General features: G+C 60.9%; 61 protein-coding genes, 1 other RNA gene and 2 pseudogenes (1 of these 64 running past the window's edge). 33 read left to right on the top strand and 31 right to left on the bottom strand.

Annotated features, from left to right (window positions below):
- Positions 1-641, top strand: the end of a protein-coding gene (locus BLP65_RS10390) for an EAL domain-containing protein (RefSeq protein ID WP_092996513.1). 2887 nt of this gene lie to the left of the window's left edge; 641 of the gene's 3528 nt are visible here — the last part of the coding sequence; the start codon falls outside the window, past its left edge; its stop codon occupies positions 639-641.
- An 18-nt stretch (positions 642-659) separates the two neighbouring features.
- On the opposite strand, the gene BLP65_RS10385 is transcribed toward BLP65_RS10390, so the two are convergent.
- From BLP65_RS10385 to BLP65_RS10370, 5 genes are all read right to left on the bottom strand, one after another.
- Positions 660-1457, bottom strand: coding sequence for a DNA-formamidopyrimidine glycosylase family protein (locus BLP65_RS10385; RefSeq protein ID WP_175452533.1), 798 nt, complete (start codon positions 1455-1457; stop codon positions 660-662).
- Positions 1458-1619: 162 nt separating this feature from the next.
- Positions 1620-1787, bottom strand: coding sequence for a hypothetical protein (locus tag BLP65_RS16950; RefSeq protein WP_175452532.1), 168 nt, complete (start codon positions 1785-1787; stop codon positions 1620-1622).
- A 104-nt stretch (positions 1788-1891) separates the two neighbouring features.
- Positions 1892-3070, bottom strand: a complete 1179-nt coding sequence (locus tag BLP65_RS10380) for a retropepsin-like aspartic protease (protein ID WP_092996507.1) — start codon at positions 3068-3070, stop codon at positions 1892-1894.
- Between the two features lie 178 nt (positions 3071-3248).
- Positions 3249-4178: a PDC sensor domain-containing protein gene (locus BLP65_RS10375; protein WP_092996504.1), complete on the bottom strand. Its 930-nt coding sequence runs from the start codon at positions 4176-4178 to the stop codon at positions 3249-3251.
- Between the two features lie 105 nt (positions 4179-4283).
- Positions 4284-4625, bottom strand: a complete 342-nt coding sequence (locus BLP65_RS10370; protein WP_092996501.1) for a sigma-70 family RNA polymerase sigma factor — start codon at positions 4623-4625, stop codon at positions 4284-4286.
- 317 nt (positions 4626-4942) lie between these two features.
- Between BLP65_RS10370 and BLP65_RS10365 the strand changes: the two genes are divergently transcribed.
- Positions 4943-7450: a glycogen/starch/alpha-glucan phosphorylase gene (locus BLP65_RS10365; RefSeq protein WP_092996498.1), complete on the top strand. Its 2508-nt coding sequence runs from the start codon at positions 4943-4945 to the stop codon at positions 7448-7450.
- 72 nt (positions 7451-7522) lie between these two features.
- On the opposite strand, the gene BLP65_RS10360 is transcribed toward BLP65_RS10365, so the two are convergent.
- Positions 7523-8617 (bottom strand): ParM/StbA family protein, encoded by a 1095-nt coding sequence (locus BLP65_RS10360; protein WP_217631965.1) that lies wholly within the window; start codon positions 8615-8617, stop codon positions 7523-7525.
- A 105-nt stretch (positions 8618-8722) separates the two neighbouring features.
- Between BLP65_RS10360 and BLP65_RS10355 the strand changes: the two genes are divergently transcribed.
- Positions 8723-8995, top strand: coding sequence for a DUF3579 domain-containing protein (locus tag BLP65_RS10355; protein ID WP_092996495.1), 273 nt, complete (start codon positions 8723-8725; stop codon positions 8993-8995).
- A 206-nt stretch (positions 8996-9201) separates the two neighbouring features.
- On the opposite strand, the gene BLP65_RS16945 is transcribed toward BLP65_RS10355, so the two are convergent.
- Positions 9202-9660: a CBS domain-containing protein gene (locus BLP65_RS16945; RefSeq protein ID WP_175452531.1), complete on the bottom strand. Its 459-nt coding sequence runs from the start codon at positions 9658-9660 to the stop codon at positions 9202-9204.
- A 126-nt stretch (positions 9661-9786) separates the two neighbouring features.
- Here BLP65_RS16945 and BLP65_RS16940 point away from each other — a divergent pair, with 126 nt between their 5' ends.
- From BLP65_RS16940 to BLP65_RS10340, 3 genes are all read left to right on the top strand, one after another.
- Positions 9787-10425 (top strand): hypothetical protein, encoded by a 639-nt coding sequence (locus tag BLP65_RS16940; protein ID WP_175452530.1) that lies wholly within the window; start codon positions 9787-9789, stop codon positions 10423-10425.
- Positions 10426-10546: 121 nt separating this feature from the next.
- Entirely contained in the window at positions 10547-11002 is a 456-nt protein-coding gene (locus BLP65_RS16935) for a tellurite resistance TerB family protein (RefSeq protein ID WP_175452529.1), read from the top strand.
- Positions 11003-11050: 48 nt separating this feature from the next.
- Positions 11051-13894 (top strand): putative bifunctional diguanylate cyclase/phosphodiesterase, encoded by a 2844-nt coding sequence (locus tag BLP65_RS10340; RefSeq protein WP_092996486.1) that lies wholly within the window; start codon positions 11051-11053, stop codon positions 13892-13894.
- A 145-nt stretch (positions 13895-14039) separates the two neighbouring features.
- Here the strand turns inward: BLP65_RS10340 and BLP65_RS16730 are convergent, their stop codons facing one another.
- The gene (locus BLP65_RS16730) at positions 14040-14372 is read right to left on the bottom strand and encodes a hypothetical protein (protein ID WP_139181479.1); all 333 of its coding nucleotides are present in this window, start codon (positions 14370-14372) and stop codon (positions 14040-14042) included.
- Here BLP65_RS16730 and BLP65_RS16725 point away from each other — a divergent pair.
- Positions 14371-14505: a DUF2934 domain-containing protein gene (locus BLP65_RS16725; protein ID WP_139181478.1), complete on the top strand. Its 135-nt coding sequence runs from the start codon at positions 14371-14373 to the stop codon at positions 14503-14505. The genes BLP65_RS16730 and BLP65_RS16725 overlap by 2 nt on opposite strands.
- A gap of 310 nt (positions 14506-14815) precedes the next feature.
- Positions 14816-15211, top strand: a complete 396-nt coding sequence (locus tag BLP65_RS10330) for a Rossmann-fold NAD(P)-binding domain-containing protein (RefSeq protein ID WP_092996480.1) — start codon at positions 14816-14818, stop codon at positions 15209-15211.
- Between the two features lie 170 nt (positions 15212-15381).
- Here BLP65_RS10330 and BLP65_RS10325 read toward each other — a convergent pair whose 3' ends face one another.
- Positions 15382-15870, bottom strand: coding sequence for an RNA recognition motif domain-containing protein (locus BLP65_RS10325; protein ID WP_245688299.1), 489 nt, complete (start codon positions 15868-15870; stop codon positions 15382-15384).
- 397 nt (positions 15871-16267) lie between these two features.
- Between BLP65_RS10325 and BLP65_RS10320 the strand changes: the two genes are divergently transcribed.
- Positions 16268-16603: a hypothetical protein gene (locus BLP65_RS10320; RefSeq protein ID WP_092996477.1), complete on the top strand. Its 336-nt coding sequence runs from the start codon at positions 16268-16270 to the stop codon at positions 16601-16603.
- A 14-nt stretch (positions 16604-16617) separates the two neighbouring features.
- The gene (locus tag BLP65_RS10315) at positions 16618-16983 is read left to right on the top strand and encodes a hypothetical protein (protein ID WP_092996474.1); all 366 of its coding nucleotides are present in this window, start codon (positions 16618-16620) and stop codon (positions 16981-16983) included.
- A 556-nt stretch (positions 16984-17539) separates the two neighbouring features.
- On the opposite strand, the gene BLP65_RS10305 is transcribed toward BLP65_RS10315, so the two are convergent.
- The 3 genes from BLP65_RS10305 to BLP65_RS16930 are packed head-to-tail and all read right to left on the bottom strand — an operon-like array spanning position 17540 to position 19356.
- Complete coding sequence (locus BLP65_RS10305) at positions 17540-17941, bottom strand: SseB family protein (RefSeq protein ID WP_092996468.1); 402 nt, start codon at positions 17939-17941, stop codon at positions 17540-17542.
- Positions 17942-17944: 3 nt separating this feature from the next.
- Positions 17945-19090, bottom strand: coding sequence for an alkaline phosphatase family protein (locus BLP65_RS10300; protein ID WP_092996465.1), 1146 nt, complete (start codon positions 19088-19090; stop codon positions 17945-17947).
- An 11-nt stretch (positions 19091-19101) separates the two neighbouring features.
- Positions 19102-19356, bottom strand: coding sequence for a hypothetical protein (locus BLP65_RS16930; protein ID WP_175452528.1), 255 nt, complete (start codon positions 19354-19356; stop codon positions 19102-19104).
- Positions 19357-19501: 145 nt separating this feature from the next.
- On the opposite strand from BLP65_RS16930, the gene typA reads away from it, so the two are divergent.
- The 10 genes from typA to BLP65_RS10245 all read left to right on the top strand — a co-directional run bounded on the left by typA (position 19502) and on the right by BLP65_RS10245 (position 31367).
- Entirely contained in the window at positions 19502-21313 is a 1812-nt protein-coding gene (typA, locus tag BLP65_RS10290; protein ID WP_092996459.1) for a translational GTPase TypA, read from the top strand.
- A 223-nt stretch (positions 21314-21536) separates the two neighbouring features.
- Positions 21537-22487, top strand: coding sequence for a prolyl aminopeptidase (gene pip, locus BLP65_RS10285; protein ID WP_092996456.1), 951 nt, complete (start codon positions 21537-21539; stop codon positions 22485-22487).
- Positions 22484-22927, top strand: a complete 444-nt coding sequence (gene dtd / locus BLP65_RS10280) for a D-aminoacyl-tRNA deacylase (protein ID WP_092996454.1) — start codon at positions 22484-22486, stop codon at positions 22925-22927. Before pip ends, dtd begins: the two co-directional genes overlap by 4 nt.
- Before the next feature lie 58 nt (positions 22928-22985).
- A complete protein-coding gene (gene hypF, locus BLP65_RS10275) occupies positions 22986-25313 on the top strand; it encodes a carbamoyltransferase HypF (protein ID WP_245688298.1) in 2328 nt (775 codons plus the stop codon).
- A 289-nt stretch (positions 25314-25602) separates the two neighbouring features.
- A complete protein-coding gene (locus tag BLP65_RS10270) occupies positions 25603-25833 on the top strand; it encodes a HypC/HybG/HupF family hydrogenase formation chaperone (protein WP_092996451.1) in 231 nt (76 codons plus the stop codon).
- Positions 25830-26957 carry a hydrogenase formation protein HypD gene (gene hypD, locus BLP65_RS10265; protein ID WP_092996448.1) on the top strand — a complete coding sequence of 376 codons (1128 nt, stop codon included), beginning with the start codon at positions 25830-25832 and terminating at the stop codon, positions 26955-26957. The genes BLP65_RS10270 and hypD overlap by 4 nt, the downstream gene beginning before the upstream one ends.
- 264 nt (positions 26958-27221) lie before the next feature.
- Positions 27222-28265 (top strand): hydrogenase expression/formation protein HypE, encoded by a 1044-nt coding sequence (gene hypE, locus BLP65_RS10260; protein ID WP_092996445.1) that lies wholly within the window; start codon positions 27222-27224, stop codon positions 28263-28265.
- 146 nt (positions 28266-28411) lie between these two features.
- Positions 28412-30094: a hydrogenase maturation protein gene (locus BLP65_RS10255; protein ID WP_092996442.1), complete on the top strand. Its 1683-nt coding sequence runs from the start codon at positions 28412-28414 to the stop codon at positions 30092-30094.
- A 98-nt stretch (positions 30095-30192) separates the two neighbouring features.
- Positions 30193-30693 carry a hypothetical protein gene (locus BLP65_RS10250; protein WP_092996439.1) on the top strand — a complete coding sequence of 167 codons (501 nt, stop codon included), beginning with the start codon at positions 30193-30195 and terminating at the stop codon, positions 30691-30693.
- A gap of 20 nt (positions 30694-30713) precedes the next feature.
- Positions 30714-31367, top strand: coding sequence for a hypothetical protein (locus BLP65_RS10245; protein WP_139181476.1), 654 nt, complete (start codon positions 30714-30716; stop codon positions 31365-31367).
- 59 nt (positions 31368-31426) lie between these two features.
- Here BLP65_RS10245 and cfa read toward each other — a convergent pair whose 3' ends face one another.
- The gene (gene cfa, locus BLP65_RS10240; RefSeq protein WP_317623055.1) at positions 31427-32602 is read right to left on the bottom strand and encodes a cyclopropane fatty acyl phospholipid synthase; all 1176 of its coding nucleotides are present in this window, start codon (positions 32600-32602) and stop codon (positions 31427-31429) included.
- A gap of 268 nt (positions 32603-32870) precedes the next feature.
- Here cfa and BLP65_RS10235 point away from each other — a divergent pair, with 268 nt between their 5' ends.
- From BLP65_RS10235 to BLP65_RS17340, 4 genes and pseudogenes are all read left to right on the top strand, one after another.
- Entirely contained in the window at positions 32871-33287 is a 417-nt protein-coding gene (locus tag BLP65_RS10235) for a VOC family protein (protein WP_092996430.1), read from the top strand.
- Positions 33288-33429: 142 nt separating this feature from the next.
- On the top strand, positions 33430-33930 hold the full coding sequence (locus tag BLP65_RS10230) for a TspO/MBR family protein (protein ID WP_092996427.1): 501 nt from the start codon (positions 33430-33432) through the stop codon (positions 33928-33930).
- Between the two features lie 77 nt (positions 33931-34007).
- A complete protein-coding gene (locus BLP65_RS10225; RefSeq protein ID WP_092996424.1) occupies positions 34008-34553 on the top strand; it encodes a NanQ anomerase/TabA/YiaL family protein in 546 nt (181 codons plus the stop codon).
- Positions 34480-34767: pseudogene (locus BLP65_RS17340) on the top strand (YhcH/YjgK/YiaL family protein); the annotation flags it as partial. The gene BLP65_RS10225 and the pseudogene BLP65_RS17340, both read left to right, overlap by 74 nt.
- Before the next feature lie 75 nt (positions 34768-34842).
- Here the strand turns inward: BLP65_RS17340 and ccoS are convergent.
- From ccoS to hisB, 11 genes and pseudogenes are all read right to left on the bottom strand, one after another.
- On the bottom strand, positions 34843-35067 hold the full coding sequence (gene ccoS / locus BLP65_RS10215) for a cbb3-type cytochrome oxidase assembly protein CcoS (RefSeq protein WP_092996421.1): 225 nt from the start codon (positions 35065-35067) through the stop codon (positions 34843-34845).
- 230 nt (positions 35068-35297) lie between these two features.
- Positions 35298-36068, bottom strand: a pseudogene (gene tatC, locus BLP65_RS10210) (twin-arginine translocase subunit TatC); the annotation flags it as partial.
- Entirely contained in the window at positions 36065-36442 is a 378-nt protein-coding gene (tatB, locus tag BLP65_RS10205) for a Sec-independent protein translocase protein TatB (RefSeq protein ID WP_092996414.1), read from the bottom strand. The pseudogene tatC and the gene tatB, both read right to left, overlap by 4 nt.
- Positions 36443-36467: 25 nt before the next feature.
- On the bottom strand, positions 36468-36716 hold the full coding sequence (gene tatA / locus BLP65_RS10200) for a Sec-independent protein translocase subunit TatA (protein WP_092996411.1): 249 nt from the start codon (positions 36714-36716) through the stop codon (positions 36468-36470).
- A 52-nt stretch (positions 36717-36768) separates the two neighbouring features.
- A complete protein-coding gene (locus BLP65_RS10195) occupies positions 36769-37104 on the bottom strand; it encodes a histidine triad nucleotide-binding protein (RefSeq protein ID WP_092996408.1) in 336 nt (111 codons plus the stop codon).
- Positions 37104-37421: a phosphoribosyl-ATP diphosphatase gene (locus BLP65_RS10190; protein WP_092996405.1), complete on the bottom strand. Its 318-nt coding sequence runs from the start codon at positions 37419-37421 to the stop codon at positions 37104-37106. Before BLP65_RS10190 ends, BLP65_RS10195 begins: the two co-directional genes overlap by 1 nt.
- A 2-nt stretch (positions 37422-37423) precedes the next feature.
- A complete protein-coding gene (gene hisI / locus BLP65_RS10185) occupies positions 37424-37807 on the bottom strand; it encodes a phosphoribosyl-AMP cyclohydrolase (RefSeq protein WP_092996402.1) in 384 nt (127 codons plus the stop codon).
- Positions 37808-37949: 142 nt separating this feature from the next.
- Positions 37950-38723 (bottom strand): imidazole glycerol phosphate synthase subunit HisF, encoded by a 774-nt coding sequence (hisF, locus tag BLP65_RS10180; protein WP_092996399.1) that lies wholly within the window; start codon positions 38721-38723, stop codon positions 37950-37952.
- Between the two features lie 112 nt (positions 38724-38835).
- The gene (hisA, locus tag BLP65_RS10175; RefSeq protein ID WP_092996396.1) at positions 38836-39573 is read right to left on the bottom strand and encodes a 1-(5-phosphoribosyl)-5-[(5-phosphoribosylamino)methylideneamino]imidazole-4-carboxamide isomerase; all 738 of its coding nucleotides are present in this window, start codon (positions 39571-39573) and stop codon (positions 38836-38838) included.
- 159 nt (positions 39574-39732) lie between these two features.
- Positions 39733-40380 carry an imidazole glycerol phosphate synthase subunit HisH gene (hisH, locus tag BLP65_RS10170; protein WP_092996393.1) on the bottom strand — a complete coding sequence of 216 codons (648 nt, stop codon included), beginning with the start codon at positions 40378-40380 and terminating at the stop codon, positions 39733-39735.
- Positions 40381-40641: 261 nt separating this feature from the next.
- Positions 40642-41235 (bottom strand): imidazoleglycerol-phosphate dehydratase HisB, encoded by a 594-nt coding sequence (gene hisB / locus BLP65_RS10165; RefSeq protein WP_092996390.1) that lies wholly within the window; start codon positions 41233-41235, stop codon positions 40642-40644.
- A 797-nt stretch (positions 41236-42032) separates the two neighbouring features.
- Between hisB and ccoN the strand changes: the two genes are divergently transcribed.
- The 7 genes from ccoN to BLP65_RS10130 all read left to right on the top strand — a co-directional run bounded on the left by ccoN (position 42033) and on the right by BLP65_RS10130 (position 50283).
- On the top strand, positions 42033-43460 hold the full coding sequence (ccoN, locus tag BLP65_RS10160; protein WP_092996386.1) for a cytochrome-c oxidase, cbb3-type subunit I: 1428 nt from the start codon (positions 42033-42035) through the stop codon (positions 43458-43460).
- A 20-nt stretch (positions 43461-43480) separates the two neighbouring features.
- Positions 43481-44194, top strand: a complete 714-nt coding sequence (gene ccoO / locus BLP65_RS10155; protein WP_092996383.1) for a cytochrome-c oxidase, cbb3-type subunit II — start codon at positions 43481-43483, stop codon at positions 44192-44194.
- On the top strand, positions 44187-44390 hold the full coding sequence (locus BLP65_RS10150; RefSeq protein WP_092996380.1) for a cbb3-type cytochrome oxidase subunit 3: 204 nt from the start codon (positions 44187-44189) through the stop codon (positions 44388-44390). Before ccoO ends, BLP65_RS10150 begins: the two co-directional genes overlap by 8 nt.
- A complete protein-coding gene (gene ccoP / locus BLP65_RS10145; RefSeq protein ID WP_092996376.1) occupies positions 44387-45232 on the top strand; it encodes a cytochrome-c oxidase, cbb3-type subunit III in 846 nt (281 codons plus the stop codon). The genes BLP65_RS10150 and ccoP overlap by 4 nt, the downstream gene beginning before the upstream one ends.
- 247 nt (positions 45233-45479) lie before the next feature.
- Positions 45480-46898, top strand: coding sequence for a cytochrome c oxidase accessory protein CcoG (gene ccoG, locus BLP65_RS10140; RefSeq protein WP_245688297.1), 1419 nt, complete (start codon positions 45480-45482; stop codon positions 46896-46898).
- Between the two features lie 13 nt (positions 46899-46911).
- Positions 46912-47439, top strand: a complete 528-nt coding sequence (locus BLP65_RS10135) for a FixH family protein (protein ID WP_092996373.1) — start codon at positions 46912-46914, stop codon at positions 47437-47439.
- A 321-nt stretch (positions 47440-47760) separates the two neighbouring features.
- The gene (locus tag BLP65_RS10130; RefSeq protein ID WP_092996369.1) at positions 47761-50283 is read left to right on the top strand and encodes a heavy metal translocating P-type ATPase; all 2523 of its coding nucleotides are present in this window, start codon (positions 47761-47763) and stop codon (positions 50281-50283) included.
- Positions 50284-50291: 8 nt separating this feature from the next.
- On the opposite strand, the gene BLP65_RS10125 is transcribed toward BLP65_RS10130, so the two are convergent.
- On the bottom strand, positions 50292-50492 hold the full coding sequence (locus tag BLP65_RS10125; protein WP_092996366.1) for a DUF2905 domain-containing protein: 201 nt from the start codon (positions 50490-50492) through the stop codon (positions 50292-50294).
- Between the two features lie 112 nt (positions 50493-50604).
- Entirely contained in the window at positions 50605-51261 is a 657-nt protein-coding gene (gene rpiA, locus BLP65_RS10120) for a ribose-5-phosphate isomerase RpiA (RefSeq protein WP_092996363.1), read from the bottom strand.
- A 600-nt stretch (positions 51262-51861) separates the two neighbouring features.
- Between rpiA and ilvA the strand changes: the two genes are divergently transcribed.
- Positions 51862-53373, top strand: a complete 1512-nt coding sequence (gene ilvA, locus BLP65_RS10115; protein WP_092996360.1) for a threonine ammonia-lyase, biosynthetic — start codon at positions 51862-51864, stop codon at positions 53371-53373.
- An 87-nt stretch (positions 53374-53460) separates the two neighbouring features.
- On the opposite strand, the gene BLP65_RS10110 is transcribed toward ilvA, so the two are convergent.
- Positions 53461-53928 carry an EVE domain-containing protein gene (locus tag BLP65_RS10110; protein ID WP_092996357.1) on the bottom strand — a complete coding sequence of 156 codons (468 nt, stop codon included), beginning with the start codon at positions 53926-53928 and terminating at the stop codon, positions 53461-53463.
- 164 nt (positions 53929-54092) lie between these two features.
- Here BLP65_RS10110 and BLP65_RS17300 point away from each other — a divergent pair, with 164 nt between their 5' ends.
- Positions 54093-54218, top strand: coding sequence for a hypothetical protein (locus BLP65_RS17300; protein ID WP_281180201.1), 126 nt, complete (start codon positions 54093-54095; stop codon positions 54216-54218).
- 39 nt (positions 54219-54257) lie between these two features.
- Here the strand turns inward: BLP65_RS17300 and BLP65_RS10105 are convergent, their stop codons facing one another.
- The 4 genes from BLP65_RS10105 to BLP65_RS10090 all read right to left on the bottom strand — a co-directional run bounded on the left by BLP65_RS10105 (position 54258) and on the right by BLP65_RS10090 (position 55717).
- On the bottom strand, positions 54258-54863 hold the full coding sequence (locus BLP65_RS10105; protein WP_245688295.1) for a 5-formyltetrahydrofolate cyclo-ligase: 606 nt from the start codon (positions 54861-54863) through the stop codon (positions 54258-54260).
- 34 nt (positions 54864-54897) lie between these two features.
- Positions 54898-55076: non-coding RNA, 6S RNA (gene ssrS / locus BLP65_RS10100), on the bottom strand.
- A gap of 114 nt (positions 55077-55190) precedes the next feature.
- Positions 55191-55505, bottom strand: coding sequence for a cell division protein ZapA (locus BLP65_RS10095; protein ID WP_092996351.1), 315 nt, complete (start codon positions 55503-55505; stop codon positions 55191-55193).
- Entirely contained in the window at positions 55505-55717 is a 213-nt protein-coding gene (locus BLP65_RS10090) for a TIGR02449 family protein (RefSeq protein WP_092996348.1), read from the bottom strand. Before BLP65_RS10090 ends, BLP65_RS10095 begins: the two co-directional genes overlap by 1 nt.
- Between the last annotated feature and the right edge of the window lie 115 nt (positions 55718-55832).

Raw genomic sequence — 55832 nt, 5'->3', positions numbered from 1 at the left:
TCCGCTGGAATCATCCGGAACAGGGGGTGCTCCGCCCCAATCGTTTCATGCCGGTGGCCGAGGCCAGCGGATTGATCGACGCAGTCGGGGATTGGGTTTTGCACAAGGTGTGTCAGCAGATCTTTATCTGGACCACGACCGGTGCTATCCGGCACCGGGTTGCCATCAATCTCTCTCCGCGCCAGTTTCGTCAGCCGCGCATTGCCGAAATTATCATTGCCGCCATCCATGAACACGGTATACAGCCGAACGACCTGGAACTGGAACTGACCGAGACCGCCGTCATGCAGGATCCGGAAGCGACCTTCCGGATCCTCTATACCCTCAAGGAAGCGGGCGTGCACATTACGATCGATGATTTCGGGATCGGGTACTCATCGCTCTTCTATCTGAAACGGTTTCCCATCGATAAACTGAAGCTCGACATGTCATTCGTGCACGATGTGGTGAGCGACCCGGATGATGCAGCCATTTCCAATGCCATCATTGTGATGGCCCACAGCCTCAATATCGACGTCATCGCTGAGGGCGTGGAAACCCAGGAGCAGCTGGATTTTTTCGTCAGCCATGGATGCGACGGTATGCAGGGTTTTCTGTTCAGCCCTCCGCTGCGGGTTGAGCAGATCTCGAAGGGGGGATGAGGCGCATTTCCGGGCCGGTCATTCGGGTTCGGGTTGGCGGCAGGGACAGTACCAGGCGTGGCGCCCGCTGGCTGAGATCCGCTTCGGCGTGCCGCCACAAAAAGGACACTTGGCGTTCCGCAGGCCTCGCCTCGGGATGAGAAAGTCATCGGGCATGCGTTCCGGCTCGGCTTCGGCCGCGATCGCTGCCTTGATAACCTTCTGCATGGCCTGATAGAGCGCTTTTCGCCTTGACCCTTCGAGACGGTCCAGTCTCGTCTTGGGGTGAATGCCGGCCTGAAAGAGCACTTCGTCGGAATAGACGTTGCCCAGCCCCGCCAGCAATTCCTGGTTCATGAGAAGGCCCTTTGCCGTACCGCCACGCTCTTGCAGCAGCGTTGAAAAGTCACTTTCGGAGAGGGCCGTGACGTCGGGTCCGAGTCCTTTGTTGGCAATGAATTCCTCGGGCGTTTCCGCCAGGGCGATGGCCCCCAGCTTGCGTCGGCAATTGAAGGCCAGATAGCTTCCATCCTTGAAGTACAGCACCAGGACATTGTGTTGTGGATCGGCTTCGCCGTCGTCGCCATATTCGAAATAGCCGGTCATGCCGAAGTGCAGCACCAGCCAGCCGTTTCCACCGATGTGCGCAAACAGGTACTTCCCGTGTCGGAAGGTGCCGGTCAGTGAGTGCCCCTCCAGCCGTTTCCGGAGTGAACGGGTATCGGTGTCGCCGAGCATGCGATCGGCACCCCGCAGCTCAATGTGGTCGATGACCTTGCGCATTCCGTGCGCTTCCAGATGGTGTTTGTAGACCTCGACGTCGGGCAGCTCCGGCACGATAGGTTCCCTGTGCACTTTTCCTCAAGCATAGCCCGGCGGGCGTCGATTGAGGCGGAGTTGCGAAAGAGGGGCGGAATACGGGGATTTATTACATGAACGCGCAAAAGCGATCATGGGGATAGCCGGGTGACCATCCCCTTCGGCATACTGCAGAAAAGCTCAGTAACTTCCTCCCATGCCGGCAATCGCCAGGAGGCGAATGAGCTTTTTGTCGCGCACGGCAAGCCAGGAAGGCGTTGCCTTTTCCTGCTTCTCCAGCCGGGCCAGTCGTTCCGGTTCGAGCTGACGGCGCGACTGGGGACGTTTATCTTCTCGGGATTTTGTCATTTACTTGCGTCTCCCAGGCTTTCCGGCCCTATCGGACATCGGCAGGGCTAGCGGAAACCCATCGACAATCCACAGCTATACGAGTTTCGGACAATCGCTTCGGTTTAATGTTCCCCGACATTCAGGCGCATTCTCCGAAAATCCAGAGAAAGACAGCGGCCGCGCACTGCTTCATATCCAATCATGCCGCCGACCCGGAACCCGAAACGGTGTTCCAGTCCGAAACGGGGCATGCAGACGGCCGGTGGGCTGACGATCTCACTGTCCGCCACCTGCAGCGATTCGACCCGGGTGGGGAGCACCGTGACACTCCCGCCTCCCCCCTCTCCGGTGAACGGAAAGTCGGCGATTGGAAGCTTTGCGGCTCGGGCAGCGTCCACCGAGAGTGCGGCAGCGAAACCCTGCTGACCGGTGTCCAACAGCATGGGAAGAGTCATTCGCCCATTGATCCCGGCCCGGACCAGTGGCAGAAATGCATCGGCCAGCCAGAACCGGTGGCTGTTTTCTCGCGGGGCGTTCTCCGGGCGGGAGAGGCGCAGTTCGCCGGCAGCGAAATCGGCCTCGGTAAAAAAGTGAGACAGTAGCGAAGTTCCCAGGATTCCTTCGACCCGTACGTCGTCGAACATCCGTTTGAAGGTGGCGTGAAGCGGCTGCACCTGGACCGGCAGGTTATGGAAGGAGGCCTCGCCCAGTTTCAGCTGACCCACCCGGCTGTAACGCAGTGCTGCGCTGCGTCCGCCGGCGTAGAGCGCGTTCTGAGGAGCGGATTGCCAAAGCTCCAGCTGATTCACCACTTTCTCGTCGAGAACCACCTCCTGGGAGCCGGTGTCCAGCAAAAATAGCGTCTCGCGCCCATCGATCGTTACCGGAAGCAGCGGCAGCGGCTCGAGTTTGCTGAACGGGCAGCGAACGATTTCCGGTGCATCGATCGTCAGAGGAACCTCCGAAAGCCGACGCAACGCATGGGACATCAGTTCGCTGCCGAGGGCACGAACACAGCTGGCAGCGGTTGCCAACTGGCCGCTTCGGCGATAGAGCGCAGCTGACATTTTCAGGCTTTCGGGCTCGCGGGGGAGATGACGCAGTTGCCTTTCAGCCCTGTAGTGGTTGCCCGAAATGAGGGCGACGTAAGCCAATCGGCGGCGTGCGCTGTTACCGACCAGTCGGTTGTAACGCAGCGGGCGGAAGCGGTAGGCGGCCTCGGTGAATCGGCCGCTGGTGAAAAGGGTTTCGGCCTCCTGGAGGCGCTTGATGGGGTGCTCCTCATTGAACAGTGCGGACATATCTCCTCCCTGGAACTGCGGTCTCGCGCTGGGGGCACAAGGCGGAACGTGCCCGCCGCTCAGCGCATGGAAGTGGGTCCTGCGACGAGCGGTTCGCGCTGCGTCGCTGTGGTGCCCGTCGGCTTGCTGGAACAGTGCACCAAAGCGCCACTCCTTTTCGATAAGTGTAGCTGTAACCTCATATCCAGAAGGGGTGTTTACGACTCAGAAACTCGTCGACCGTCAAATAGTGGGAGCCGTCACAGGAGAAAGTGAGACCGATGACGCCGTTCATGACGTTGAGCGACCCGGAGCGGAGATAGATGTTTTCGTCACCTTCACGCAGCGTCCGGAACTGCTCCAGTACGGTACGGATGCGATCGGGTGCAACCCGCGCCTCCACCGGATAACGTTGCGGCGGGTAGGCCAGCCAGATCTCCGGATCCAGGATCTCTTCCACGCCGTGAAAGCGGTACCGGTACGGGTCGTCGTAGACCCAGAAAATGGCCCGCGAACTGGAGAAGTGCAGGATGAAATGGTAGACGCCGTGTTGGCGCATCAGCGTGTCGATGGTATCGATTACCGCTTCGATCCTGCTGTCCAGCAGGCTTGCCGTTCGCTCCTGCTCAAAGACGTGTCCCCGGATCACCGGATCGCCCTTGTATTGAGTCCATGCCATATCGCTGCCGACCTCCATGTCAGGCAGGGGAACATCCTCGATGTTGAAATCGGCCGCCACAAAGCCGATCAGTGCCTCATCCCGGGTGACGGCATGAATGGCGGTAATGCAGTGCTTGCGGCTGTAGCGACTGACGTAAACGGATGATAGCGTCAGCCCGCGGAACGGAAGGCTGCCGGTGTGAAATGGCCGTTCCGCGAGCGGTTGGCCCCGACAATCCGGCTCCACGCCTTCGGCACTCACATTCGAGCTGACCTGAATACCTTCCGTGTTGAGGGCGTAGAGTAGATGGCAGTGCGGGATCTGGCCGATCCGGGCCTGCAGACTCGCGTCCAGCCGGTCGGTATCGTCCCAGACCCGTGCACAGGACCCTGCCAGAGCGGCCATGGGCGCTTCCACCCGCTCGGTGAGTGCTGCTTTTTTATAGATGATTGCTTGCTTGAGCCACATGGCGGATACTTTAACACGCAGTCGCCGGGGTGCATTCCAGCCGGATCGTTTACCGGCTTTACCGCGTATCTTGGCCTGTGGCGGTTACCGTTTGATGACAGTGTCTTACCGGGAACTCCAGGCCCTTCGAACCAGACCACCGGAAGCCAGCTCGCGATCCTCCATCGCCTGCGGGGGCGGCATGTCGACACACTGTCCGGCCCGATCGGCCGGTGCCGCCAGGATGTTCTCGACCGTGTCGCGGCTCATTCCCAGGAGTTCGGCTATCTCCTCCAGCTGCCGATGCTCCTCCTCCTGGAGTACCAACACCTCCGACGAGGCGAGCAGCTCGGGTAGCCAGCCCAGCCGGCGCTCGGTGACCAGCCGGCGCAGGCCGCCGACCTCGCGAACCGCTCCGGCGAAAAGCTCCAGCACGCGTTTATCGGTGTTCGGGGCCTGTATGCCCATCGCTATCCTCCTGAACCGTCGATGGTTGGAAATCCGTTGAAGACAAGTCTAGCCGATCCCCGCTTCGGACCGCGGAAATAACCTGATGTCCCGGATTGCAGTCGGTGCTGATGGGATCTTCGGGCGCAAAGGGGCGCAGGGGAGGGCGATGCAACCCGGATCGCAATATCAAAGCCCGGCTACAGGTAGAATGATCGGATTATTTGTCGGATACCCCTTATCCCCCCGTTTTGTTTTGTAGACTGGTACCGGCGGGGAGAGAAACGTCAAACCGGGTGACAACTAATTCAGATCCAATAGCTTCGGGATACCTCCAAATGGGAAGTGAAGTACTCAACAAGAGCCAGGTTGTTCAGGAACGGACCGAGTTGCAGCCATTGCCGATGGATCAAGAAGCCATCGGGAACGGATTTTTGCACTACTTCAGCCACTTTCTGGGGCGCGACAAGTATAGCGAGTCGGACCACTATACCTTTGCCGCCTTGGCGCTCACGCTTCGTGACCGGCTCATGGAGCGCTGGCGGCGGACGCGTTACGCCTACGAAAGTTCCGACTGCAAGCGCACCTACTATCTTTCGCTGGAGTTTCTGATCGGCCGCAGTCTCGGTAATTCACTCCTGAACCTGGGTGTCGAGGAGCCGGTCCGCAAGGCCTTGCATGAACTGGGCTTGCAGTTGGAGGAGATCCTCGATGCCGAGCACGATGCCGGTCTCGGCAATGGCGGCCTGGGACGTCTGGCGGCCTGTTTCATGGATAGCTGTGCCAGTTTGCAACTGCCGGTACGCGGTTACGGACTTCGCTACGAGTACGGCATGTTCCGGCAGCAAATCGAGAATGGTTTCCAGTTGGAGGAGCCCGATCACTGGCTGCGCGATGGCAACCCCTGGGAGCTGGAGCGACCCGAGTACACCCAGCGAGTGCAGTTTGGCGGCCGTAGCGAAACCTACCAGGATGGAACCGGCCAGACGCGCTGGCGCTGGGTGGCCACCAAGGATGTGCTGGCCGTACCGTATGATGTTCCGGTGCCCGGTTATCAGAACGATACCGTCAACACGTTGCGTCTCTGGGGTGCAGCCGCCACCGATGAATTCGATCTCGGCGAGTTCAACGCCGGCAGCTACCCGGAATCGGTGGAGCAGAAGAATGCCGCCGAAAACATCACCATGGTGCTCTACCCCAATGACGCCAGTGAGTGCGGAAAGGAACTGCGGCTGAAGCAGCAGTTCTTCCTGGCATCGGCCAGCCTGAAGGATGTTCTGCGCTGGTGGGTGAAGCACAATGGCGGAGATTTCATCCGGTTTGCCGACCAGAACTGCTTTCAGCTCAACGATACCCACCCCAGTGTCTCGGTGGCGGAACTGATGCGTCTGCTGATGGATGAGCACGGGCTGGGCTGGGATCAGGCCTGGGATATTACCCGGCACACCATGGCCTACACCAATCACACCCTGCTGCCCGAAGCACTGGAACGCTGGCCGGTGAGTCTATTCGGGAGCCTTCTGCCGCGGCATCTGGAGATCGTCTACGAAATCAACGCACGTTTCCTCGAGGAGGTATCCCGACGCTGGCCGGGCGACAACGATCGCCTACGGCGAATGTCGATCATCGAGGAGGGTCATGAACCGCAAGTACGCATGGCCTATCTGGCCATCGTCGGCAGCTTTTCGGTCAATGGCGTCGCCGAGTTGCATTCGCGGCTGCTGCAGGAGGGGCTGTTTCTCGACTTTCACCAGCTGTGGCCGGAGAAGTTCAACAATAAGACCAATGGCGTCACCCAACGGCGCTGGCTGGCCTGGTGCAACCCCGGACTGTCGGGCCTGATTACCGAGCGCATTGGAGACGGCTGGATAGCGGACCTGGATCAGCTCCATCAACTGCAGTCACACGCCGATGACCCCGCCTTCCGGGAGCGCTGGCGGGATGTCAAACGGGCCAACAAGGTCCGGCTGGCCGAGTTGGTGGAGAAAGAGTGCGGTGTTCACTTCGACCCGGATGCGATGTTCGATGTGCAGGTCAAGCGCATTCACGAATACAAGCGCCAGCTTCTGAACATTTTGCACGTCATTCATCTCTATGATCGCATTAAAAGTGGTGATACCTCCGAGTGGACACCGCGCTGCGTGCTGATCGGCGGCAAGGCCGCACCCGGCTATTTCATTGCCAAGCTGACCATCAAGCTCATCAACAATGTGGCCAATGTCATCAATAGTGACCCTGAGGTGGGCAATCGGCTGAAGGTGGCGTTTGTCCCCAATTACCGGGTTTCGGCGATGGAGGTGATTTGCCCCGGCACCGACCTTTCCGAACAGATCTCCACGGCGGGCAAGGAGGCCTCGGGAACGGGGAATATGAAGTTCATGATGAATGGTGCGGTAACCATCGGTACTCTCGACGGAGCCAACATCGAGATCCGCGAGCAGGTCGGTGACGACAACTTCTTCCTGTTCGGGCTGAACGCGCAGGAGGTCCGAACGACCAGGGAGGAGTATGATCCGAACACTATTATCGCCGCTAACCGGGATTTGGCCCGGGTCATGCAGCTACTGGAGTCGGGTCACTTCAACCGCTTCGAACCGGGACTTTTCGACCCGATTGTCGACTCCATCCGCACCCCTCATGACCCCTGGCTGGTGGCCGCCGATTTCACCGGATTCGTGGCTGCACAGGAGCAGGCCGCGGCGGCCTACCGCGACCGGGAGCACTGGACCCGAATCAGCATCCTCAACACGGCGGGAAGCGGCCGCTTCTCGACCGACCGCACCATGCTGGACTACAACCGCGATATCTGGAAGTTGGAGCAGGTCAAACCCCTGAATGGGGAGTGAATGGATTCCGGAATCCCGGATTAATGGACAAAGGACGTCCCGCGGGCGCCACGATAGCGGGCATGGTCCGCCCTATGCCGTCTCCGCGTCTTCGGGGCGCGAGGGCGAGGTGGGCTGGCCGCGATCCCACAGGTGTCTGGCGTACTTCCAGTAGCCACGGACGTTGTTCAGCCGGGCATCGATGCTGTTATCGATCGGCTGCAGGCGACCGTGTACCAGGGGACCGAGATAGGGCGCGAGTACCGCGCCTCCACCGCCGGAGACGACGATCTGGTCGATGTCCCAGTCGTCGGCCCAGAGCCGATTCGCCTCATTGGCCACATCGGTGGCGAGCCGGCCGAACACCTGTTCGGTCAGCCGCTTCAGGTCATAGCTCTTGCCGCGGATACGGATCGAACCTTTACTGACTCCTTCATAGAGGCGGTAGAGCTCCACGTCGACCCCGCTGCGCTCCTGCAGCTTGGAGGCAATGGTGTCAAACGCCTGGGAGATACCGGAATCGGTGGTACGGCTGCCACGGGCCAGATAATTGGTACGGTTGGCGATGGTGTAATCGGCCGTGCGAAAGCCGATATCGATGACCCCGACCTTCTCGTTCATCAGTGTGCGCTCTGTGGCCTCGCCCTTGTCGTTGAGCATGGCATTGAACAGCGAGCCGAAGGGCTGCGGGACCACCCGTACCTTCTGCACGCTGATCACGGTCTCCCTGCGCTCACCCTCGCGATCGATGGTGGTTACCGGGTGACGTCCCTGCAATATGCGCGTCAATTCGTCGCGGTGCTCCCTGAACTGGCCGACCGGCAGCCCGGTCACCAGATTCACCGGCACGTTGCGAGGCGCCAGCTGGGAGAGGGCCGCCAGGGCCAGCGTCTTGACGAAGCGGGTGACGAACTGGTCATGGTCGAGGGTGAAATAGCGCACGCCGCTCTGACGTTCGGCCAGTTCGCCCACGAAAAGCGCGCCATCTTCGGTTTCGATATGAATGTAGTCGTCCTGGCCTCCTGAAAGGCTTTCCCGAAACGGGATGTCGGTGGCTTCCCCGAACACGGACTTGAAGATCAGGGTTCGACGGTTGTTGGTCGCCTTGGTGAAGCCAAAACCGATATCGATACCGATGACTTCCACATTGCTCTCCTGCCTGCTGGCGAAATAGGGGCTTTTTAGCATGCCGTCCAGTCCCGGTCAAAGCTCATCCGCCCGGCGTTCCCTGGATGTGACTGCATTCCCAGCAGCTATGCTTGCGGTAGACGAGTGGCCCGCCGACTGAGAGGCATGAGCGAGCAAACCGGCAAAATCATCATCAAGGGAGTGACTCGCGATGGCCGCAAGTTTCGGCCCAGCGATTGGGCGCAGCGCCTGACAACCGCTGTCGCCCGTCCGGGTCCGAAGGGTCGCGTGCGTTTTCATCCCAAGGTGGCAATGACGACAAAGGACGGGGTGAACTGTGTGGTCATCGATCGGAGCCTGGAGGAGGAGGACCCGATGCTGTTCGAGTTTCTGACCAACTTTGCCGACTTCAACAACCTCGATGTCGAGGAGACCTGAATCGGGGCGGACGGTTCTTTTGGTTGTTTTCCGATGGGGTTCGCAGGCTCACCCCATCCTGCATTCGGACTGCTCCTGGATAATGGCCGGTGTGGTGCTCGAGAACCGTAGGATGGGGTGAACTTGCGAACCCCATCATTGTTCGCGGGGTTCACTCCATCCTGCATTCTAGCCGGTTCCTGGAGAGTGGCCGGGCTGGTGCGGTTTCAGAGCCCTTCTTCGGGCCAGTTCTTGATGTAGTGTTTCAGCAGCCGGTTCTCGAAGCGGGTTTCCGTCAGCAGTGCCTGAATGATATCGCCGATGGAGATCACGCCGACCAGTTGCCCGTCCGATAGAACGGGCAGATGACGGATGCGGTTGCCGGTAGCGTTGTGTAGCAGCGTGTCCATCGCATCGTCTACGGTCATCTCTGCGGTGCACGTCACCGGATCCGACGTCATCACGTCCTTGACCTGGACATCGCGGAAGCGATCGAGATGATCATCGGCGGCGCGCATTACGTCGCGTTCACTGATGATGCCTACCAGTTTCTCGTCTTCCATCACCACCAGTGAACCGATGCGATGCTGCATCATCAGTCTCACTGCATCGGTCAGCCGCTGTTCGGGGCTGACGCCGAAATGGTTGGCAGACTCCTTTCTCCGTAACAAGTATTTGACGTCCATAGGGTTCCGCCTGCAAACATGGGTAGACCGTACGTTAAAATGTATCATACGCAGCTTCCCCGGCAAGATGAGACGACAAACATGGCACTGCGGTTTTCCCCCCGGCCCGGTCCCCGGGAGAGGCATTTGGCTCGCCAATGGGACAATCCCCTGTTTGATCGTGGAGATCGGCTGATCACCCAGGCAGAGATTGACGAAGCGGCTCGTCGCGATCGGGAAGAGCTTTCCGCCTTCATGGAGCGATTTCAGCGTCTGGTTCGGGAGGCGGCGGAGCTGAGTCCCAACGAAGAGAGCGAAACCGTGCTTGAGCTGAAGGCCCGTCTTGAACGAGCCTATACGGAAGGGGCCGGCCTTCCGGGTAATCAGCAACCGGTCATGGAGGCGTTGCTCAAGTTGACCGAGGTGGTCATGCGCGCCGTTCGCGCCGGGGCAGGGGATGATCCGGTGGCCCTCCGTGAGTTGGAGGAGGAGCAGCAGGCGAGGCAGATCCACCAACACCTGCTTGAACATGCCCTGGTGGCCGACTTGATGCGCCACGACTCGCCCATCGAACGAGAGGAGCTTGCAGCGACGCTGCTCAGCGAAGAGCCGGAGGCCGTGGAGGCTGCGCTGTGGCTGTTTGGTCCCGATGAACTGCGGCAGCTGCGGGAGGAGGGGCACCAGCGCCTGGAGCAGCTTCGCAGTGAAGGCCATGAGGCGACCGCCGCGTGGCGGAATCTGGCCCTGTTTGAACGCCCTGGCGAGGACGACGTCCGGACTCGATAATTACCGGGGGTCGAGGCCTTCACTGAGATTGCCCGGTCCGGGCGGCGGGAGGAAGTCAGAATTCGTCGCGCCGAGGGAGCGGTTTGGAAATGCCCTTGCCAACAGAGCCCAAGGAGAGAGTATGCTTAGCCAACTCCGTGAGTTTTTCGAACGTAACCTGAATCCACCCCGCGAAGCGGAAGGTTCCGATGAGCATGCGGTACACTTGGCGACCGCCGCCCTGCTGTTCGAGATGGCGCGCCAGGACGAGACGGTTCGTCCCGAAGAGCTGGACGTCGTTGCCGATGCGGTTCAGCGCAAGTTCGAGTTGCCGAAGGCCGAGACCGAAGAGCTCATGGCGCTTGCTGCCGAGGAGGTACGTGAGTCGACCGATTACTACCAGTTCACCTCGCTCATTAATGAGCGATTCAGTCCCGAGCAGAAAGTGCGAGTGGTCGAGCATCTGTGGGAGGTGGCGTGGGCGGACGGCAGGGTGGACCGCTACGAGGAACATATGGTGCGCAAGATCGCCGAACTCCTCTATGTCCCTCACAAGGATTTTATTGCCGCCAAGCTGCGTACCGCCGGGAACCAGTAGCTGACGTGAAATACCGTTGAACAGGCAAGGGATTGGGGAGGGGGGCTATTGCGTCTGTGGGGGAGCTTTCGTAGCCGTTTCCTGGTGATCGCCGTAGTGCTGGCGCTTGCGTTGTGGGCGCTCGCCATCTACACCGGGCGTGTCATCACGGAGACCGCAACCAACGGTGTCGCCCTGGCTGACGAAAGTCGTCGGATACAGAAGACACTGGACGGGCTCGTCTGGACTCTTCAGGAGATGGAAGTCAGCCTGTTCCTCTATATCCTCGAACCGACTGAACGCAGTGGCGCGCAGGTCCGCCAAAAACTCCGCAGGGTGGGCGATTCCCTCGGCCGACTCTCCAGGGAGAGTGAAAAACGGCGCTTCCCGCGCATCTACGGTGAGGTTCGGCAGATGCTCGAGGATTTCCGGCAGCTTCGCACCAGCACCGAACAGTTGATCGAGGTTGCTTCCGACGTGGAGACGCGCTTTCCGGCAATGCCTCTGGTGCGCTCCAGGCTCTATCCAGCCACTCAGCGCTTTCTTACCGCACTGGACTCGGCCATTCATTCCGAAACCGGCCTGAATTCCAGTACCCGGATGTTGCTCGAGCTCCGCCATTTGTGGGCACGTCAGCTGATGGAGAGCCGCCTTTTCATCGCCAACCGTTTCGGCGTCTACGGTGCCCCCGCCGCGAGCATGGACCGAAATCTGCAGGATCGAAGCATCTACTTCGAGCGCGTTCTGCTATTGCTGGAGGAATTGGCGCAACTGGACAAAATGGGCGAATTGCCGTTTGAGCACTCCGAAGCGGTGGAACAGATGCGCGAGGCGGCAGCGCTTTATGATGACCTGTTTGCCGAGGTGGCGCAGATCTATCGTTCGCCCGACTGGCGCCGCGATCTCCCACAGATGAGGCAACAGGTGGAGCCGGCGCTGCTGCAGATGTGGCAACGGGTGGAGGCTATGAGCACCCGGCTGGGAACGCTTCTCGAGCAGGGGATCATGACCGCCGTGGAGCGGGCACGTTTCCTCGGTTATTCCCTGTGGGGCGCTACGCTGGTGGCATATCTGTTCATGATGATCGGCTATGTGGCCTTTGAACGCTCCATCCGCAAGCCGCTGTTCAGGGTCGTCACGGCGCTCGAAAATGAGGGGCGCGGGGGCCGGACGGTACGGCTGCCAGCCGCCGGAACGGATGAGGTCCGACTGTTGAACGCCGCCTTCGAAGGCATGCGCAGTCAGCTGCGGATGCGCCAACTGCGGCTCTCCTCGGTCCTCGATCATGCCCATGATGGGGTCATCACTTTCGGTGCGGATGGCCGAGTGGAGTCCTTCAACAAATCGGCTGAGCGACTGTTCGGCTATTCTGCGGCCCAGGTCATCGGCAGGCGGGGTTCCTTCCTCGCGCCCGAGCTGGATATCGCGGCGCTTCCGGAGTCGGTGGTGATAACAGCGGGTGAGGAATCAGGACCGATCGTCACCGTGCGGCGCAGGGACGGCTCGAGCTTTCGTATGTCACTGAAAGTTCGCCGTATCGAGCTGGAGGATGGTCCGCTGTTCACGGCGTTCGTTGCCGATGTCACCGAACGTGAAGAGTTGCTCGAACGCCTTCGCCAGATGGCAACCTATGATCCGCTGACCGGGCTTTACAACCGCCGCTTTTTCATGGAGGAGCTCGGCCGGGTGATCGATCGCGCACCCCGCGGCCGGACCAATTATGCCCTTCTCTACATCGATCTGGACAATTTCAAGTACGTCAACGATACCCTGGGTCACCTGATCGGAGACCGGGTCCTGGTGGAGGTGACCGCGCTGCTTGGGGAGCGCTTGCGGCGTGGGGATGTCCTGGCCCGGTTGGGGGGCGACGAGTTCGCGGTGTTGCTGCACGAGTCCGACAGTGAACGCGCGCCCGCCGCTGCCGAAGGCTTCCGCAAGGCCCTGGTCGATTACCGTCTGCGGGAGGAGGGACACGTGATAGATGTGGGTTGCTCCATTGGCATTGCCACCCTGGACGAATCGGTGAATAGCAGGGAGCAGCTATTGGCAAATGCCGATCTGGCCTGTCACCTCGCGAAGCAACAGGGTCGCAACTGTTGCCACCTCTACGTGGTTGGTGACCGGAAAAGCCTGGATTCCATGTCGTTGCATATGGGCTGGTCGCAGCGGCTCAAAAAGGCGCTATGGGACGATACCTTCGTCATCGCCTGCCAGCCGCTGATCGAATTGCGCAGTGGACGCGAAATTGCCCGGGAGGCGCTGCTGCGGCTGCCGCGCGGGGACGGAGGAATGGTGATGCCTGCCGGTTTCCTGCCTGCTGCGGAGCGCTTCGGGTTGCTTGCCCGGATCGATAGCTGGGTCATTCAGAGAGTGATGCGAAATCTGGCCGACGGCTATTCCGGGTCGTACATGATCAATCTCTCCGCCTGGGCCGTAAACGACAGCCGGGTGCTGAAAACCCTTGTGCGCGAGCTTGATCGAACGGGCCTGGATCCGGTACACCTGCAATTCGAGATCGATGAACATGCTGCAGTGGCCAATCTGCCGGCTACCATTCAATTCCTGATGGCGCTGCGGGATATCGGCTGCACGACGGGGGTCGATAATTTCGGCGCGAGCTATGGCTCGTTCAGCCACCTCAGGGAGTTGCCGGTCGACTATGTCAAGATCGACGGTTCCTATACCGCCGACCTCTTCGGAGACCCGGTCCGGCTCGCGATGTTGCAGGCGCTCAATGAAGTGGCGCATGCCATGGGGAAGATCACAATTGCCGAACAAGTGGCGGACGCGCAAACCCACACGGTATTGCAGGATATCGGAATCGATGCCGCGCAAGGCTGGTTTTTCGGTAGACCTGAAATCTTCCGGGGGTCCGCAACCGCGGCGCAATCCGATCAGAACTGTGCCTCCTGAGTGACCTGCGAAAAAATGGCAACCGGGCGGTTGCCTGCCAAACCGAAGGGGCTACAATGCCTCGGATTGGATGGGCCGTCGCATAGGGCACTTCTATTAATCCAACAGAATCCGCGTTGGATTAATAGAAGTGCCCTATAGACGGCTACGGCGGTGGATATTCGCAATCATTGAAGGGGATGCGACGGATGGCTGAAGATGCGACCGAGAAGAGAGTGGCAACAAAGCAGGGCACGGAAAAGAAGGCTTCCGCCAAAGGCGCGGTGAAAAAGAGCGCCAGCCGCAAGCCCGCTGCAAAGAAGGCAGCTCCCAAGAAAGCCGGCACCAGGAAGAGCACCCCCAAAAAGCCCGCCCCCGGCAGGGTGGCGTCGAAGAAAAGTGTGACGGCGAAGAAAAGTGTAGCGAAGAAAGCCAAACCGGCAGGCGGCCCGAAAACGGCGGCTCCGCGCAGCGTCAGTGCGGCACAGCGTGCCGCCATGATCGCCGAGGCTGCCTTTTACCGTGCGGAAAAGCGCGGCTTCGCCGGGGGGGATCCGCACGCCGACTGGGTTTCCGCCGAAGCCGAGATCGATGCCGCACTGGAGCGGGACAATATCCCGGTTCGCGGGTAGCTAGTGTACTGTTGCATGCTTGGCGGTGCTTTCAGCGAGCCGCTGGCCGGCCAGCGGCTCGCCCGGAGGGAGCCCCCCAAAAACGCCATGACGGCGTTGCGGACTCCGTCCCTGGAGTCCGCCCTTCGGGCCAGCCTTCGGCTGTCCGAATCCGCTCCCGGCGGATTCGTGCAGCGCTTGACAAGGGAAATACCATTGCCTGCGCGCTGCGCCTTGTCCTGACGTTTTTGGGGGGCTCTGAAAGTATCGCCAAGCATGCAACAGTACACAAGTTCAAAATTGAGTTTGTGATTAGGAGAAAGGGTTGCCAATGGCAATGAACGTGATGGTGGTAGACGCGGGGTATCTCGCCGGTGAGGCGGATTTCCCGGCGCTTGAGGCGGATCGGTTTGGCTGGTCACAGTATGGCGAGACACCAGTGGCGGAGGTTCCGGAGCGCTGCTGGCGGAGTCATATTGTGGTGACAGCTGCAACGCCGCTCGATGCCGCGACGCTGGATGCCCTGCCCAAGTTGAAGATGGTGGCGGTAGCCGGTGGAGAGTGCGCCCATATCGATATCGAGGCGGCACAGAGTCGGGGAGTGGCCGTCTGCCACGTTCCCGAGACTCATCCGCATAAGCCCGCCGATGCCGAGCGGATCTGTCACGAGACGGTAGCGAATATCAATGCGTTTCTGCGTGGCGAGGAGCGTAATCGGGTCTGTTAGGATTTTGATACTGCAAATCTGGATGACGGCTGAAGGCCGACCTGCAGCACAGCCGCTGACCTGCAGGTCGGGCCTCAGCCCGTCACGATCCCCCGTCCCTTGTAGGTCGGGCTTTAGCCCGTCAGTTCTTGTAGGTCGGGCTTCAGCCCGGACATCGTCAGGTCCGCCGATCAGGCCTCCCTCTGACGCTCCTGGTCGTTCCTACGCTCCTTGCCCTCATTGACCCGCAGCTTGCGTCCCAGGAACTCCTGACCATCCAGGGCCGAAATGGCCTTGCGGGCACCTTTTTCGTCCATTTCCACGAAACCGAAGCCGCGCGGCCGGCGGGTAGCGCGATCGGTCATTATGCGTACCGAGTGGACATCGCCGTACTGGGCAAACAGCTCCCGCAGATCCTCGTTTCGGGCCTTGAAATTGAGATTGCCTACGAACACCGAATGGGACTCGTCCGGCCTTTTTGCGGTAGCCGGCGTTTCGCCGATGCCCGCCAACCAGGCGCCGAGGAAGGCACCGGCAAAGCTGCCAATGGCCATTGCGAGGGTCGCATCGAACCCATCCGGCAGGAGCGCCAATGGAATGAAGAAGCCCAGACTGCCCAGAAGAATGGCCAGAAGCGCGGCCTTGATCAGGAATCGTACAGGAGGCGAAGTGAATTGCATGGAGTCTCCCCAATTAAAAGAGTGTGAATGAAAGTCAATGGAGGGGCTGGAAGTGCCACACGTCACCTCCAGCCACGGCCCCGTCCGCGTGATTGTGGTTTTGTCCCCGGACGGAGTTGATAAAGACCGGAGCATTGTATCGTGGTCCCGGTGCGGGCGAAATGCTCGCCCGACTGGTGACGGGATTCCGTTGTTCGGGCAGGAGCCCATGCCGGTCAAATCACCGCGAGGGCCGGCCTTCTGCCGGTGAGGTGCTTTTTGTTTGCAGGAGGGTCGCCCCGGCGCGTTGCAAGGAATGGTTTTTCCCCAATCTTCGCCCGCGAAGGAGGCGGGGTTACTTGGGCAGCAGGCCCGGATTGGGTATGCTGACGGCAAATCCAGGTAAGGGAGTAAGGCATTGCAGCTGCAAGTTATTATCGAAGATCGAGCCAGGTCGGTGACCGTTCCGGAATATGTGGCCAACGAGGGCGAGGAGTTTTTTGCCAAGATGGACGCCGATATGGATGGCGGCTGGCAGATGAGCCGCACCTGGGTGGAAAAACCCAATCAGGTACAGCGATGCCAGATAGCCGCCGATCGGCTGGTGGCGGCCCTTGAGGTCGGAGACGAACCGATGAAGATGCTCATGGCCGGCTATATCGTGAGCCGGCTGCCGGGGGTTACCGCGGTGCGTGTGGATAACGAGGGCGACATGATGGGGACGGAGTTTGTCGGGGCCCAATCCGTTCAGTGAGTGAGGAAGGACGCATGAGCCGAAGCCTGGTATCGGTGGTCGAGTTGGGGGGCTATGCCGATTTCGGGCCCCTCTATCGGCGGCTCGGATTCGACCCGGAGACGGTGAATTCCGGCCGCCGGGCGTTAAGCACCGTCAAGCAACTCCAGCCAGCGGCTGTGGTGGCGGAATTCAACTATCAGTTTGATTTCCGGGACCGCACCAGCGCCCTGGAGTCGCTGCTGGCCCTTACGCAGGGGATGCCCGACACACGGGTGGTGGTTATCTATGAACCCCGTGAAGAACCGGAGCTGGAGCGCCTGCGCCAGCGATTTCCCTCCTTTACCGCGATCCCCCGACCGGTCCGGGAGGACGACCTGGAGCGGGTGCTTCGAAACTGAATGGCGGTAGAGCATCGCCGCGGGGGCGCGCCTCCTACCAGGTCTGTGCCTCCGCTCCCCGTAGGAGGGCCGCCCCCGGCGCGATGCCCTTCGTAACGAAAAATCGCCGCGGGGGCGCGCCTCCTACCAGGTCTGTGTCTCCGCTGTACCGGTAGGAGGGCCGCTCTTGGCGCGATGCCCTTCGTGACGAAAATCGCCGCGGGGGCGCGCCTCCTACCAGGTCTGTGTCTCCGCTGTACGGGTAGGAGGGCCGCCCTCGGCGCGATGCCCTTCGTGACGGAAATCGCCGCGGGGGCGCGCCTCCTACCAGGGCTGTGCCTCCGCTGTACGGGTAGGAGGGCCGCCCTCGGCGCGATGCCGTTCGTGACGAAAATCGCTGCGGGGGCGCGCCTCCTACCGGGTCTGTGCCTCCGCTGTACCTGGTAGGAGGGCCGCCCTCGGCGCGATGCCCTTCGTGATGGAAATCGCCGCGGGGGCGCGCCTCCTACCGGGTCTGTGCCTCCGCTGTTGGTAGGCGGGCCGCCCCCGGCGCGATATGTCCGTGAAACACTCCCGGTCAGCCGCCCTTGAGCTGCTGGAGCATCTCCGGGGCCATCTCCAGTCCGGTTTCGCTACCGGGGTTGAGGGTGATTCCCACACCGCTGCCTATGCGCTCGGTAATCCAGGTGAATTCCGTCAGCAGGCCGCCCTTGTATTTGGGAAAGTCCTCCAGAAACGGCTTGGCGCGCTCGGGGCTGGTGAACAGCGCCACCACCTGCATGCCCGACTCATCCTCCAGCACCAGCGGCTGGGCCTTGTCGGAACTCTGCAGCCCGGCGATCTCATACTTATCCTCCACCGGCATGAATACCTGTGCATTCATCAGTTCCCGGAGGAAATCCTCACCGGGAATGCGGCCCTCTTGGGCGGCCAGCAGCTTCTCTTCCAGGTCGTTCTTTGGTTCGAACTTTTCAGACATAAGTCAACTTTCCACAATGATGAGAGGTACGGTCATTTCCGCCTCCGATATCCCGCCGTGGACACCAATCTGCGAAAACGGCGTTTCGGTCAGGAGACGGTCGTGAATGACCCAATTGTCTCGCATTAACAGCGTGTAATCACCCACCCGATGATCCAGGCGGGGATCCGCCGGGCCCTGGCCGAACCAGCCCGCTTCGATCAGTTCACGGCTGTGCCGCATCTCGATGGCATGGCCCAGTTCACCCTGGATATAGGCCTCGAATTCGGCGGCACGGCCGGAGCGGACATAGCAGAATGCTGCCCTGGGTTCTCCGCATAGCGGCAGCGCCAGGGTCTTCTCCAGTTGCGGGTGCTCCTCCACACGGATGATTCGCTCGGGCACGGTGTCGATGAGCCCGTGATCCGCCGTAACCAGGACAATGGCGCCCGTACCGGCGATGGCTTCCAGGAAATTTCCGAAGAAGCGGTCAAAATGAAAGAAGTGCTCGTTGACCTGTTCACTATGGAAGCCGTGCTGGTGAGCGAGGGCGTCCACTTCCGTCCAGTAGGCGTAGATATAGCCGGGACCCGAGTGGACCAGTCCGGACAATTGCTCGAAAAAGTCCGAAAGGCCCTGGTGACCGTGGCGTTCCGAGGTGTTGCCGGTGAAGCGGGTGTAGGCGGAATCGACAATGGAGGAGGGGGTCAGTACCCGGCTCGGAACGACCAGCCGTTCCGCAAAGGGACGTGCCCCCACCAACTGCTGCGGCTCTATCCCCAGCCGGGCAAAGTCGGTGCCGCCGCCCCGGGGCGCAAACGGAAGTACCGCACTGACGCTGCCGAGTTCACGAAACCACGTAAACCAGCCCGTGATGGCATGCTGCTGCGGAGCCACTGCGGTGGCAAAGCTGGTAACCGCGGCGGCGGTGGTGCTGGGGAACACCGAGGTCAGTTGGCCCGCCAGGTGCCATGCCAGATGGCTGTCCGGGTGATGCTGGAGTAGTTCGTTGCCCAGTCCGTCGGCGACCAGCAGCACCACCGGGCGGCCCTCCAGCCGCGCTGTGGGCAACTGCGGGAGCGGCGCGTAACCGGTGTCTCCGGCACCGCCGGCCCGGGCCACCGATGCCGCCAGATTGACAATGCTGTTGTCGTAGTCAGGCAGGTGCATAGCCGGTTAGTCTAGTGTACTGCTGCATGCTTGTCGGTGCTTTCAGCGAGTCGCTGGCCGGCCAGACGCAAGGCGCGTTTCGCAGGGAATGGCGCGCCCTTTGCAAGAAACGCAACGCCGCAGATGGCCGGCCAGCGGCTCGCCCGAAGGGAGCCCCCCAAAAACGCCATGACGGCGTTACAGCGCTTGACAAGGGAATAACCATTGCCTGCGCGTTGCGCCTTGTCCTGACGTTTTTGGGGGGCTCTGAAAGTATCGCCAAGCATGCAACAGTACACTCGCCCAAGCCTCCTGGCGAGTGACGGTGACCGGCTCCGGGACCCGAAACGGACCACCTGCTGTCGGCGACTTTTCACTTGCTACGCCGCAAACGTGTATAATGGTTGGTTTCCCTGCGCCGGTAATAGTTTTGTGATCGAGAACCTCCGTAACATCGCCATCATCGCCCACGTTGACCACGGCAAGACAACCCTGGTCGACCAGCTCCTCAAGCAGTCCGACACCCTGGACGAGCGTACCCAGCTCGAAGAGCGTGCCATGGACTCCAACGACCTGGAGCGTGAGCGCGGCATCACCATCCTGGCGAAAAATACCGCCATCAAGTGGGGCGAGTACCGCATCAATATCGTCGACACTCCCGGACACGCCGACTTCGGTGGCGAGGTGGAGCGGGTGCTTTCGATGGTGGACTCGGTGCTGCTGCTGGTGGATGCGGTAGAGGGGCCCATGCCCCAGACCCGTTTTGTCACCGAAAAAGCACTGGCCCGGGGGCTCAAGCCCATCGTGGTGGTGAATAAGATCGACAAGCCCGGTAGTCGTCCGGATTGGGTCGTCGATCAGACTTTCGAATTGTTTGACCGTCTCGGCGCCACTGACGAGCAGCTCGATTTCCCGGTGGTCTACGCCTCGGCGATCAACGGCTTCGCCAATCTCGATACCGAGAGCAGTAGCGGTGACATGACCCCCCTGTTCCAGACCGTGGTCGACTTTGTGCATGCACCCGATGTGGAGCCGGAAGACCCCTTTCAGCTTCAGGTTTCGCAGCTCGACTTCAACAGCTATGTGGGTGTTATCGGCATCGGTCGCATAAGCCGCGGCCGCGTGAAGAGCAACTCACCGGTGACCATTGTCGACCGCGAAGGCAAGCGCCGCAACGGCCGCATCCTGCAGATCTTCGGCTTCCTGGGTTTGCAGCGCGTGGAGGCACCCGAGGCCCAGGCGGGAGACATCATCGCCTTTACCGGTATCGACGATCTGGGCATCTCCGACACACTTTGTGACCCGAATGCGGTAGAGGCCCTGGCGCCGCTTAGTGTGGATGAACCCACTGTGAGCATGACCTTCCAGGTCAATACCTCCCCCTTCGCGGGCAAGGACGGTAAGTTCGTCACCTCGCGGCAGATTCGTGAACGCCTGCAGCGCGAGCTGGTGCACAACGTTGCCTTGCGGGTCGAGGATACCGGCGATCCCGACCGGTTCCGTGTCTCCGGCCGTGGAGAATTGCACCTGTCGGTTTTGATCGAGAACATGCGTCGCGAGGGCTATGAGCTGGGTGTCTCCCGTCCCGAGGTCATCCTTCGTGAAGTGGACGGTAAGACGCACGAGCCGTTCGAGCAGCTCACCGTCGATGTGCCCGAGCAACACCAGGGCGGCGTCATGGAGAAACTCGGTACCCGCGGTGGCGAGCTCAAGGACATGATCCCGGATGGCAAGGGGCGGGTGCGGCTCGACTACATCATTCCGGCGCGCGGCCTCATCGGCTTTCGCACCGAATTTATGACCGCCACCCAGGGTGCGGGACTGCTGTACTCCGTCTTCGACCACTACGGACCACAGAAAAAGGGTGAATTCGGCGCGCGCATCAATGGCGTGATGATGGCCAACGGCACCGGCAAGGCGCTCGGCTACGCCCTGTTCAACCTCCAGGAGCGCGGCCGCATGTTGATCGGCCACGGCGAGGAGGTCTACGAAGGCATGATCATCGGTATCCATTCGCGGGACAACGATCTGGTCGTCAATCCGTTGAAGGCCAAGCAGTTGACCAATGTCCGCGCCGCCGGCACCGACGAGAATATCCAGCTCACCCCGCCCATCCGCATGACGCTGGAGCAGGCCCTTGAGTTCATCGATGACGATGAACTGGTGGAAGTGACTCCCAATCACATCCGCCTGCGCAAGAAGTTCCTCAAGGAAAACGAGCGCAAACGCGCCGGGCGCAAGTAGCTCTCCGCGCATAAGGCGTATCTATTATCACGGCTTCCGCCGCTCCTACAGATGCCGGGGGTTGCCCCAGCCAAGCCGGGGCATTCCCCCTGTAGGAGCGGCGGAAGCCGCGATAATTCGCGTTTCGATTGGAGCGGTGCGCCCCCCCCCAGGGGGTGAACGGGTGGCGAGCGTCGTCGCCGGCAACTATGATGGCTGTCCAACCCGAACCGGAAAAGCCGCCATGCACACCCTGTATCCGGCAATTCGGCCCTACGTATCCCACAGCCTCAAGGTGGAACCGCCCCACGTGCTGCATGTGGACGAGTGCGGCAACCCCGCGGGGATTCCGGTGGTCGTCCTCCACGGCGGGCCCGGTATGGGCTGCGATGACTACCAATGTCGCTTTTTCGACCCGGATCGCTATCACATCATCCTGTTCGACCAGCGGGGGGCGGGGCGCTCGAAACCTCACGCCGCTCTGGAGAACAACAATACCCAGGCGCTGGTGAACGACATCGAGGCGGTTCGCGAACATCTCGGTATCGAGCAGTGGCTGGTTTTCGGCGGCTCCTGGGGTTCCACCCTGGGACTGGTCTATGCTGAAACCCATCCACAGCGGGTGCTGGGCATGGTGCTGCGCGGCATCTTTCTCTGTCGGCCGCAGGAGATTCACTGGTTCTACCAGGAGGGTGCGAGCCGGATCTTCCCCGATGAGTGGGAGCACTATCTGGCACCCATTCCTGAAGCGGAGCGGGACGATTTGCTCGCGGCCTATCACCGCCGGGTCACTGGCGAAAACGAAGTTCAGCGCATGGCCGCGGCCAAGGCCTGGTCCCTCTGGGAAGGGTGCACCTCCACCCTGCGTCGTTCCGAGGTGGCGGAGCAGCATTTTGCCGACCCGTACAGGGCGCTGGCGCTGGCACGCATCTCCAGTCACTACTTCATCCACGACACCTTCCTTGAAGAGAACCAGATCCTGCGGGATGCGCATCGGCTGGAAGGTATCCCGGGGGTGATCGTCCATGGCCGCTACGACATCAATTGCGTCCTCGACAACGCCTGGGAACTTCACAAGGCGTGGCCCGAGGCGGAGCTTCACATCATTCCGGATGCCGGCCACTCGGCGCTTGAACCGGGCACCCTCGATGCGCTGGTGCGCGCAACCGATGGTTTTGCCGAGCGCCTGGGATGATCGGATTGCTGCAGCGGGTCTCCGAAGCGACGGTGCGGGTGGAGGGTGAAGTGGTCGGTACCATCGGGCAGGGCTTGATGGTGTTGATCGGGGTGGAGCGCGGCGATGACGCAGCGATTGCCGACAGGCTGCTGCGACGTCTGCTGGGCTACCGGGTCTTTCCTGATGAAGAGGACAGGATGAACCGATCAGTGACCGATATCGCGGGCGGGCTGCTACTGGTTCCCCAGTTCACGCTGGCCGCCGACACTCGCAAGGGTATGCGGCCGAGCTTCACGCCCGCTGCGGATCCCGCCGATGGGGAGCGCCTTTTCGATTATCTCCTGGAACAGGCCCGGTCCCGGTATTCCAGGGTACAGAGTGGCCGCTTCGGTGCCGACATGAAGGTATCCCTAACTAACGACGGTCCGGTCACTTTCTGGCTCCAGGTCCCGCGTTAACCGCTCGTCGCCGGTGACACCGGGCATGACGAACTCATGAAGGTATGGCTCGCAGGCGATGATGATGCGTGAACGGATTCGGGTACGCGGCCAGGTACAAGGGGTGGGGTTTCGTCCCTTTGTCTATCGCCTGGCCGGTGAGGCCGGGCTGAACGGGTGGGTGCGCAACGATAGCCATGGCGTGCTTCTGGAGGTGCAGGGCGATCCCGCTGTCATCGGCAAACTTGCCGAACGGCTCTTCAGCGAGGCCCCGCCGCTGGCGCGGATCGATCACCTGGAGCGCTGCCCGGTGCCTTTGCAGGGGGAGCAGGGCGGGTTCACGATCCACGAGAGCGAGAGGGGAGCGGCTGATACCGCCGTAACGCCGGACGCCGCCACCTGTCCGGCGTGTCTCGCCGAACTGTTTGATCCCGCCGATCGGCGCTACCAGTATCCCTTCACCAACTGCACCCATTGCGGGCCGCGCTACACCATCACGCGGGCGATCCCCTACGACCGGTCCAACACGACCATGGCCGCCTTTCCCCTTTGCGAGACGTGCGGCCGGGAGTACCGCGACCCGCTGGACCGTCGCTTCCATGCACAGCCCAACGCCTGCCCGGTCTGTGGCCCTTCGCTGGAGTTGTACGATGCCGCCGGATGTCGGCAGAACGGCGACCCCATCGCCGCGACACTGGCCCGGCTGAAGCGCGGTGATGTGGTGGCTATCAAGGGACTGGGCGGCTTTCACCTCGCCTGCAATGCCCGTGATCGCGAAGCGGTTGCCCGTCTGCGCTGCCGCAAGGGGCGGGAGGCCAAGCCGCTGGCGGTGATGGCGGCCAATGCCGAATCACTGGCGGGGTGTGTCGAATGGACCGAGGCGGAAAAGGCGCTGTTGACTGGTAGCGAACGGCCCATCGTGCTGCTGCGCAAGCGTTCGAACACGGACAGTGAACTGGCCGGCTGTGCACCGGGCGTCGGCTGGTTGGGGGCTATGCTGCCCTGTACGCCGATACATTATCTATTGTTCCATGAGGCGGCAGGTCGGCCGGTGGATGGTGCATGGTTGCAAGCTCCATGGGAATTGCTGCTGGTGATGACCAGCGCCAATCCAGGCGGTGAGCCGCTGGTCATCGACAACGATGAGGCGTTGCGGCGCCTGTCCGGGATCGCCGATGCCTGGTTGATGCACGACCGACCCATCGCGGTTCGTTGCGACGATAGCGTGATGCGTGTGGATGCCGGTGGACCGGCCTTTATCCGTCGTGCCCGCGGCTTCACTCCGCAGGCCATCTCGCTGCCGCACACCGGTCCTTCGACCCTGGCGGTGGGCGGCTACTTCAAGAATACCGTCTGTCTCACGCGCGGCAGTGAGGCGTTCGTCTCGCAGCACATTGGCCAGCTGGACAGCCCCGCGAACCGGGATTTTCTGGCGGAGGTGGTGGATCACCTGTGCGATGTACTGCGTATCCGCCCGGAGCAGGTGGTGCACGATCGCCACGACGACCTGCCGGGAAGCCAGTGGGCAGCGGATTATATTAACCGAACGGGGGTGAAGCGGGTAGAAGTGCAGCATCACCACGCCCACATCGCCGCGGTGGCCGCGGAGCACGGCGTCGCCGACCGGCCGCTCCTCGGGCTGGCGCTGGACGGGGTGGGAGCCGGCGACGACGGCACCGCCTGGGGCGGTGAACTGCTGCGGGTGGAGGCGGGCGGCTACCGTCGTTTCGGTCACCTTTCGACGCTGCCCCTGCCGGGCGGCGACCGCGCCGCGCGCGAACCCTGGCGCATGGGCGCCGCGGTTTTGCACCGGCTTGGTCGTGGTGAGGCGATTCCGGCGCGTTTCGAGGCCTCCGCTGCGGGCCCGATCGCGGAAATGTTGCAGCGGGACGTCAACTGCCCCGAGACCTCCAGCATGGGGCGCTGGTTCGATGCCGCGGCCGGTCTGCTCGGCGTCTGCCCGGTGATGAACTATGAGGGCGAGGCGCCTATGCTGCTGGAGGGGTTGGCCGAGCGGCACGGCGCCGTGGCGCCGCTATCGGATGGCTTTCGGCTCGAAAGCGGGACCCTCGACCTTTTGCCACTGTTGGCGGAACTGGCCGACATCGGCGATGCCGGCTTCGGGGCGGCCCTGTTCCATGCCACGCTCGCCGAAGGACTCGCGGCCTGGGCCGCAGCGGCGGCTGATGCGGAAGGGATCGCCGAGATTGTGTTCGGGGGCGGGTGCTTCCTCAATCGCACACTGTCGACTGGCCTCAGGGAGCGCTTGTCCGACACGGGTCTGCGGGTACTGGAGGCGCGCCGTCTGCCCCCCAACGACGGTGGCCTTTCGCTGGGACAGGCCTGGGTTGCCATCCAGCAGGCAACGGTAAAGGAGCGCAGCGATGCAGGCGATAGGAGAACCTGATGGGTTTCGCGGAGCTCTACCCATCCTACGCTCTCTTTAAGGGCTTTTTAGCCACAGAGCACACACGACTGCGTGGATGCAGGAGGTAGAGCAACGCATGGAGCAGTTGCCGAGAGAGTGCAGAGGATTGAATTTTATTGAAAAAGAGCCGAAAGCCGGGGTTCATGCGCTTTCCAGCGATGTACCGGATAGGGCCGATTACAAGTTGTTTTCTCTGTGTCTTCTGTGCCCTCCGTGGTAGATCTTTTCGGGTTCGCGTAAAACCAGCAACCAAAGGTAAAAAACTTTAATGTGTCTCGCGGTACCGGCAAAAATCGAACGTTTTCTCGATGACGATCAGGCGCTGGTGAGTATGGGCGGCGTCGAGAAGGTGATCTCCCTCGCCCTGGTCGAGGGGGTGGAGCTGGGCGACTACGTGATCGTGCACGTCGGTTACGCTATCAACCGCATCGACCCCGAGGAGGCCGAAAAGACCCTGGCGCTGTTCGCCCAGTTGGGTGCGGACCCGGAGGCGTCATGAAGTACGTGGACGAGTTCCGTGACGGGAAGCTGGCCCGGCGTGTCGCCGAGGCCATCGGCCGGGCGGTCGAACCGGGGCGCACCTATCACTACATGGAGTTCTGCGGCGGCCACACCCACGCGATCTTCCGCTACGGACTGCCGGACCTTCTACCGGCGAACGTGCGCATGGTGCACGGGCCGGGCTGTCCGGTCTGCGTGCTGCCGGTGGGCCGCATCGATGACGCCATCGAACTGGCCCGGCGGTCCGGCGTGATCCTCTGCAGCTACGGCGACTGCCTGCGCGTGCCCGGCTCCGATCGCACCAGTCTGCTCAAGGCCCGGTCGCAGGGCGCCGATGTGCGCATGGTCTACTCGGCCGCCGATGCGCTGCGCATTGCCGGGGAGAATCCCGACAGGGAGGTAGTCTTTTTTGCCATCGGCTTCGAGACCACCACCCCGCCGACGGCCGTGATCATCCGCCAGGCCGAGGCGCTGGGACTGGAGAACTTCAGCGTCTTCTGCAACCACGTCCTTACCCCCGCGGCGATCAGCAATATCCTGGAGTCGCCGCAGGTGCGGGAACTGGGCACCGTGCCGCTCGACGGCTTCGTCGGTCCGGCCCACGTCAGTACCATCATTGGCAGCCGACCCTACGAGTATTTCGCCGAGGAGTACCGCAAGCCGGTGGTGATCGCCGGTTTCGAACCGCTGGACGTGTTGCAGGCGATCCTCATGCTCGTGCAGCAGAGCAACGAGGGGCGCGTCGAGGTGGAGAATGAATTCGCCCGTGCCGTCAGCCGCGAAGGCAATCTCAAGGCGCAGACGGTGGTGGCGGAGGTCTTCGAACTGCGCCGTGAGTTCGAATGGCGCGGCCTCGGCGTGGTTCCCTATAGCGGGCTGCGCATCAAGGGTCGCTACGCCGCGTTCGACGCCGAGCGGCGCTTTGCGATCGCCTTTCGCTCCGGAAAGGAGCATCCCGCCTGCGAGTGCGGCGCCATCCTGCGCGGCATGAAACGGCCCCGGGACTGCAAGCTGTTCGCCAAGGCCTGCACGCCCGACAACCCCCTGGGCTCCTGCATGGTCTCCTCCGAGGGCGCCTGCGCCGCCCACTACACCTACGGCCGCTACCGGGAGACGGAGTGATGCGGTGCAAGCCCAACAAAGATTAACCGCAAAGAGCGCAAAGAGCGCAATGAACCGATGGCACACCACAGAGGACACACGACTGTATGGATGCAGGAGGTAAAGCAATGCATGGAGCAGTTGCCGAGAGAACAGAGAGTACTTGAATCAGCAATTTATTCCTGATTATTCGGTAGCGCCGTCAGAAAGCATGTCTTTTCCTCTGTGTACTCTGTGCCCTCTGTGGTTAAACAAGCGCAGTCCCCCCAGGTCTGAGGAGATAGAGTGAGCAAGAAACCCTACATCCGTCCACTGGACTTCAAGCACGGGTGCATCGACCTGACCCACGGCAGCGGCGGCCGCGCCATGGCGCAACTGATTGACGAGCTGTTTCTGAAGGCGTTCGATAATCCGCTGCTGCGCCAACTCAACGACCAGGCGGCCTTCGACGTGCCGGCCGGGCGCATGGTGATGGCGACCGATTCCCATGTGGTCACTCCGCTGTTCTTCCCGGGAGGCGACATCGGCTCCCTGGCGGTGCACGGCACGGTGAACGACGTGGCCATGTCCGGGGCGCGGCCGCTCTATCTCGCGGCCGGCTTCATCCTCGAGGAGGGTTTTCCGCTCGGCGACCTGAAACGCATCGTCGAGTCCATGGCGGCCGCCGCCGAAGAAGCCGGCGTGGCAATCGTTACCGGCGACACCAAGGTGGTGGAGCAGGGCAAGGGGGATGGGGTGTTCATCAACACCACCGGCTTCGGCGTGGTGCCGCCGGGGATCGACATCTCCGGCAACCGGGCGCGCCCGGGCGATCGAATTTTGGTGAACGGCACCCTCGGCGACCACGGGGTTGCCATTATGTCGCAGCGCGAGAACCTGAGTTTCGGCACCGGCATCGAGTCCGACTCGGTCGCGCTCCACGGGCTGGTTGCGGCCATGGTGGAGACGGTGCCGAACCTGCACTGCCTGCGCGACCCGACCCGCGGCGGGCTGGCGGCGACCCTGAATGAACTGGCCCAGCAGTCGGCCGTCGGCATGCGCATCGAGGAATCGAGCCTTCCCCTGCGCGAGGGCGTGCGGGGCGCCTGCGAATTCCTGGGGCTCGACCCGCTCTACGTGGCCAATGAAGGAAAGCTGGTGGCCATCTGCGCGGCGGAGGATGCCGAGCCGCTGCTGGAGGCGATGCGGGAGCACCCCCTCGGCAGGGAGGCGGCGATTATCGGCGAGGTGCAGGAAGACCCCAACCACTTCGTGCAGATGCAGACGGCCTTCGGCGGCATGCGAATGGTCGACTGGATCAGCGGCGAACAGCTGCCGCGAATCTGCTAAGCCTTAAATGATTCACCACAGAGACGCACAGAGGGTTGAATTTTTGGGGGTTGTATTCATCCGTGTCCTTGTCTGTCGATGCGATCGCTCATTTTCAATGAAATTTGGTCCTCTGTGCTCTCTGTGGTGAAAAACCCGGGTTAGGCATGCGAATCCTCTTTCTGACGCACAGCTTCAACAGCCTCTCGCAGCGGCTCTATGTCGAGCTGTCGCGGGACGGCCATGACATCTCCATCGAGTTCGACATCAATGACGCGGTGACCCGGGAGGCGGTGGCGCTCTGGCGGCCCGACCTGATCATCGCGCCGTTTTTGAAGCGCGCCATTCCGGAAGATGTCTGGCGCGCCCACACCTGCTTTATTGTTCATCCCGGCCCGCGCGGCGACCGAGGGCCAGCCGCCCTGGATTGGGCCGTGCTCAACGGTGAGAGCACCTGGGGCGTGACCGTCCTGCAGGCCGAGGCGGAGATGGACGCCGGCCCGGTGTGGGCGAGCGTGGAGTTCCCCATGCGCGAGGCGCGCAAGAGCAGCCTCTACCGTAACGAGGTGACCGACGCCGCGGTGAGCGCGGTCCGGCGGGCGCTGGGGCGTTTCGCCGCCGGTGACTTCACCCCCGAGCCGCCGTCCGGCGGCGGGCGCTGGAGACCCGCCTGTCGACAGGCCGATCGGGGCATCGACTGGCTGTGTGACGACACCGCCACTGTGTTGCGCAAGATCCGCTCCGCCGATGGCCAGCCCGGTATCCGGGACCGTATCGGCGGAGTGCCCTGTTATCTTTATGACGCTCGGCGGGAGCCCGCACTGAGCGGCCCGCCGGGAGAGCTGCTGGCGTGCCGCCACGGGGCGATCTGCCGAGCCACCATCGACGGCGCCGTCTGGATCGGTCACCTGCGCCCGGCCGGAGAGGGGCCCGACTTCAAGCAGCCCGCGGCATCGGTACTCGACGAGACGGCCCGGACGCTGCCGGACCCTGGCGGCGACGCCGCCGGCGCAGAAGCCATCCGCTACGAGGAGGCGAACGGAATCGGCTATCTACACTTCGATTTCTACAACGGCGCCATGGGTGTCGCCGAGTGCGAGCGGCTGTTAGACGCCTACCGTTCGGCCTGCGAACGGGATACGCGGCTCCTGGTGCTGATGGGTGGTCCGGATTTCTGGTCTAACGGCCTCGACCTGAACCAGATCGAGGCGGCGGAGAGTCCGGCGGATGAGTCCTGGCGCAACATCGAGGCAATCAACGAACTGGCCTGGGCCATCATCACCACCGAAGACCGCCTCACCGTGTCGGCGCTGCAGGGCAATGCCGCTGCCGGCGGCGTGTTCCTTGCCCTGGCGGCGGACCAGGTTCTGGCCCGTAGCGGCGTGGTGCTGAATCCCCACTACAAATCGATGGGCAACCTCTTCGGTTCGGAGTACTGGACCTATCTGTTGCCGCGGCGGGTTGGTGAGGCACGTGCCGCCGAGTTGACTCAAAACCGCCTACCGATCGGGGCCCCCGAGGCCCTTTCGCTCGGCCTGATCGACGCGCATTTTGGTGAGGATGGTGTCGACTTCTCCGCGCAGGTACAAACCCGGTCCGAAGCCCTGGCGGCCTCGCCGGCGTATGGAGAGATGCTTGAGGGCAAGCGCCGGCGCCGGGCAGCGGACGAAGCGCAAAAGCCGCTGGCTGCCTACCGCGCCGAGGAGTTGAAACGCATGCAGCTCAACTTTTACGGGTTCGATCCCAGCTATCATGTCGCCCGTTACCACTTCGTCTTCAAGGTGCCGCACTCGCGTACGCCGTTCTTTCTCGCCCGGCACCGCATTGGCGGGATGGGAGTACCGGAGTGAACATGTCGGTGGGGGTACGCCTTGTGGATTTCGCCGGGGTGAGCTGATAGTTTGTTCCGGTTCTGAAGGCCGATCGGTCATGGATACGGGAGAGGGGAATGCGTTACGAGGTCTCCGGCGAGGATATCGTTAAGGCCAAACACCCGCATGAGGTGTTTCTTATCAACCTGATTTTCAATCACGTTCTTCTGTTTGTGGCCTTCCTGAGTGCCAGCTCACTTCAGGGATTTCTGTTTGTGGTGCCGATCGTTTCGGCCGCAATCCTCGTCTATTTGCTGTGGCGGGCACGCAAATCGCAATTGACAGACCCCTGGTATGTCAAATGCCACTGGCAACTCGCTGCCCGGCGCAGCCGGTTTTTTATCCTCATGCTGGGGTTAATGGCGCTGGTCATTCTCGGCGTCTGGCTCGCATCGGGTGGCAACCCCGGTCCGCAGCACTACGCCCTCGGAGGGGTCGGCATCTTTCCCACCATGGTGACGGTCCTGGCTCTCATCATCATGGAGTCCGAAGCGATGGCACAGGCCGGCTCCGGCGTGGTCCCCAAGTGGCTGGAAGAGCGCTATCCCAATCCCGAAGCCAGGGTTCTGGAGGAGTAGCCGCCATAATGGAACGCCACATGTTCGTTTCCGTTCTGCTCGGCACGCTAGTGCTCATCGGAATCGGAATCTTTGTACTGCCGGGTCATGAGGCGGAAGGGCCGGGGCGAATGCCCTGGCAGATCGAGCCGGTCAACGGCAGTATTCGCGTCTTCGACCTGATGCTGGGGAAGAGCACGCTGGCGGACGCCGAATCGGTCGTCGGTGAAGAGGCGAAGGTCAGCCTGTTCCGCTCACCCGAGGGTGAGATCGACATCGAAGCCTATTTCGACGAGGCGACCATGGGCGGCCTGAAGTCGAAGATCGTGCTGGCCATGGCGGTGTCGGAAACGGAACGAAATGCGATGTACAACCGAGGGATCCGCATTGCCACCATGGGAAGCGGAACCCGCAAGGTGACCCTCGCTCCGGAAGATCAGCGCCATATCCGCCGCGCACCGATCGCCAGCCTTACCTACCTGCCCCGCATTGATCTGGAGCCGGAAGTACTGACCCGGCGCTTCGGTGAACCGGAACGCCGAATTGCGGATCCGGAAGAGGATACGGTTCACTGGCTCTATCCCGAGCTTGGCCTGGATATTGCTGTGCACGAGGAGGGAAGGGAGGTCTTCCAGTATGTGCCGCCGGTCGATTTTGGGAAGATCGTGAGGCCCTTGACCGCAGGCGAGTCCTGACCGGAAGCCGACACCCCGAATGGGGGGTATCCGTTTACTCGGGGATGGCGTGCTCCCTCCTACCGAATCGATCGATATGTCCGATTGCGCTCGCGTTTGCTCAAGACCAGCTGCCATAACTGGCCCTGCCCTGAGCGGAAAAAACCTGCACAGCTCAACAGATAATACTTCCACATGCGATAGAAGCGACGCCCATATTTTCTTTCGAGCCGTGGCCATGCGGCCTCGAAATTGTCCCACCAGGCCATGAGCGTGCGGTCGTAGTCAGCGCCGAAGTTGTGCCAGTCCTCGATGGTGAAGCGGCCGTCCATCACCCGGCTGATCTCGTGGGCTGATGGCAGCTTGCCATTGCGGAAAATGTAACGATCGATCCAGGGGTCGACACCGCTGGAGGTGGCATGAATGCCGATGGTGTGCAGCAGGAAGAGGCCGTCATCCTTCAGCAGACGGGCGGCGGTATCGAAATAGGCGGTATAATTTTTCGGTCCGACGTGCTCGAACATACCCACTGACACCAGCTTGTCAAACTGGCCGCGCAGTTCGCGGTAGTCTGCCAGTTCGATCTTCACCGGCAGCCCGGCGCAGCGTTCACGGGCCAGCGCCTGCTGCTCCCGGGAGATGGTGACACCGGTCACCTCCACACCGTAATACTCGGCGGCGTGCCGGGCCAGGCCACCCCAGCCGCAGCCAATATCCAGCAGCTGCTCGCCAGGGCGTAATTCCAGCTTGCGGCAGATTAGATCGAGCTTGTGGAACTGTGCCTGGTCCAGGTTTTTCGCTCCGCGCCAGTAACCGCAGGAGTAGCTCATGGTCGGGTCGAGCATGGCCCTGAAAACGTCATTGCCGATATCGTAATGCTGCTCGCCAACCTGGAAAGCGCGCCCCCTGGTCTGCAGGTTGAACAAGCGCTGGCGAAGCAGTTCACCGAACAGCTTGATGCGCGCCCAACCCACCAGCTTTTCGTCGATATCAGACCGGAGCAGGCGCGTAAAGAGTTGGTCCAACGCGGGTGCATCCCACAGGCCGTCCATGTAGGCTTCACCAAATCCGACAGAGCCTTGTGAGAGCACACGCTGGTAGACGGCTGCATCGTGCACCTGGATATCCCAGGGGCAGTCGCCCATGAACCGTATTCCGGCCTCGGCCGCGAGCCGCTCCAGAATCGCCGGTGCCTCGCATCCCGACTCTCGGTCCGGTGTGCTTGCCGGTGGTACCGATTCCTTCGAATTGCTCACACTAATCCTCCTTTTCCCAGGTCTGGCCTGCAGGGCGAAAACTTGGCCGGCCATGCTGTTCACGCCCGCTAAGACGCCCGCTGTGAAGATTTTTTTAGGGTCGGCCGCGTGCGAAAAAGACAGTATCGATTAATGCTAATACGGTCAAACGAATATTAATGGCCTTTACTATCGATAAATCCGATATTTCCGGGCGTGGGAATGTGCGGCGGTAGCTCTGGAGGCCGGACGTTTACGCTAAGAATGAAAGAAGAATGGAGGACGGCCGATGAATCCACGGATTAGCATGATCACGCTCGGGGTGAGGGACTTTGAGCGCTCGATACGGTTTTATGAGCAGGGGCTTGGTCTGCCGAGGATGGACTCTCCGCCGGAGGTCGCTTTTTTCCCACTCAACGGCAGCTGGTTGGGACTTTTTGGCCGGGAATCGCTGGCTGAGGACGCCGGAGTCGCGTCGGACGGTAGCGGTTTTGCCGGAATCGCCCTTGCCCACAACGTGGACTCCGAGGCAGCGGTTGACGAGGTGATTGCGCAGGCCGTCTCTGCCGGTGCCAGGCTGGTGAAGCCACCCGGAAAAGTCGCCTGGGGCGGCTACTCGGCTTACTTCGCCGATCCGGACGGCTATCTTTGGGAGATCGCCCACAATCCCTTCTTCTGGGTCGGGCCCAAGGACGAAAACGCATGACAGTGCGCAGTAGCACCAAACATCGGAGTAGCGGCGCATTTGTTACCGGGCCGCACAATGGTAGGGGAGATCCGGTAAATGCGGCGGCTTATGGGTACTTCGAGGGCGCATCGAGAATGCGCCCTACGGGAGTGGGGGCGGTATGAGCGGGATTCGAGGAATTCGGCAGGCGTTGGGGCTGGTTGTGTGGCTCGGGGTTAGCTTCATTGCCGCTGGCATCGGTGCGATCGCCTCGGTCAATGCGGGCGCGTTTTACATGCAGCTGGCGCGTCCGGAATGGGCGCCGCCAGCGTCGGTGTTCGGCCCGGTCTGGACACTGCTCTACGCACTCATGGGCATTGCGGCGTGGCTGGTCTGGCGCACCCACGGATTTCGGGCCGCGCGTACCGCACTGACCCTGTTTCTGGTTCAACTCGCGGTGAATGCCCTGTGGAGCTGGCTCTTTTTCGGCTGGCATCTCGGTGCGCTCGCCTTTGCCGATATCCTGTTACTGTGGATGCTGGTGGCCGGAACACTCATCAGCTTCTGGCGCGTACGTCCCCTGGCCGGTGCATTGCTGATTCCCTATCTGTCCTGGGTAAGTTTTGCCGCGGCGTTGAATTACTCGGTCTGGCAGCTCAATCCTCAATGGCTCGGGCAATAGCCTGTACAACTCGTTGCCCCGGCCAGCTACCCGGGTTGTTACAATTGACGCCCGTCACCGAATCCCGTGAGTCCGTCATGATCCTGGACACCCTTGCCAATGCCCACCGCTATCACTGCATTCACCCGCGCTTCACGGAGGCATTCGCCTTTTTGCATGCCGACCCGGCCTCATTGGCCCGGGGCCGCCACGACATCGCGGGGGATGATCTGTTCGCGATCGTTTCCCACGGCGATGGTCGCGCCCGTGATGAGGCGATGTTGGAGTGCCATCGCCGCTACATCGACATTCAGTACATCATCGCCGGGGTCGACGAGATGGGGTGGAAACCACAGTGTACTGTTGCATGCTTGGCGATACTTTCAGAGCCCCCCAAAAACGTCAGGACAAGGCGCAGCGCGCAGGCAATGGTTATTCCCTTGTCAAGCGCTGCACGAATCCGCCGGGAGCGGATTCGGACAGCCGAAGGCTGGCTCGAAGGGCGGACTCCAGGGACGGAGTCCGCAACGCCGTCATGGCGTTTTTGGGGGGCTCCCTTCGGGCGAGCCGCTGGCCGGCCATCTGCGGCGTTGCGTTTCTTGGAAAGGGCGCGCCATTCCCTGCAAAACGCGCCTTGCAGCTGACAGCCAGCGGCTCGCTGAAAGTACCGCCAAGCATGCAACAGTACACTGGGCCTGCACTCAGCCGCGCGGGGAGTATAGCCTCGAAAAGGATATTCAGTTCTTTGCAGACCTTCCGGACACCTGGGTAGCCACACCCGCTGGTGCTTTCTGCATCTTCTTCCCGGAAGATGCCCATGCGCCGCTGGTCGGCGTGCAGCCTATTCACAAAGTGGTGGTAAAGATCGCCATCCCTTCGGTAGAAGGGATAATCCCGGCCACCGGCAGATCGTGCTGCCGCTCCGCCGGTACCTCACTCCGCATCCGGCCCGTTCAGGTCGGGACGGTTCGGTTTCTTGCTGCCCGGTGTCGTCTTGTCCCTTTCCGGAATCAGCGGGTCGTCATCATCCATGAGGATCCGATTCGCATCACCCTCCAGGTCGTCGTACTGGCCCTTTCTGATGGCCCAAATCAATACGCCGACCATGGCCAGGCCGATGAGGATCATTGCCGGTATCAGGGTGTATATGACGTCCATGGGAGATAGGGTATCGTCACTCTGCTGTCGGGGCTACCTGGATTCACCGGAGTGTCAGGGCAGATCCATGCGTATCTGTTTACCCTGACACCGGCTGTTCAGCCATCGCCCCGGTCGTGTTCCGGTTTGGAGACACCGGAGGCGCGTTCTTCCTCTGCGAGGGCCTCTTCGTCATAGACATAGCGATCCAGGGTCGCCTCCATCGCTTCATCACTGTCGAGGTCGTCGGCCTCCTCCTCGTCGTTCTCGTCATCTGCATCGCGCGGAGCAAACCGGGCCGCGAAGAACACGCCAATCTCGAACAGCACCCACATGGGGAGCGCCAGAAGCGTCTGCGAGATCAGATCGGGCGGCGTAAGCAGCATCCCGATTACGAAGGTGCCCAGGATGATATAGGGACGTTTTTCCCGCAGGCTTTCGGGCGTAGTGAAGCCTGTCCAGACCAGCAGGATGGTCGCTATCGGTACCTCGAAGGCGATTCCGAAGGCAAAGAAGATCTTTAGAACGAAATCGAGGTATTCGTTGACGTCGGTCGCCACCTCGACCCCTGAAGGTGCCACCGATATGAAGAAGCCGAACATCAGCGGGAATACGACGTAGTAGGCGAAGGCCATGCCCGCATAGAAGAGCACCGTGCTCGAAGCAAGCAGCGGCACCGCCAATCGTCTTTCATGCCGATACAGCCCGGGCGCTATAAAACCCCAGATCTGGTAGAGGATGAACGGCATGCCCACATAGACGGAGATGACCAGGACCAGCTTCATCTGTGACCAGAAGGTCCCGTGCGGCTTCACCGAAATCATTCGGGAGCCTTCCGGCAGCTGCTGGAGCAGCGGCCGGGCGGTCATGGTGTAGATCTCCGGAGCAAAATAAAACAGCCCCAGGAATACCACCAACACGACCACCACGACGCGCATCAATCGATCCCGCAGTTCCAGGAGGTGCGATACGAATGGCTGCTCTATCTGGACTTCGGGGTCGTCGTGTCGGTTATCGGTCATTTGCTGTCGCGGGGGTCGCTTTCGGAGGGGGACGGGGCTTCGTCTGTCACTGAGTTCCCGCTCAGATTGGATTGGTACTCTTCCAGTTCACTGCGGGTGGACTCAATCTCTTCGCGGGATTCCTTCACACTCGATCGGGTCTCCTCGACGATTTCGTGGATCCCGCTGCTTTCGGCCTGCTCTTTCATGACCCGCTTCAGTTCATCGGCACGGATCTCCTTTTCCACATCCGCCTTTACACTGCTGACGAAGCGGCGTGCCTTGCCAACCCAGATGCCAGCCGTGCGCGCGAGCGCCGGCAGGCGTTCGGGACCTACAACCAGCAGGGCAACCACCCCGATGAGGGCCAGTTCCCAGAATCCGATGTCGAACATGGCGGAGGCGTCAGTTAGCGGTTAATCAGGCCTTATCCTTCTCGCGGGAGGCTTCGCCTTCAATGACGTCTCCCTCTTCGTTCTTTTGCAGCTGGGCTTGATCCTCGGGATCCTGTTCCTTTTCCGTATCGCTATCCTTTACGGCCTTTTTGAAGCTTTTGAGGGCTCCACCCAGGTCGCCGCCCACGTTGCGCAGCTTTTTGGTGCCGAACAGCAGTATGACAATCGCCAGGACGATCAGAAGTTGCCAGATACTAATTCCACCGAAACCCATTGTCTTTGCTCCACATCAGTTGTTTGAAAAGGTGATTTCCACCGTTTTCCAATCAAAAGCCCGTTAGCTTCTCACCGCCGAGCAGGTGTACGTGCAGGTGAAAGACCTCCTGTCCGCCCCCTTTTCCGGTATTGATGATGGTCCGGAACCCGGTTTCGAGTCCTTCCTGCTTCGCCAGCTTCGGCAAAAGGCGCATCATATGGCCTATGAGACCATCATGTTCCGGTCCGAGTTCTTCGAGACTGGCAATATGTTGCCGCGGAACGATCAGGAGATGGACCCGGGCCTTCGGATTGATGTCACGGAATACTACCACCAGATCGTCCTCGTGGACCCGATCCGAAGGAATTTCTCCAGCGATGATCTTGCAAAAGATACAGTCGGTCATCATTTCTCCCGGTTTTCTTTCTCTTCCAGCCCTGAAAGTCCGAATCTTCGCTGCAGTTCCATTAACACTTGCTCCGGTTCAAGTCCCAGATGCTTGAGCATGACCATACTATGGAACCACAAATCAGCCGTTTCGTAGACGATTTCTTCCCGATTGCCGCCTTTCGCGGCAATCACCGTCTCGGTGGCTTCTTCTCCCACCTTTTTGAGAATGCTGTCGAGGCCCTTGGAATACAGCTTGGCCACGTAGGACTTGTCCGGATCCGCGCCCTTGCGCTCTTCCAGGACTTGAGACAGTTTTTCCAGTACGTCGCTCATAGCTAACCGTAGATGGCTTTGGGGTCTTTAAGAACCGGCGCAACCGCCGACCACTCGCCGTCGCGAAGCTCCCGGTAGAAGCAGCTCTCGCGGCCGGTATGACAGGCAATGCCGCCAACCTGTTCGATCGCCAGCAGCACCACATCCGCATCACAGTCGGTGCGGATACTCTTTACCTTTTGCACATGGCCCGACTCTTCGCCCTTGGGCCACAGCTTCTTGCGGGAGCGGGACCAATAGACCGCCCGCCCTTCGGCAGCCGTCCTCTCCAGGGCCTCCCGGTTCATCCAGGCGACCATCATCACCCGTCCCGTTTCATGGTCCTGGGCAATCGCCGGCACCAGCCCGTCCGCGTCCCACTTTATTTCATCCAGCCAGTTTCCCATATGCATAACCACAGAGTGCACAGAGGACAAAGAGAAACTGAAAAAACCTCATTTGGGGAACAACGGATTCGGAATTCCCCCGCTCAGGTACATAAATCGGGTTTTTTGCTGTTCTCTGTGTCCTCTGTGGTGAGCAGGTGTTTTACAGCCGTACTTCGATGCCGGCCTCGGCCATGTGTCGTTTGGCCTCTTCGATGCTGTATTCGCCGAAATGGAAGATGCTGGCGGCGAGCACGGCTTCGGCGTGACCTTCGCCGACCCCTTCGGTGAGGTGTTCCAGTTTGCCGACTCCCCCGGAGGCGATGACCGGCACGTGAACGGCGTCGGATACGGCGCGGGTCAGTTCCAGGTCGAAGCCGCTCTTGGTGCCGTCCCGATCCATGCTGGTGAGGAGGATCTCGCCGGCACCGTACTCCACCATCTTGCGCGCCCACTCGATGGTGTCGATGCCGGTGGGCTTGCGTCCGCCGTGGGTGAAGATCTCCCAGCGGGGCGGCTCCCCCTCTTCGCTGACACGCTTGGCATCGATGGCAACCACGATGCACTGGGAGCCGAAGCGTTCGGCCGCCTCTTTGACGAATTCCGGGTTGAACACCGCCGCGGTATTGATGGCGACCTTGTCCGCACCCGCGTTCAACATGCGGCGGATATCCTCGCTCTTGCGGATGCCCCCGCCCACCGTCAGTGGGATGAAGACCTGCCCGGCGACCTCCTCGACCACATGCACCATGGTCTCCCGCTCGTCCGACGAGGCGGTGATGTCCAGAAAGGTGATCTCGTCCGCGCCCTGTTCATCATAACGGCGCGCCACCTCCACCGGGTCGCCGGCATCGCGGATATCCACAAACTGCACGCCCTTGACTACTCGTCCGCCATCGACGTCCAGACAGGGGATGATTCGTTTTGCTAAAGCCATAAATTGTGAACCACAGAGAGCACAGAGGACACAGAGAAAAAAACTATTTCGTTCTTTATGAAGCCTTCTGGTCTTTATCTGTGCCCTCTGTGTCCTCTGTGGTTAAAAGCTGTTAGTCAGCCAGTTCGTCCGCCAGGCGCTGGCCTTCGGCGAAGTCGAGGCTACCCTCGTAGATGGCGCGTCCGGTGATGGCGCCGCTGATGCCCTCGCCGGACACAGCGCACAGGGCCCGTACGTCATCGAGGCTGCTGATGCCGCCGGAGGCGATGACCGGGATGGTGATCGCCTGGGCGAGCTTCACCGTGGCATCTACATTGACGCCGGTCATCATGCCGTCGCGGCCGATGTCGGTATAGATGATGGCCTCGACGCCGTCGTTTTCGAAATGCTGGGCCAGGTCGATTACGTCGTGTTTGGACAGCTTCGACCAGCCGTCGATGGCCACTTTGCCGTCCCGGGCGTCGAGTCCGACGATGATGTGCCCCGGGTATTCCATGCAGAGATCGTTGATGAAGTGGGGTGCGTTGACCGCCTTGGTGCCGATAATGACGTATTGCACCCCGGCATCCAGGTAGCCCTGCACCGTCTCTTCGTCACGGATCCCGCCGCCCACCTGTATGGGCACCTCCGGATAGGTCTCGGCAATGGCCCGGATGATCTCGCCATTGACCGGCTTGCCGTCGAAGGCGCCATTGAGGTCGACGAGGTGCAGGCGGCGTGCACCGGCCTCCACCCAGCGGCCGGCCATGGCCACAGGATCGTCGGAAAACACAGTGGAATCCTCCATGCGGCCCTGCCGCAGGCGGACACACTTGCCATCTTTCAGGTCGATGGCGGGGATCAGCAACATCTTTGTTTCCTCACATCAGAGAAGCGGCGCCGAGCCGCGTCCAACCAAAACGCAAACATGTTAACGGATAATCCGGTACTGCGGCTGCCACCCACAAAGATCAGTCGGTGCGCCATGCTTTGAGCCTAGCCTTTATGCCGTCGCCCCGGCGCTGCTCTCTCAAGCCGTACCGTCCCACTTCAGGAAGTTGGCGTACAGCTGGAGTCCCGCATGCTGGCTCTTCTCGGGATGAAACTGGGCGGCAAAGACGTTGTCGCGCCCTACCGCTGCCGTGAAGGTGCGGCCGTGGTTCGTGGTGGCTACAGTCAGTTCCGGTATGGCCGGCTCGACATAGTAGCTATGCACGAAGTAGAAGCGCTCGTCCTGACTGATACCTTCCCACAGCGGGTGTGCACGCTCCTGATGAACCCGGTTCCAGCCCATGTGGGGGACCTTGAGACGTGCGCCGGTATCCGGATCGGTCAGTTCGTCGCCGAACCACTCGACACGGCCGGGGAATACCCCCAGGCAGGGCGTGCCACCGTTTTCGGCGCTTTCGTCCATCAGGGCCTGCATACCCACGCAGACGCCGAGCAGCGGTTTGCTGCGGATCACCTCGCGCACCACCTCATCGATACCCAGGCGGCGAATCTCCGCCATGCAGTCACGAATCGCACCGACACCGGGAAGCACTACCCGATCGGCCTTCAGAATAACCTCGGTATCCGGCGTCACCACCACACGATCGGCGGCTCCGGTGTGTTCCAGCGCCTTGGCGACCGAGTGCAGATTGCCCATTCCGTAATCGATGACAGCAACAGTGTTCATAGTGAATTCCGAACTAACTAACCTGAATCATTCACCGCAGAGGCGCAGAGTACGCGAAGGGTTGAATTTCAGAGAAGGCTTTTGATGCGATCATCAGCAAGCATTGGTTTTCTCTGTGTTCTCTGCGGTGACTTATGTGCACTTCTATAAATTCGTCATTCTCGCGAAAGCGGGAATCCAGCCATTGGATTTTACTGGGCTCCCGCTTTCGCGGGAGTGAGGAAATGAATTTTTTTAGAGGTTCCCTTACAAGATGCAGGTTTAAAGACTGCCCTTCGTCGATGGCATCACGCCCGCCATGCGTGGATCGGGTTCCAGCGCCATGCGCAGGGCCCGTCCGAACGCCTTGAAGATGGTTTCGGCAATGTGGTGGGCGTTATCACCGCGCAGGCAGTCGATGTGCAGTGTCACCCTCGCGTTGTTGACAAAGCCCCGGAAGAACTCGCCGAACAGTTCGGTATCGAAATCGCCGATGCGCTCCCGGGGGAAGTCCACATTCAGCACCAGCCCGGGGCGGCCCGAAAAGTCGATCACCACGCGGGAGAGGGCTTCGTCCAGGGGTACATAGGCGTGCCCGTAGCGGCGGAGGCCCTTTTTGTCCCCCACCACCTCTGCGAACCCCTGGCCCAGGGTGATGCCGATGTCTTCCACCGTATGGTGGGCATCGATATGCAGATCGCCCCGCGCATTGATGCTCAGGTCGATGAGACCATGGCGCGCCACCTGATCGAGCATGTGCTCGAGAAAGGGTACGCCGGTCTCGAAATGCCCCTCTCCACGGCCATCCAGGTCAACCGCGACCTCGATTTGGGTTTCCAGTGTCTCCCGACGAACACTACCCCGACGCTCGGCCATGCGAAATCCTCCAGCCCTGGCGAGAAAACGCATAGCATACCCGTAACCCCGCAGGTATAAAACTGGAATTGCCGCGGTCGGGAGCCGGCCAGCGTACAGCACGCCGGTGATCCCTTGCCCGTGCGTAGACGGGCGTGCCGGATGGGTTTAAGTTGCCCCTGACCCGCCACTGGTGGTGAAAAAGGTCCGTTTCCGGGCGACTGCGGTGATGAGGTAGGAGCCTGTCCGGGAATATCGTTTTTGTAGGTTGGGGTGAGTTATGCGAACCCCAACGCTGATTTTGTTGGGCTTCGTTCCTCAGCGCCAACCTACATTTTGGAGCCCAGCTGTTCTCGGACAGGTTCCTGGAGTACGGCGGGCTCGAAACCGGGTTCACAAAGGCTAACCTTAGTGTTGACAGGGGAATAGGGGAGTGGCACATTAATTGACAATTATCAAGTTTCTGGTATCTTACCAGCGACTAATATTAGGCCATGGTTTGCGGGACTCGGGGGTTTTCCGCAAAACCGTGGTCAGGCGCCACTCAGCGCGAGCTGCGAAGCCGGTTTTCAGGCGGTCTCCGATCGCAGGAACACCTGACCGAACAAGCGCTGTACTCACCACCCTCCGGCGCATTACTGTCGGCATTGGCGAATCCAGCCCCCCATCGCGGTCCTTCCGAGGAGGTCAGGCGTGGATCAGAGCAATGCGGCCAAATACCCAGGGCCTACGAGCCTCAACAACCCTGAAGCGCCATCCCGTTGGGGGATGCCTTCAGGGCACCTGTCGGTTTCGGTGATAACTAAAGGAGACTACTCGTGGAAGCACAAGTAGAGCAGAAATATGACTTCGAGGTCGTCAGGTGGTTCACCATCATGTCGGTCGTCTACTTGGTCGTGGGCACGCTGTTGGGTGTGTACGTGGCATCGGAGCTGGCCTGGCCCTTCCTCAATTTCGATACCGCAGAGCTTTCGTTTGGCCGCCTGCGTCCGCTGCATACCAATGCCGTGGTCTTCGCCTTTGGCGGCTGCGCCCTGATGGCTACCGGTTTCTATACCGTTCAGCGTACCGGCGGCACTGCCCTGTTCAGTAACGCCCTGGCGTGGTTCACCTTCTGGGGCTGGAATCTGATTATCGTCCTGGCCGTCATCACTCTGCCGCTGGGCATGACCCAGGCCAAGGAGTACGCCGAGCTGGAGTGGCCGATCGATATCCTGATCGCCGTCGTCTGGCTGGCCTACGGCCTGAATTTCTTCATGACCGTGGCCAGACGCAAGACCAGTCACATCTACGTGTCGAACTGGTTCTTCATGGGCATGATCGTCATGATCACCTACTTGCACGTGGTCAACTCCATGGCCATTCCGGTGAGCATGACCCAGTCTTATTCGGTCTTCTCCGGCGTGCAGGACGCCATGATTCAGTGGTGGTGGGGTCATAACGCGGTCGGCTTCTATTTGACCGCCGGCTTCCTCGGTATCATGTACTACTTCGTGCCGAAGCAGGCGGGACGTCCGGTGTTCTCCTATCGCCTTTCCGTGCTCCACTTCTGGGTGCTGATGTTCGGTTATGTCTGGCTGGGTGCACATCACCTCCACTACACCGCACTGCCGGACTGGACCGGCTCCCTCGGTGCCGCCATCTCCCTGGCCATGATTATTCCCTCCTGGGGTGGTGCCATTAACGGCATGATGACCCTCTCGGGTGCCTGGGACAAACTGCGCAACGACTACATCCTGCGCTTCCTGATCATGTCTCTGGCCTTCTACGCGATGTCTACCTTCGAGGGCCCGGTCATGTCCGCCAAGACCGTCAACGCCCTCTCTCACTACACCGACTGGACCATCGGCCATGTGCACTCCGGTGCCCTGGGTTGGGTCGCCATGGTCGCTGCGGGCGCCCTCTACCACATGATCGAGAGGCTGTGGAATACCCGCATGTACTCTCCCGCACTGGTGAACTTGCACTTCTGGCTGGCCACCATCGGGGCCGTGGTCTACATCACCGCCATGTGGGTCTCCGGCATCATGCAGGGTCTGATGTGGCGTGACTACGACGAGTTCGGCACCCTCACCTACACGTTCGCCGAGTCCGTCGCCGCCATGCATCCGTACTATGCCATGCGCGCTGTCGGCGGAATGATCTACTGGGCCGGCGGTGCCGTGATGCTTTACAACATGGTGATGACCATCCGCCAGGCCACGGCCGAGCGGGTTACCGCCGCCAATGCCGCCGCCACCGCCTAAGCGACAGGAGTACATCGACAATGGCTGACAAAATTTACTCGACAAAGCTGCAGGACCGGATCGAGCGGAACGTCTTCCTGATGTTCATCTTTCTGATCGTGCTGCTCTCGGTGGGCGGTCTCGTCGAGATTGTTCCGCTGTTTTTCCTGAAAGACACCATGGAGCACAACAAGCACCCCGAGATCGTCTGGGAGCGTCCGGAAGGCGCAACCCTTAACGACTGGCAACCGGGTGACGGTGTGCGCCCCTACAAACCGCTGGAACTGGCCGGTCGCGACGTCTATCTGCGGGAAGGCTGCTACACCTGCCATTCCCAGATGATCCGCCCGTTCCGTGACGAGAACGAGCGTTACGGTCACTACTCGCTGGCCTCCGAGTCCATGTATGACCACCCCTTCCAGTGGGGCTCCAAGCGCACCGGGCCGGACCTGGCCCGTGTGGGTGGCAAGTACTCCGACGAATGGCATACACGGCACCTGCGTAAGCCGCGTTCGGTGGTGCCGGAGTCGGTGATGCCGAATTATCCGTGGCTTGAGGAGAACCGGGTGGATGCTGCCCACGTCACCAGGGCCATGCGCGCCATGCAACGAGTCGGCGTGCCCTACACCGAGGGCGACGTCCGCAGCGCCGCTGCCGAGGTGCAGGGGGCTAACGAGATGGATGCGGTGGTCGCTTACCTGCAGTCTCTCGGAACTCACGTGAAGTTCGAAGAGGGCGTGGATTACCGTGAGTAAATTCGAGGAATACTTCCACACCGACTGGGCCTCTCTGACGGTTCACGACTGGATTGGCCTGATTATCACCGTCATCGTTTTTCTCCTGATGGTGGGGCTCTATGTGTGGGTATTTCACCCGAAGAACAAGGAAAAGTTCGAATCTCAACGGCATATCCCGCTGGAGAACGATTTCGATTCGGAGGATAAGAAATGAGCGACCAAAAAAACCCCTACGGTTCCGGCACCACGGGGCACGTGTGGGACGAAAACCTCGCGGAGGCGACCAATCCGCCGCCCAAGTGGTGGATGATCGGACTGCATGCGTCGTGGATACTGGTGCTCCTCTACACCATCGTCTACCCGTCATGGCCCTGGTTCGGCGGCGCCTTTCAGGGCGTTTTGGGATGGACGTCCATCGGCGAGTACAAGCGAGACCTTGCTGCCATCAACGAGGTGCGAGGCAAGTATGAAAGTCAATTGCCCGGCAAGTCGGCCGCGGCAATCCTGGTCGATGATGAATTGAACGAATACGTCCGGCGTTCCGCCAAGGTGCTGTTTGGTGAAAACTGTGCCGCCTGCCACGGCTCCGGCGGTGGCGGAAACCCCGGCTATCCGGTGCTCGCCGATGACGAGTGGCTCTACGGTGGCGAGATTGACAAGATCGTGCAGTCGATCAGTGCCGGCCGCCAGGGCATGATGCCTGCCAGGGGCGGCGCCGCCCTGACCGAGGCGGAGGTCGATGAGTTGGCCCGCGCTGTGGCCGCAACGGATCCGACCTCTTCGCCGCTTTACAGCGGCAAGGGCACCTGTTTTGCCTGTCACGGACCGGATGGCAAGGGCAATCCGGCCCTGGGCGCCCCTGACTTGACCGACCAGATCTGGCGCTTCGGTGACGGCAGTGTCGAGGATGTCCGCTACACCATCCTGCACGGGGTCAATGATGCCAACGATCCGGGCAGCCGTAATGCCGAGATGCCCTCCTGGCAGGAGCGCCTCAGTGAAACCGAAATCAAGAAGCTGGCGGTCTATGTCCACCAATTCGGTGGCGGCAAGTAGCCGGTGCTCTACAGGGTGCGGGCATTCCTGCCCGCACCACTTCACCCGCTCCAGGTGAATCCATGCCACTTTTCCGGACGTGCGGGCACAGCAGCGGGCCACTGGTACGAAGAAACCGTACCTTGCAGGGGGCGGACTGCTCATTTGCCGAGTTATGACATGCTAATACGCCCGGGAATCCGTGAGGCAGTTTGCAGGTCTAATCCACAGTCAGTCGGATGGCGGCCGACGCAAACGGGAGGGTATCGTGAGCGGCAAGGTAGTTGAACAGAGCGTAAGGGTCCAGGACCTCTACGACGACCTTGAAAAATGGCACGTCAACACCGGTGGCGAAACCATTCATGCCAAGCGCATGTCCGGGCGGTTTCGCAAGCTGAAGTGGTTGACGGCTTCCGCATGGCTGCTCTTTTTCCTCGGCCCTTATCTTCGCTATGACGGCCGTCAGGCGATCCTGTTCGATATCCCGGATCGGAAGTTCTACATATTCGATATCACCATCATGCCTCAGGACATCTGGATGCTGTCCCTGACGCTGCTGTTCTTTGCCATTCTGCTGGCGGTGATAACGTCCGTTGCCGGGCGGGTATTCTGTGGCTACTTCTGTTTCCAGACGGTCTGGACCGACGTCTATACCTGGATTGAGGGGAAGCTCGAGGGTGCTCCGCACAAGCGGCGCAAGCTTGACCGGGCACCCATGAGCTTCGCGAAGCTCCGCGTCAAAGTGCCCAAGCACGTAGCCTGGTTGGCGATCGCCATGCTCACCGGCGTCTCCTTCGCTGCCTGGTTCACCGACGCCTACGCGCTGTGGGCGGACTACCTCACACTGAGTGCGTCAAAAGCAGCCTGGATTGTGCTGGGACTGTTTACCGGTGGGACCTATCTCTTTGCCGGATTCATGCGTGAGCAGGTCTGCTTCTGGCTCTGTCCGTACGCCCGCATCCAGGGGGTAATGTACGACACCGAGACGATTCTGCCCGCGTACGATCATCACCGCGGCGAACCGCGGGGAAAGCTGAAAAAAGGCAGTGTGGCGGAAGGGCAGGGTGACTGCATCGACTGCAACCAGTGCGTCGCGGTCTGCCCCACCGGCATCGATATTCGCGAGGGCCAGCACGAAGGCTGCATCACCTGCGCCCTGTGCATCGATGCCTGTGATTCCGTGATGGAGAAAATCAACAAGCCCAAGGGGCTGATCCGCTACGCCTCCTGGGATGAACTCGAAGGTAAACCGGTCCCGAAGCTGTTGCAGCGTCCACGCGTGTTGGTCTACCTCGCCATCATCACGGTGGCCGCAGTGGGAATTGTTTACGGTGTGACGCATCTCGGTACGTTTGGGCTCTCGGTGGTTCACGAGCGTTCACCACTGTTCGTACTGCAGAGTGACGGTTCCATTCAGAACAAGTACGACCTGAAGATTCTCAACAAATCGGATGTCGACCATCCGGTCCGGCTCACCGCAAATGGTCCTGATGGACTGGTACTGAGGACACCGGAGCAGCCGCTTACGGCCCAGGCGGGGGAAGTCACCAGCTTTACCGTATTTGTGCGAGTACCGCGCCGGCAGTTGGACGCCGAGATGCAGCCCGTCATCTTCGAGATTCAGTCGGTTGAGGATGAAGGGGCAAGCGCTGAGTACAAAAGTATGTTCGTAGGCCCGCGGCAATAGGGGAAACACCGACATGAGTGTCGAAGCAAAGCGTCTTTTTTCACAGTCGAACAAACAGGGATGGCGTAACCCCTGGGTGATTGGCTGGATCTCGTTGCTGGTGATCGTGCTGGGCGTCAACATCGGTATGGTCAGCCTGGCCGTCATAACCAATCCCGGCCTGGTCGACAGGGACTTTTACGATAGCGGTCAGGCGATGGAGCAGCAGTATCGCAAGCGCCAGGCTGCGCGCACTGCCCTTGGATGGGACCTGGAGTTGGACCTGCCGAAGAAAAGCGTAGCGGGGAGACCCGATGTCTATCGGCTGAACCTGCTCGACAAGCAGGGGCAGCCGATCCGTGGTGCCGACGTGCGATTGACCGCCTATCGCCCATCGGATGCGAGCGCCGATTTCGATGTCGCCCTGAAAGAGGCCGCGGCCGGCCGGTACGACGGCTATCTGGCGCTGCCCCTGAAGGGCATATGGGACCTGAGGGTGCACGTGAGCCGGGGAGAAGACAGCTGGGATATCACCCGGCGTATTTCGGCCGAAGCCTCCTGAGGTCCTCGACACGGAGAATGCGCGCGACTCAGGTGTTGGCGTTCTCCGTGATGTCAGCGCTTAACCGGATCTTCCCAGCGGCCGCTCGTCACGAGGCCCACCCGCCACCTCGGCCCCGAATTAGTGACAAACCGGTAACCTGTCATTGCGAGGAGCCCCAGCGACGCGGCAATCTCGGGGTGGGAGTTTAGAGATTACTTCGTCGCTGGGGCTCCTCGTAATGACAGAAGTGAAGTTCGCCGTTGGTTCGAGGCCTAGCGGCGAGCGGTGCTCGTAATGAGCAGGGGCAAGTTCATCAAGAGAGATAGCCAGCTAACACCCATGCCCGCATCCGAAACCTCCACATCCTGCTTTCACTGCGGCCTGCCGGTCCCGCCGGGCGAGCGTCACGGGTCGGATATCGACGGGGAGCATCGCCATTTCTGCTGTATCGGTTGCAAGGCGGTGTGCGAGGCGATCTACGAGGCCGGGCTGGAGGGTTTTTATCAGCGAACACCGGAAGGGAGTCTACTGGCCCCACCGCCCGAACCTCCTGAAGATGCGGCAATGTACGACCTGGACGATGTGCAGGCCGAGTACGTCAGGGAGCTGGGTGAGCAGCGTGAAATCCATCTCCTGGTGGAAGGCATCCATTGTGCCGCCTGCGTATGGTTGATTGAGCGCACTCTGGGGCGGATGCAGGGCGTGCTGGCGGCCAGCGTCAATCTGTCCGGCAAGCGGCTGCTGGTGCGTTGGGACAACACCCGGGTCCGGCTCTCGGAGATCATCGGCCGACTGGGGCAGATTGGTTATGCAGCCGTGCCTTTCGACCCCGAGGCGGCCGAAGGCGCACTGAAAAAGCAGAACCGGAGCATGCTGTTTCGCCTGGCATTCGCCGCCTTCGCCGTAATGAACCTGATGTGGATCTCGATTGCTCTCTACTCGGGGGCGGACCAGGGCGAATTCCGCGGCCTCTTTCACTGGGTTGGCTTCGGCCTTGCCACACCCACACTGTTCTACTCGGGATGGCCCTTTTTCCGGGGAGCCTGGACGGGCCTTCGCAACCTGCACCTCACCATGGACTTCCCTATCGCCCTCGGCGCCAGCACCACCTGGGCCTACTCGGTCTATGTGACCGTGAGCGGCACTACCGGAGGAGAGGTCTACTTCGATACGGTGGTGAACTTCATGTTCGTCATCCTCATCGGGCGCTACCTTGAGGCGATGTCCAAGCGCCACGCCGTTGCCGCCACCCAGCGGTTGATGGACCTGCAGCCCAGGGTGGCCACTCTCCTCAGCGATGGCGATGAACAGATCATGCCCATCCGCGCGGTGAAACCGGGCGATACCGTTCTGGTGCGGGCGGGGAACAAGGTTCCGGTGGATGGCCGGGTGGTCGAGGGTCGCAGCCAGGTGGACGAGTCGATGCTCTCCGGGGAGGCCGAACCGGTTGGCAAGCACCCCGGAGATCCGGTCTCGGCGGGAACCATCAACGTCCACAGTGCACTCACCGTCCGGGTTGAGGGTACCCTGGGCAACACCGCCCTGGGACGCATCATTACCATGGTCGAACAGGCCCAGGCCTCCCGTGCGCCGATACAGCGACTGGCGGACCGAATCGTTCCCTGGTTCGTTCTGACCACTCTGGTACTCGCCTCGTTGACCTTCGCCTACTGGCTGGGTGAAGACTTCGAGGTGGCACTCACGGCAGCAACCGCGGTGCTCATTATCACCTGTCCGTGCGCGTTCGGGATGGCCACCCCCATGTCGATTGCGGTCGCGTCAGGGCAGGGCGCCCGCCACGGCATTCTGATCAAGAATGGTGCCGTACTGGAGACGCTCTCACGGGTGTCGCACGTCGTATTCGACAAGACCGGAACCCTCACCGAAGGGCGCATGCAGCTCCACGAGGTCGCCGCCCACGGAATCGGGGAGCAGGAACTGCTGGGCATGGCGGCATCGGTAGAGCGCTACTCCGAGCACACCATCGCCCGCGCGGTGGTCGACGAGGCCGAAGAACGGAAGATCGAATGGCGCTCCCTGGATGTAACTGATTTCGAGAGTGAACCGGGCCTCGGCGTCGCCGCCCGGGTGGCGGGACGGCCGGTGATCATCGGTACCCGGGTCTGGCTCGACAGGCACAGCATCACCGCTGTCGAGGCGCTGGATGAGCGCGTCCGTGAGCTGGAGAAGGCGGGGATTACCTGTGTGCACATGGCGTTCCGGGGACGTGAAGTGGGCATCATCGCGGTGGCGGACCGTCTGCGCTCGGACGCCGCGGCGCTGGTTGCGAGTCTGCGGGCGGCAGGAATTCGCATGACGCTGCTTACGGGAGACCGGCGGCGGGTCGCCGAAGCCACTGCCGGACAGCTCGGCGGCATGGGGGTCATGGCCGAGGTGCTGCCGCGCGACAAGGATCGGGTAATCGGTGAACTCCAGGCCCGGGGGGAGTGTGTCGCCATGGTGGGGGACGGGGTCAACGATGCCCCGGCACTGATCCGCGCCGACGTGGGCATCGCCGTGGGCTCCGGGACCGACGTCTCCATCGAGTGTGCCGACATCGTCCTGATGAGTGATGAACTGGAAAAGGTACGGCTGGCGACCATGCTCTCGCGCCGAACCCTGCGTACCATTCGCCAGAATATCGGCCTGTCGATGACCTACAACGCGATCATGGTGCCGCTGGCGATGGCCGCATTCATCACACCGCTGGTGGCCGCCATTGCGATGCCGATCAGCTCCCTGCTCGTCATCGGCAACGCGGCCCGCATTCGCACCCTGTTCAAAACCTCACGCAGTGAACCACCGGTTGCGGCGAACCCGGCCGCCGCCACGCTTCCATCCTGTGATCCATGCGGAAAATAGTGCGCGCCCTATCTCCGGAACAGCCAGAACAGCAGAGAGAGGATGAGGCTGACCAGGATTGATGTGGTCACGGGAAAATAGAAGCGGAAATTCTCCCGCTCGATAACAATATCTCCCGGCAGTCGTCCCAGACCGATTTTTTGCAGCCATGGCAGGGCCAGGCCGATGACGACCAGGGCAATGCCGAGAATAATCAGAAATCGGGACATGGGGCTAAGTGATTAACCACAGAGAACACAGAGGTTTGCCTTCAAAGGCAACATAGATCTGTTTTGCTGGTTCCTCTGTGCCCTCTGTGCCCTCTGTGGTTTGAACCGTCAATCAATCCAGCTTCTTGACGCCGTCGGGTGTGCCCATCAGTACGACGTCGGCAGGGTCGCGTGCGAACAGACCATTGGTGACGACGCCGACGATGTTGTTCAGCTCCTGCTCGAGCTTGGCCGGTTCCATGATTTGCAGGCCGTGCACATCGAGGATGATGTTGCCGTTGTCGGTGACGAAGCCCTCCCGGTAGACCGGCTCACCACCCATTTTGACCACCTGACGCGCCACAAGGCTGCGGGCCATGGGGATTACTTCGATCGGCAAAGGGAATGTGCCGAGCACGTCCACCACCTTGCTCTCATCGACGATGCAGACGAACTGCCGTGATGCCGCGGCAACGATCTTTTCCCGGGTCAGAGCACCGCCGCCGCCCTTGACCAGTTGGCCGTAGCGGTTGGTTTCATCGGCGCCGTCGACGTAGACCGCGATCTCATCGACCATATTGAGGTCCATTACCTCGATGCCGTGGCTCTTCAGGCGGTCGGCACTCGCCTTGGAGCTGGCGACGGTGCCATTGATCTTGTGCTTGATCCCGGCCAGGTAATCGATAAAGTGATTGGCTGTAGAGCCGGTACCGACGCCGACAATGGTATCGGCTTGTACATATTCCAGAGCGGCCTTGGCCACCGCTTTTTTCATTTCGTCCTGAGTCATGGGAAACCTTTCCTCTGGGTCTTCGCCCTGTTTTTCGAATCGTGATGTAGAGGGTGGCAAATCGCCTATAGCCCACTGCTGTTCATCCAACACCGGCTTCATCGCCGCCGTTTTGGTTCGTGGCAAGGCGCAGTGAGCGACGTGCAGTTGCCTGATGACGACCTGCCTGCGCAAAAAGGGCGCCATTACGGCCGGGAAGGCCCGTATGCGGCGAGGCCCTCCCGCGCATCTGGCGCTCGCGGCCTGCTGTCCCCCTTGGCCCGACGATTATGGGCACAATGCAGATCGCGCCGGCTTATTGGAAGCGCCCTCGTAAGGATATCAAAAATCGGGAGCGGGGGGTCCGGTGCCTATTTGTCGCAGGAGCGGGCGGTAGCCAAAAGGCCTTGATACCACAGGGATCTCTCCGCTTCCCGAGTCTGTGCTCCTTTAGGGCACTTCTATAAACTCGTCTTTCCCGCGAAAGCGGGAATCCAGCCGTTTGACTTTACTGGGCTCCCGCTTTCGCGGGAGTGACGAAAAATGAAATTTTTAGAGGTTCCCTTTATGTCGCCCTGCCGCTTCGGTATCTTGTAGCTCTTTCCCAGCGACCACGCATCCATGCCCATCGATTATCTGAAACGTATCCTCACCGCCCGGGTCTACGACGTCGCCGTCGAGACACCCCTCGAGCACGCACCGGCGCTCTCCCGGCGCTTCGATAACAGAGTATGGCTGAAGCGCGAGGACTTGCAGCCGGTCTTCTCGTTCAAGCTGCGCGGCGCCTACAACAAGATGGTGAACCTCACCGCTGAGCAGCGCGCCCGCGGTGTCGTCGCCGCATCGGCGGGAAACCATGCCCAGGGGGTGGCACTGTCGGCCCGGAGACTGGATATCGATGCGCTCATCGTCATGCCGGAGACCACCCCCGAAATCAAGGTGGCGGCCGTCAGAAACCTCGGGGCTCGTATCGAACTGCACGGTAACGCCTACAACGAGGCGGCGGAGTTCGCGCAGAAGATGGTCGAAGAGGAGGGAATGACCTTCGTTCATCCCTACGACGACCCCGAGGTGATTGCCGGCCAGGGGACGATCGCGATGGAGATCCTGCGCCAGCACTCGGGGGATATCGATGCCATCTTCGTCCCGGTGGGCGGTGGCGGACTGATTTCGGGGATCGCCACCTACGTGAAGGCACTCAAACCCGGCATCAAGGTGATCGGCGTCGAACCGGATGACGCCCCCTGCATGTATGAGGCACTGAAGGCGGATCAGCGGGTCATCCTCGATCAGGTCGGCATCTTTGCCGATGGTGTCGCGGTTCGCCAGGCCGGTGAGGAGCCGTTTCGGATCGCCCGTCAGTTCGTGGATGAAATCATTCTGGTCTCCAGCGATGAAATCTGCGCTGCCATCAAGGACATCTTCGAGGATACCCGCTCCATTGCAGAGCCTGCGGGCGCCCTGGGCGTGGCGGGCCTCAAGAAGTACGTCAACCGCGAAAAAATACAGGGCGCCGAGCTGATCGCCATCGACAGCGGTGCCAATATCAATTTTGACCGCCTGCGCCACGTCGCGGAACGGGCCGAAATCGGTGAGCGCCGCGAGGTCCTCTTCGCCGCCACCATCCGCGAACGGCCCGGAAGTTTCCGACAGTTCTGCGATCTGCTCGGCAAGCGGCAGATCACCGAATTCAACTACCGCTACGCCGATGCCTCGGAGGCGCACGTCTTTGTCGGGGTACAGAGCTCCGGCGATGATGCGGATCGGGAAGCATTGCTCGCTCTGCTCCACGGCCACGATATTCCGGTGGTGGATCTGTCGGACAACGAAATGGCGAAGCTGCATATCCGCTACATGGTCGGCGGCCGTTCTGATGCACCCGACGAAAGACTGCTGCGCTTCGAGTTTCCGGAACGTCCGGCGGCTCTGATGCGCTTCCTGAACAGTATGGGACAGCACTGGAATATCAGTCTCTTCCATTACCGCAATCATGGTGCGGCGTATGGCCGGGTGCTGGCGGGCATCCAGGTGCCCCCCGAAGACAACGAGGCGTTCCTCCGGTTTCTCGACCAGCTGGGTTATCGCTGGTGGGAAGAGACCGAAGACCCGGTCTATGAACTGTTTCTGCGCTGATAGCAGTATGTCGCGGCAGAGGAATCAAGGTGTTGGTCAACAGAACCACTGAGGACACGGAGGATTATTACTCGGTGTACTCAGTGGTTAGCTTTCCAGGCCCAGAATGTATTCCCACTGCTGCGCGGTGACCGGCATGATCGAGAGTCGATTGCCGCGGCGCAGGAGCGGCAAATCCTCCAGTGCGTCGGCATGCTCCTCCTTGAGCTCCTGGAGGGATATGGTGCGTTTGAGTTTGCGGACGAACTTCACGTCGACCATGTACCAGCGCGGCTTATCCGGATCGCTTTTGGGATCGTAGTATTTCGCATCGGGATCGAAGGCGGTGTGGTCCGGATAACCTTCGCGGACCACCTCGGCAATCCCGACGATCCCCGGAACTTTGGTGTTGGAGTGGTAAAACAGCACCCGGTCGCCTGCCCGCATCTGATCGCGCATCATGTTCCGGGCCTGATAGTTGCGAACACCATCCCAGTGGTCGGTACCCTTCGGGCAGGCCGCGAGGTCGTCGATGCCGAAGGTCTCGGGTTCGGATTTCATCAGCCAGTACTGCATACGTTCCCCTTTGGTTTTTTGTGAATTGGTCGGTATTACCACATCTAGAGGGCGTTATTCTTACCATGAATCTTGTAGGGGCATTGACAACCCGAAGTCGGTTGGCTATACAGGAGGTCGCTTTTTAACACTCTGCCCCTTTTTTGTGGTTATACGGAGGTGCAATGAGACGTCGAAAACCCGACATCTTGGTCGTTCTTGCGGTATTGGTCGTAACGGGCGTACTGGCCACCAGCGTCGCTCAGGGCATGATTGGCGATTCCCGGCCACAAATCGAAGCGCAACGCTGAAAAAGCACCTGAGGCCACGTCGTATTGACGGGCTTCGCTTCAGCTCCTCTCTTCAGTCTCGTAGAATTGCGTTTCGGTGATGATGCCGTTCATCGGTACATCCCAGGACTCGCAGGGTAGTTCTCCCACCCGCTGGAACTCGAAAGCTGTGCCCAGAATCCGGGGCTTGTGCCAGCGATGGCGCTGATTGAGGTAGGCGAAGGTGCGATCATAAAAGCCGCCTCCCATCCCCAGCCGGTTGCCCATTGCATCGAAAGCAACCAGCGGCGCAAGCACCAGGTCCAGGCTCCACACCCTGCGCATGGCCGAGCACGCCACGTCCGGTTCGGGGATACCGAACCGGTTCGGGGTCATTCTGCAACCCGGCCGGTACGGAGCGAACCACAGCCGGTTGTGAAACAGCGGGCTCAATACCGGTAGATAACAGCGTTTCCCCATCCGGCAGGCGCGTTCAGCCAGAGCGTGCAGGTCCACCTCGCCATCATTACTGATGTACAGCGCGATATGGCGACTGCGCCGAAACAGTGGTGTGCGCAGCAGTTGCATTACCAGCGCATTCGAGCGTCGCTGGCGTTCCTGCTCCGATAGAGCGCGTCTTTGCCGGCGCATGGTCCGGCGGATCTGGTTACGTTCGGATCGATTCACGTGGCGTGTTGTCACGGGGAGAGTTGGAGGGAGGGTACCACCCGGAGTGCCGCCGGCGCCGTTACCTTGAACCCTTGGTTCAAGTGGGTCCAGCAACCAGCACATCAGGCTTTCCGACGCACGGACATGCACACAGCGCTGGTATATAAGGTCCCGGGTGGTGCTTATCGGCTCAAGAATTACCGACGCGCAAAGCGCACACCCCAGGCGATACCCAAAACAAACTGATACGAATCATTTAACCGCAGAGCTTTCCCGGCTCCTTGCAGCTTCCGCAAAAATCCAAAGGAGTGCAAGCTCTTCCGTGAATCGCTGAAATCTCTGTTGTTACAGCTCCATCTGCCGGTCCTCTCTTTCGAGGGCCGTTTCAATCTTGTCCTGCATCACACGCAGCCGCTCACCGAGATCCCGAGTGCAGCCGTTTTCGATGCTGCGCTCTTCAATAAGTTCATGGGCGATGTTCAGGGCGGCCATGACCGCGATGCGCTCGCTGCCGATCACCTTGCCGCTATCCTTTATCTCGCGCATCTTGCGGTCAAGCAGGCGCGCGGATTCATGCAGCGCCTCTTTTTCCTCGGGCGGACATCCCACGAGGAACTCCTTGCCGAGGATCACAACCTTCTGTTCGATCGGGTCGTGCATTAATTCTGCTCCATCGATTTGAGTCGGGCGATCATCGCCTCGACGCGGCCCCGGGCCTCCTCTGTCTTTTCGATAAGGCGCGCCCGTTCGGTATTGAGCATCGCCTGGCTCTCACGAAGCGATCGGTTCTCTTCCCTGAGACGCGCGACACAGTGGATGAGTTCATCCACATACCGCTCAAGGGCTCTCAATTCAGTATCATCCGCACTCATCTACGGCAAGCTGTTGAATTTCAGCGAAAACGCGGCGGTGTACTGTTGCATGCTTGGCGGTGCTTTCAGCGAGTCGCTGGCCGGCCAGATGCAAGGCGCGTTTCGCAGGGAATGG

This window comes from Thiohalomonas denitrificans, from assembly GCF_900102855.1.
Taxonomy (GTDB): Bacteria; Pseudomonadota; Gammaproteobacteria; order Thiohalomonadales; family Thiohalomonadaceae; genus Thiohalomonas; species Thiohalomonas denitrificans.
Note: the sequence above shows the minus strand (reverse complement) of the source record. Positions and strands in the feature narration are given on the sequence as shown.

Coding starts and splice junctions, on each gene's coding strand:
- BLP65_RS10235 (WP_092996430.1), top strand. CDS start 32,871: ATGAATCCACGGATTAGCATGATCACGCTCGGGGTGAGGGACTTTGAG.
- hypF (WP_245688298.1), top strand. CDS start 22,986: ATGATGATGCGTGAACGGATTCGGGTACGCGGCCAGGTACAAGGGGTG.
- BLP65_RS10375 (WP_092996504.1), bottom strand. CDS start 4,178: ATGTGGCTCAAGCAAGCAATCATCTATAAAAAAGCAGCACTCACCGAG.
- BLP65_RS10225 (WP_092996424.1), top strand. CDS start 34,008: ATGATCCTGGACACCCTTGCCAATGCCCACCGCTATCACTGCATTCAC.
- BLP65_RS10355 (WP_092996495.1), top strand. CDS start 8,723: ATGAGCGAGCAAACCGGCAAAATCATCATCAAGGGAGTGACTCGCGAT.
- ccoO (WP_092996383.1), top strand. CDS start 43,481: ATGGCTGACAAAATTTACTCGACAAAGCTGCAGGACCGGATCGAGCGG.
- rpiA (WP_092996363.1), bottom strand. CDS start 51,261: ATGACTCAGGACGAAATGAAAAAAGCGGTGGCCAAGGCCGCTCTGGAA.
- BLP65_RS10135 (WP_092996373.1), top strand. CDS start 46,912: ATGAGTGTCGAAGCAAAGCGTCTTTTTTCACAGTCGAACAAACAGGGA.
- BLP65_RS10095 (WP_092996351.1), bottom strand. CDS start 55,505: ATGCACGACCCGATCGAACAGAAGGTTGTGATCCTCGGCAAGGAGTTC.
- BLP65_RS10130 (WP_092996369.1), top strand. CDS start 47,761: ATGCCCGCATCCGAAACCTCCACATCCTGCTTTCACTGCGGCCTGCCG.
- BLP65_RS16930 (WP_175452528.1), bottom strand. CDS start 19,356: ATGCTTGGCGATACTTTCAGAGCCCCCCAAAAACGTCAGGACAAGGCG.
- BLP65_RS10380 (WP_092996507.1), bottom strand. CDS start 3,070: ATGTCCGCACTGTTCAATGAGGAGCACCCCATCAAGCGCCTCCAGGAG.
- hisH (WP_092996393.1), bottom strand. CDS start 40,380: ATGAACACTGTTGCTGTCATCGATTACGGAATGGGCAATCTGCACTCG.
- dtd (WP_092996454.1), top strand. CDS start 22,484: ATGATCGGATTGCTGCAGCGGGTCTCCGAAGCGACGGTGCGGGTGGAG.
- hisA (WP_092996396.1), bottom strand. CDS start 39,573: ATGTTGCTGATCCCCGCCATCGACCTGAAAGATGGCAAGTGTGTCCGC.
- BLP65_RS10365 (WP_092996498.1), top strand. CDS start 4,943: ATGGGAAGTGAAGTACTCAACAAGAGCCAGGTTGTTCAGGAACGGACC.
- ccoP (WP_092996376.1), top strand. CDS start 44,387: ATGAGCGACCAAAAAAACCCCTACGGTTCCGGCACCACGGGGCACGTG.
- hisF (WP_092996399.1), bottom strand. CDS start 38,723: ATGGCTTTAGCAAAACGAATCATCCCCTGTCTGGACGTCGATGGCGGA.
- BLP65_RS10250 (WP_092996439.1), top strand. CDS start 30,193: ATGCGTTACGAGGTCTCCGGCGAGGATATCGTTAAGGCCAAACACCCG.
- BLP65_RS10125 (WP_092996366.1), bottom strand. CDS start 50,492: ATGTCCCGATTTCTGATTATTCTCGGCATTGCCCTGGTCGTCATCGGC.
- BLP65_RS17300 (WP_281180201.1), top strand. CDS start 54,093: ATGAGACGTCGAAAACCCGACATCTTGGTCGTTCTTGCGGTATTGGTC.
- BLP65_RS16725 (WP_139181478.1), top strand. CDS start 14,371: ATGATCGCCGAGGCTGCCTTTTACCGTGCGGAAAAGCGCGGCTTCGCC.
- BLP65_RS10110 (WP_092996357.1), bottom strand. CDS start 53,928: ATGCAGTACTGGCTGATGAAATCCGAACCCGAGACCTTCGGCATCGAC.
- BLP65_RS10325 (WP_245688299.1), bottom strand. CDS start 15,870: ATGCAATTCACTTCGCCTCCTGTACGATTCCTGATCAAGGCCGCGCTT.
- pip (WP_092996456.1), top strand. CDS start 21,537: ATGCACACCCTGTATCCGGCAATTCGGCCCTACGTATCCCACAGCCTC.
- tatB (WP_092996414.1), bottom strand. CDS start 36,442: ATGTTCGACATCGGATTCTGGGAACTGGCCCTCATCGGGGTGGTTGCC.
- BLP65_RS16730 (WP_139181479.1), bottom strand. CDS start 14,372: ATGGCGGCACGCTGTGCCGCACTGACGCTGCGCGGAGCCGCCGTTTTC.
- BLP65_RS10195 (WP_092996408.1), bottom strand. CDS start 37,104: ATGACCGACTGTATCTTTTGCAAGATCATCGCTGGAGAAATTCCTTCG.
- BLP65_RS10330 (WP_092996480.1), top strand. CDS start 14,816: ATGGCAATGAACGTGATGGTGGTAGACGCGGGGTATCTCGCCGGTGAG.
- BLP65_RS10300 (WP_092996465.1), bottom strand. CDS start 19,090: ATGCACCTGCCTGACTACGACAACAGCATTGTCAATCTGGCGGCATCG.
- tatA (WP_092996411.1), bottom strand. CDS start 36,716: ATGGGTTTCGGTGGAATTAGTATCTGGCAACTTCTGATCGTCCTGGCG.
- hisB (WP_092996390.1), bottom strand. CDS start 41,235: ATGGCCGAGCGTCGGGGTAGTGTTCGTCGGGAGACACTGGAAACCCAA.
- BLP65_RS16935 (WP_175452529.1), top strand. CDS start 10,547: ATGCTTAGCCAACTCCGTGAGTTTTTCGAACGTAACCTGAATCCACCC.
- BLP65_RS10370 (WP_092996501.1), bottom strand. CDS start 4,625: ATGGGCATACAGGCCCCGAACACCGATAAACGCGTGCTGGAGCTTTTC.
- BLP65_RS16945 (WP_175452531.1), bottom strand. CDS start 9,660: ATGGACGTCAAATACTTGTTACGGAGAAAGGAGTCTGCCAACCATTTC.
- BLP65_RS10315 (WP_092996474.1), top strand. CDS start 16,618: ATGAGCCGAAGCCTGGTATCGGTGGTCGAGTTGGGGGGCTATGCCGAT.
- ilvA (WP_092996360.1), top strand. CDS start 51,862: ATGCCCATCGATTATCTGAAACGTATCCTCACCGCCCGGGTCTACGAC.
- BLP65_RS10230 (WP_092996427.1), top strand. CDS start 33,430: ATGAGCGGGATTCGAGGAATTCGGCAGGCGTTGGGGCTGGTTGTGTGG.
- BLP65_RS10090 (WP_092996348.1), bottom strand. CDS start 55,717: ATGAGTGCGGATGATACTGAATTGAGAGCCCTTGAGCGGTATGTGGAT.
- ccoS (WP_092996421.1), bottom strand. CDS start 35,067: ATGGACGTCATATACACCCTGATACCGGCAATGATCCTCATCGGCCTG.
- BLP65_RS10360 (WP_217631965.1), bottom strand. CDS start 8,617: ATGCTAAAAAGCCCCTATTTCGCCAGCAGGCAGGAGAGCAATGTGGAA.
- BLP65_RS10255 (WP_092996442.1), top strand. CDS start 28,412: ATGCGAATCCTCTTTCTGACGCACAGCTTCAACAGCCTCTCGCAGCGG.
- BLP65_RS10190 (WP_092996405.1), bottom strand. CDS start 37,421: ATGAGCGACGTACTGGAAAAACTGTCTCAAGTCCTGGAAGAGCGCAAG.
- BLP65_RS10270 (WP_092996451.1), top strand. CDS start 25,603: ATGTGTCTCGCGGTACCGGCAAAAATCGAACGTTTTCTCGATGACGAT.
- BLP65_RS16950 (WP_175452532.1), bottom strand. CDS start 1,787: ATGACAAAATCCCGAGAAGATAAACGTCCCCAGTCGCGCCGTCAGCTC.
- hisI (WP_092996402.1), bottom strand. CDS start 37,807: ATGGGAAACTGGCTGGATGAAATAAAGTGGGACGCGGACGGGCTGGTG.
- hypD (WP_092996448.1), top strand. CDS start 25,830: ATGAAGTACGTGGACGAGTTCCGTGACGGGAAGCTGGCCCGGCGTGTC.
- BLP65_RS10245 (WP_139181476.1), top strand. CDS start 30,714: ATGTTCGTTTCCGTTCTGCTCGGCACGCTAGTGCTCATCGGAATCGGA.
- BLP65_RS10305 (WP_092996468.1), bottom strand. CDS start 17,941: ATGTCTGAAAAGTTCGAACCAAAGAACGACCTGGAAGAGAAGCTGCTG.